Source organism: Leisingera sp. ANG-M6 (assembly GCF_000813905.1).
GTDB lineage: Bacteria > Pseudomonadota > Alphaproteobacteria > Rhodobacterales > Rhodobacteraceae > Leisingera.
In genome coordinates this window covers 115,344-157,065 of record NZ_JWLG01000025.1, presented here as the reverse complement: position 1 = coordinate 157,065, position 41,722 = coordinate 115,344, and the positions used below count along the sequence as shown (strand labels likewise).

Sequence of the window (41,722 nt, the reverse complement as noted above, 5' to 3'; positions counted from 1 at the left end):
GGCTCGGGAAAACTGCGCATAAACAGCCCCTCCAGCGGGGTGCAGACCGGCAGCGCCAGCAGCAAGAGCGATGCGTTGAAGGCGAGATGCGCATTGACCAGCATCTGGCCGCCCTGCGGGTCACCCAGCCAGCCCTGGCGCAGCGCCAGATTGGCGCCGAACAGGCAAATCACTGCCCAGGTGCCGCGCAAGGCCAGGTTGGCATAGGGAATGCGCCGCGCCTTCAGCGCCATGCCGCGGCTGAGCCAGACCGGAATGAAGGCAGAGCCGAAATTGGCCCCCAGCACCAGCGACAGCCCGGCGGCAAAGGGGATGGCGCCGATCTGCACCAGGGTGACGCACATCAGGATTGCCGCGACGGAGGAATGCATCACAAAGGCCAGCGCGCCGCCGACCAGGAAGGCGGTGATATAGTCGCGCGCCAGGTAGCCCGCCACCGCAGGCAGAAAGGCGCTGTCGCGGATCGGGTCCATCGCCTCGCGCAGAAAGCGCAGCGAAATCAGGATGAAGGCCACCCCCATCAGGATCCGCCCCAGCTGGCGCGCCTTCTTGGCCTCGGTCTTGACGAACAGGTAGCCGCCGATCGCCAGCAGCACCGGCACCAGCCAGTCGAGCTTGAACGACAGGATCTGGATGATCAGCGCCGAGCCGAGATCGCCGCCGAGCACAATCGCCAGCCCGGTCGGAAAGGCAAGGTAGCCGCTGGCGGCAAAGCCGGAGGTCAAGAGCGCCACCGCGGCCGAGCTTTGCAGCACAATCGCCAGGATCAGCCCCATCAGCCCCGCCTGCAAATGGCTTTGGCGCCCGGTCAGCAGCCGCTGGAACGAGGCCCCGTAGCTGCGCTCAATCCCGGTCCGCACCATCCGAACCGCATAAAGCAGCAGCATCGTCGCACCCGCAAGGCTGATCAGAAAAGTCAGTATTGCCATATGGTTATCCTTTGATCAGCGCCAGCATCTCGGCGTGCAGCGCAGGCGTAGCTGCCGCAACCACCCTGCCATCAGATGCCAGATCCAGCGGCTGGCCGTTCCAATCGGTGATCATCCCTCCCGCGGCCTCGACCACTGCCGATACGGGCAGATAGTCATAAGGCTGAAGGTCATAGTCGATCACCGCATCCACATGCCCGGCCGCCAGCAGTGCATGCGGGTAGCAGTCATAGGCGAAACGCCGGGTCTGGCCCGCCTGCATCAGCCGGTTGAACAGCTCTGGATGATCGCGGTGGATCTTGTCGCCTTCATTCACATAGAGGACCGCTTGGTCCAGCCGGGTCTGTTCCGACACATGGATGGACTGCCCGTTCAAGGTGGCACCCTGGCCGCGCACCCCGAGATAGGTTTCTCCCAGCGCTGGCATGCCGATCACCCCTAGCTGCGGCACGCCGCCCTGCAGGAAACCCAGCAGGAAACCGAACAGCGGATGCCCCGACAGGAACGAGCGGGTGCCGTCGATCGGGTCGATGATCCAGACCTCCGAGCGATCCGAGCCTGCAAAGCCGTGCTCCTCGCCAAAGATGCCGTGGTCCGGGAAGTGCTGCTCCAGATAGGCGCGTACCTCGCTCTCGACCGCCTTGTCGGCTTGGGTGACAGGGCTTTCATCTGCCTTGAACTCAATCCCCAGGCGGCCGCGGAAGTAGCCGCGCGCGGCCTCCGCGGCGATCCCAGCGATCCTCATGGCGTGGTCAGCATGGGTTTCTGTGGTGAGCATCGTTGCGGCTTTCCTTCCTGAGGCCGGAGACGTTGGCTCTGCGACCGGATTCACCGCCAGAATTTGTAAAAATGTGGGTTTCGTCAACATAATATCCCAAAAAATGACCGAAAAACCAAAGTTTCGCACCGAGAAAGTGCGTTTTCTGCGCAGCTTTTGGGATTTTGCGGGTTTGATGAGCCTGGATCGGGCTACCCGGCACCCGCCAGATGCCTTGTGGCCATCGAAAACAGCTCCGCCTGCGAAGCGATGCCCAGTTTGGAATAGGCGTGGTGGCGGTGGACCTTCACTGTGCCTTCGGCAATGCCGAGATAGGCGGCGGCGGAGGGGGTTGAATGGCCCTGCAGGATCAGCTGCACGACCTCCCGCTCACGCGGGCTGAGCACACCGGTGCCGAAGGTCTGCATCCGGTCCTCCCAATCCGCAGGCTGATGGGCCGCGGTGGTGTCTTCGCTTTGACCCCACTGGCGCCGGATGGCTGCAGCAATCAGCGTGAAAACTGCATTCAGCCGTTCCGTGTCTGCTGCCTCAAATCTCTGTTGGCGGGCAAACCGTGCCAGCGAAACAATAAACCAGCGCTCTGCCCCGTCCCGCACCAGGATACCGATCTCGTCGCTGATGCTGATCTTGCGATAGAAGGCACGGTAGTATTCGGAGCGGTAGAACGCCTCCGGCGCCAGGTCCATCAGCCGGTAGGCGCCGGGGCTGCAGCCGTTGCGGCAGGCCTGGTAAAGCGGGTCCAGCAGATAGGGGCCGCTGGCGTAGAACTCCACCGTGATCGCTGCCTGCAGCTCATCTAGATCCTGATACAGCGGCACCGGCGGCTGCGCGCCCGCGTAATGCGAGATGACCATCGAATCAAAGCTGCAGCATTGCGACAGGATCAGCCGCAGCGCGCCGGGAAAGCGCTCCGTTGCGATGGATTCCGCCAGCGCCGTCATCGCCTTGGCCCAGCCGTCGGGTAGCGGCGGGAAGGTAGTGCCACTCATGCCTATACCCAAAGATATATATCCTTGGCCAAGTTTGCCGGCATAACCGCGAAAGTCAAACTGGGTCCAAATGAATTTTCAACATGACGGAGACCCACATGACCGATTCCTCCAGCGTGAACCCCGTGCAGGGCGATCTGGCCTTTACCCGCGAGAGCGACCGCGGCGTGGTGGCCGAGGCCAGCTATGCCGGCGCGCTCAGCTTCATGCGGCGGCGTTATTCGCGTGACCTCAGCAGCGCCGATGTCGCGGTGATGGGGGTGCCCTTCGACCTGTCGGTGTCCAGCCGGTCCGGCACCCGGCTGGGGCCGCGGGCGGTGCGCTCAGGCTCCAGTCATATCGCCTGGTCGGCACCCTGGCCGTGGAAGGTTGACCCTTATGAGGTGCTGCGCGTGGTCGATTACGGCGACTGCGAGTTTGACTATGGCTATCCGCACAAGGTCCCAGGTGAAATTGCTCAGGCGGCAAGGGATATTCTCGAAACCGATACGGCGCTCTTGTCAATCGGCGGCGACCATTTCATCACCTATCCGCTGCTGCAGGCGCATGTGGAAAAGCATGGGCCGCTGAGCCTGATCCAGTTCGATGCCCATTCCGACACTTGGGCGGATGAGGAAGGCCGCATCGACCATGGCACCATGCTGTGGCACGCGATCCGCGAGGGGCTGGTGGACCCTTCCCGGTCTGTTCAGGTCGGCATCCGGACCCACAACCCGGATCCGCTGGGCATGAACATCATCGACGCCATCGAGGTGCAGAAGACTGGGCCTGAAGCGGTGGCGGAAAAGATCCGTGGCATCGTCGGCAACCACAAGACCTATGTAACCTTTGACATCGACGCGCTGGAGCCGGCCTCTGCCCCTGGAACCGGCACGCCTGTGATTGGCGGCCTGTCGCCCTATCAGGCACAGGAGATTATCCGCGGATTGGCAGGCACCGACGTGGTGGGCATGGACGTGGTCGAGGTCGCCCCGGCCTATGACATCTCTGAAATCACCGCCATCGCGGCGGCCACCATCGCCAACGATCTGCTCTGCCTCTACGCTGCCGGGCCCTCCGGCCAGCGCTGAGGCAGCGCACAACAGGGAGGAAACAATGATCAATAACAATATCATGACTGCAACCTTGCTGGCCGCCGCCCTGGCGGCGCCAGCCTCTGCCGGCGATCTGGCGATCTACAATTGGGCGGACTATTTCGGCGAAACCACCATTTCCGGTTACGAGGAGGCAACCGGAACCAGGGTCACGCTGGATTACTTCGACAGCAACGAAGTGCTGGAAACCAAGATGCTGGCGGGCGGCTCGGGTTACGACGTGGTGTTTCCCGCCGCCTCCAACGCCGAACGGCAGCTGCAGGCGGGAGCACTGCATCCGGTCGACACCGCGCGGCTGAAAAACTACGGCAACCTGCGCCCTGAAATCCTGGCTTCGCTTGACCAGGTGCCGGGCGGGCGGCAGCTGGGCGTGCCCTATACCTGGGGGACCATCGGCATCGCCTACAACCCGGCGCTGGTGGTGGAGCGGCTGGGGGACATCCCTGTCGACAGCTGGGACCTGCTGTTCGACCCGGCCAATGCTGCCAGGCTGCAGGACTGCGGCATCGGAGTGCTGGATTCGCCGGTGGAGATGCTGTCGGTGGCCCTGAATTACCTTGGCGCCGACCCCTATTCCGAGGACAAGGCGGACATCGCTAGGGCGCAGGAGCTGCTGGCCGCTGCAGCGGAAAACGTCAGCTATTTCAACAATCAGAAACCTTCCACCGACCTGCCAGCAGGCAACGTCTGCATGGCGGTGATGTATTCCGGTGACGCAGGCATCGCCCAGGCCCGCGCGGCGGAGGCGGGGAATGGCGTCGAAGTGCTTTATTCGATCCCGAAGGAGGGCACCCTGATGTGGATCGACCTGATGGCGATCCCGGAAGATGCGCCCAATGTGGACGCGGCTTATGCCTTTATCGACTACATGCTGCAGCCCGAGGTGATTGCCGGGGTTTCCAATGCCGTGTTCTTTGCCAATGCAAATGCGGCGGCGGACGCCCATGTGCTGACGGAGGTGCTGTCCGATCCGGGGATCTACCCGGATGCTGCCACCCTCGCCCGCCTGTTCCCGGACAAGAGCCTGGGTGCCAAAGCGTTGCGCCAGCGCACCCGGGCCTGGACCAAGGTGAAGTCAGGAATCTGACGCTGCGGGGGCTGCGGGTGCGGCCCCCTTCGACGGCTGGGGTTGGACCGCCCCTTCAAGCGAGAAATGCGCCGGGAACATCGCAGCCAGAAAGCGGAATATGATCCGCGCGGCCTCCCCTCGGTCGAACCGGTCAGGGTGTAGCAGGAAGTCGGTCCACATGCCCTCAAGCAGTGCCAGCGTGCCATGGGTGGCATCGCGCGCAGCACCGGAGGCATCCGGTGTTCCGGCCTCGCGCACAATCCGGGAAAAGGCGTTGTGGATCATGCCGCGCAGGCGTCCGTCACGGGTGTCCGAATGCTCGGCAATGGCGGTGCGATTGCGGGATTCACCGCGGAAAGCGTACCAGATGTTGACGTTGCGCCGGTTCAGCACCCGCTCGCTGAGGTCGCCGCGCACGATCATCTCGATCCGCTCCTGCGGGCTGTCGCCAGCGGTCTGCAGCAGCGCCTCCAGCCCGTCGTAATACTCTTCCGAGGAATGATGCGCCGCGGCCTGAACCAGGTTGTCCTTGCCGCCGAAATGCAGGTGGATCATGCCGCGCGACAGGCCGGCGCGCTGGATGATTTCGCTGACGGAGGTTTCGGAGATCCCCTTCTCTGCCACCGAATCCAGCACCGCACCGATCAGGGCTTGGCGGTTCTGCTCGCGATTCTGTTCCCGTTTTCCGGCCATCTTTCCCTTGGGTCCTGGTCGTTTCCACTGCTGTAACGCGGTTCAATCCTGTGCGGCAAGCGGTGCCGCCTGTCCAGTTTAGACACAGGCCAAACGGTTTCTCCAGCAAAAATGGACGTTTGTACATTTTTTACAGAATCCTATTGACAGGACCCCCTGCCAGCCGTCAGATTTTGATGGACGATTGTCCATTTTTAATGGAAGCACCCCGCCCGCACACCTTGCAAGCTACGGAGACACATGACTGGATTCCTCAGAACCGAGGCCGGAAAAGGCCTGGCGCTCAGCGCGCCCGCTTCGCTTTATGTGGGGCTTCTGGTGGCTGCGCCGCTGGGGATCCTGGTCGCCTACAGCTTCTGGACCCAGACCTATGTCGAGATCGACAAAACGCTGACCTGGGCTAACTACCTGGAGGCCGCCACCGACCCGCTGGTGCGGCATCTGATGCTGCGCTCGATCCTGATTGCCGGGGCGGTGACCGCGGCGACGGTAGCGCTGGCCTATCCGATAGCGTATTTCATCGCCTTCCGCACCCAGAAGAAAACCCTGTGGCTGCTGCTGATCACCATCCCGTTCTGGTCCAGCTACCTGCTGCGGGTGTTCAGCTGGAAACTGATCCTCGGCTTCAACGGGGTGATGAACTCGGCGCTGATCTCATTGGGGCTGCTCGAGGAGCCGCTGACCTTCCTTCTGTACAATGAATTCGCCGTGGTGCTGACCCTGGCCCATGCCTGGGCGCCCTTTGCAATCCTGCCGATCTATGTGTCGCTGCAAAAGATCGACCGTTCGCTGCTGGAGGCGGCTACCGACCTGGGTCTCACCAAGCTGGAGCGGTTCATCCGTGTCACCCTGCCGCTGACCGTGCCGGGCATCATCGCCGCCAGCCTGATCATCTTCATCCCGACCGTGGGCGACTACGTCACCCCGTCGCTGGTCGGCGGCTCGCAGGGCAAGATGGTAGCGAACCTGATCCAGGTGCAGTTCGGCCCAGCCAACAACTGGCCGCTTGGCGCGACGCTGTCGCTGGTGGCGATGGCTTCGGTCGGTTTTGTCGCCATCCTGTTTGTCATCCTGGCCACCGCACTGGGGAGGAGGATCCGTTGAGCACTCCGGTAAGCGAACCCCTGAACAAGCCGTTGAGCGCTGCTGCCAGCAAGTCCCGGCGCAGACCCCTCCGCTTCCCCTGGCTGCTGGCCTATGCCATCGGCTACCTGATTTTCCTGTATCTGCCGGTGCTGCTGCTGCCGCTGTTCTCTTTCAACGACGGCACCATCGTGGCCTTCCCGATGAAGGGCTTCACCCTGAAATGGTACGCCCAGCTGGGCGAGCAGGACACGCTCTTGCAGGCAATGGTGAACTCGCTGATTGTCGGCGCGGTGACCGCGCTGGTGGCCACCTCGCTGGGACTGTTCGCGGCCCGCGCCTATGTCCGCTACCGCTTCAAGGGGCGTGAGCTGTCGGAGGGTCTGGTGATGCTGCCCTTGGTCATTCCGGGCATCATCGTGGCGTCCTCGATGCTGGTGCTGTTCATCTCGCTGGGGCTGAAGCCGTCGCTGACGACGGTGATCCTGGGCCATGTCTTCGTCGCGCTGCCCTTTGCTGTCTCAATCATGAAATCGGCTTTCGACGACTTTGACCAGTCGCTGGAGGAAGCCGCCTTTGACCTTGGCGAGAGCGTCATTGGCACCTTCCGCCGGGTGACCCTGCCGATCGTGGCGCCGGGGATTGTTGCCAGCCTGCTGGTCACGTTCACCGTTTCGTTCGACGAGTTCGTGCTGGCCTTCTTCTTGTCCGGCAACCAGCCCACCCTGCCGGTCTATATCTGGAGCCAGATCCGCTTCCCGGCCAAGCTGCCGAACACGCTGGCGCTTGGCTCGCTGCTGCTGCTCGCCTCGGTGCTGCTGCTCCTGACCGCCGAATACTTCCGCCGCCGCTCCGCCAAGTCCGCCTGATGAAGGATACGCAGATGACCACTCAGAACATCATCGAAATCTCCGGGGTAGAGAAACGGTTCGGCACCTTCACCGCAGTGCGCGACCTGAACCTGACGCTTAAGGAGGGCGAGTTCTTTTCCCTGCTCGGACCCTCCGGCTGCGGCAAGACCACCGCGCTCAGGATGATCGCGGGCTTCCAGGACCACGACGCCGGCACCATCCGCATCGGCGGCCAGGACATGGCCCATATCCCGGCCAACAAACGGCCCACCAACATGGTGTTCCAGTCCTATGCGATCTTCCCGCATTTGAACGTCGGCGATAACGTCGCCTTTGGCCTGCGCAAGCTGAAGCTGGGCAAAGCAGAGACCGAAGAACGCGTCGCCGAGGCGCTGGAAATGGTGGAGCTGGGCGGGTTGCAATCGCGCAAGGCGACGGAGCTGTCCGGCGGCCAGCGCCAGCGGGTGGCCTTGGCCCGCGCACTGGTGATGCGGCCCAAGGTCTTGTTGCTGGACGAGCCGCTGTCGGCGCTCGACAAGAACCTGCGCGAGGCGATGCAGTTCGAAATGCGGCGCCTGCAGCAGAAACTGGGCATCACCTTTGTCATGGTCACCCACGACCAGTACGAGGCGATGACCATGTCCGACCGCATCGGCGTAATGTTCAAGGGCCAGCTCAAGCAGGTCGACAAGCCTGAAGTGCTTTATGCCCGCCCCTGCAGCCAGGAGGTTGCGGCCTTTATCGGCGGCATGAACTTCCTGGATGCGGCTGTCACCGGAGAGGTCAATGGCAAACTGCACGCCGATGTGCGGGGCTTCGGCCCGCTGTCCATCGACGTGAACCCCAACGTGGCGCGGCGCGGGCCGCAGCTGCTGGCAGGCATCCGCCCGGAACAGCTGGAAATCTCGGCGCAAAAGCCGGACGGCTACGACGGCTATCTGCAGGGCACCGTCACCAATGCCGCCTTCTACGGCGAGAACGTGCACTACCACGTCACCGCCGACGGCCTGCCGCAGCCCATCGCGGTATCGGTGCCGAACTACTTCCACACGGTTGATCACAAGCAGGGCGATCCGGTCTGGCTGGGGGTGCAGAACGCCTCCGTCATCGATCTCGGCGCCCGCGAAGCATGAGAATAAAGGGAGGAAGAATGATGAAACACTTCAAAACGGCACTGGCCGCGGCCACGGCTTTGACCGCCTCAGCGGGCATCGCATCCGCCGACGCCGCCAGCCTGTCGGTCTTTGACTGGTCCGGCTACGAGGATCAGGGGTTCTACGGCGATTACGTCGCCAAATACGGCGGCGCCCCCAGCTACACCTATTTCGGCAGCGTCGAGGAGGCCTTCACCAAGCTGCAATCGGGATTTGCGGCCGATCTCGCCCACCCCTGCACCGACGGGCTGCGCAAATGGGTGGCAGCGGGGCTGCTGAAGCCCATCGACACCTCGAAAATCAGCAACTGGGACAGCCTGCTGCCGCAGATCAAGGATGTGGACGGCGTCACTATCGACGGCCAGACCTATATGGTGCCGTTTGAATGGGGCAACACCGGGCTGATCTACCGCACCGATCAGATCGACGAAAGCGCGGTCTCCCTGCAGCTGATGGCCGACCCCGCCTATCAGGGCAAGATCGCCATCCCCGACGCCGCATCCTCGGCCTATGCGATGGCGGCCCTGGCGACCGGCGCCTCCAGCTATACCGACATGTCGGACGAGGAGTTCCAGAAAGCCTCTGATTTCCTGCGCCAGATCCACCCGAATGTGCGGTTCTACTGGTCCGATGCGGGCCAGCTGGATCAGGCCATCGCCTCGGGTGAGGTTCTGATGGGATGGGGCTGGAACCAGTCGGAGCTGAACCTGATCTGGAACGAGACGCCGGCCAGGATGATGCGCGACGTGGACAAGGGCATCGCCACCTGGGTCTGCGGCTATGTGCATCTGAACGCCTCGACCCAGAGCGACGAGCAGGTCTATGACATGCTGAACGCGCTGAGTTCTGAGCCCAGTGGCAAATACATCATCGAGAACTGGGGCTATGCCCACGCCAATGCCGAGGCGTTCAAATCCGCGGATCAGAGCCTGATCGAAACCTACGGCTTTGCCGATGTCGACAAGTTCTTTGAGGGCAGCCTGTTCTTTGATGCGGTCAATCCGGAGCTGGAAGGCCGGATGCTGAAGGAATTCGAGCGCATCAAGGCCGGGTTCTGATCCCCGCAAGCGGCGGGTCCTGACGCCCGCCGCCCCGCCAAATCCAAACAATCAAGACACAAAAGGATGTGCCAGCATGCCAGGCGCAAATGGGTATTCCATTCTGTTCGAGCCGGTGAAGATCGGCCCCGTCACGACCCGCAACCGCTTTTTCCAGGTGCCGCATTGCACCGGGCTGGGCCATGTCCGCCCGCAGGCAGAGGCGGCGGTACGCGCGATGAAAGCCGAGGGCGGCTGGTCCGTGGTCTCGACCCAGGAGACAGAGATCCACCCGACCTCGGACCTTGGCCCATATGCAGAGCACCGGCTGTGGGACAAGCACGATATCCCTGCGCTGCGGCTGATGACGGAACAGGTCCACGCCAAGGGATCACTGGCGGCGATCCAGCTGGCGCATAACGGCCACCACGCCACCAACCACCTGACCCGCGCCCCGGCGCTGGGAGTCACGGACCGGCCGATTGACCTAGCCTACCCGAAACAGGCCCGCGCCATGGACAAGCAGGACATCCGCGACCTGCGCCGCTGGCACCGGGAAGCGGCGCTGCGCGCAAAGGAGGCAGGCTTTGACATCGTCTATGTCTACGCCGGCCACCAGATGACGCTGCCGCATCACTTCCTGCTGCCCCAGTACAACACCCGCAGCGATGAATACGGCGGCAGCCTCGAAAACCGCGTCCGGCTGACCCGGGAATTGCTGGAAGATACCCGCGAAGTGCTGGACGGCCACTGCGCCGTGGCCTTTCGCTTTGCCGTTGACCAGATGATGGGCGCCGATGGCATGCAGGCCAGCGAGGAAGGCCGCGCGGTGGTGGAAATGCTGGCAGATCTGCCCGACCTCTGGGACGTGAACGTTGCCGACTGGAGCAACGACAGTATGACCACCCGCTTCCAGCCCGAAGACGGCTATCAGATCCCCTATACCGATTTCGTGAAGCAGGTGACGAACAAGCCGGTGGTCGGCGTCGGCCGCTTCACCTCGCCTGACTTGATGACCTCGCTGGTCTCCAAGGGCGTGCTGGACCTCATTGGTGCGGCCCGCCCCTCGATCGCCGACCCCTTCCTGCCGAAGAAGATCGAGGAAGGCCGGATCGAGGAAATCCGCGAATGCATCGGCTGCAATATCTGCGTGTCCGCCGACAATCTGGGCGTCCCGATCCGCTGCACCCAGAACCCGACAATGGGCGAAGAATGGCGGCGCAAATGGCATCCCGAGCAAATCGCCCCCAAGCAGCAGGAAGAGGCCGCGCTGGTGGTTGGCTCCGGCCCCGCGGGCCTGGAATGCGCCATGCAGCTGGCCAGGCGCGGCTATCAGGTGACGCTGGCCGAAGCGGCGGAGGAATTCGGCGGCCGGGTGCTGAAGGAAAGCAAGCTGAAAGGGCTGTCCGCCTGGAAACGGGTCACCGACAACCGCCTGTGGGATCTGCAGCAGCGCGGCAATGTGCAGATGTTCACCGGCAGCAAACTTGGCGCTGCTGATGTTGCAGAACTTGGCATCCCCAATGTCTTCCTTGCCACCGGCAGCACCTGGCACCGCGACGGGCGCGGGCGCACCTCACCGCAGCCCTTGGAGATCAAGGGCATGCCTGTCTTCACCCCTGACGACGTGATGGAGGGCACCCTGCCGCCGGACAATGGCCCGGTGCTGCTGTATGACGACGATCAGGGCTACATCGGCGGGGTGCTGGCCAGCCATCTGGCCGCGACAGGCCGCAAGGTGGTGCTGGCGACGCCTGGCGCCATCGCCTCGGCCTTCACTGATCTGACTCTGGAACAGCACCGGGTGCAGGCGGAACTGCTGGAAGCGGGCGTAGAGATCATTCCGCTGCATTCCCTGCAATCAGCGGATGCTGCCGGTGCAGACCTGTCCTGCGTCTACACCAGCCGCACCCGCCGTGTGGATTGCGCCAGCCTGCTGATGGTCACCTCCCGCCAGCGCGACACCGCGCTGTTTGATGAGCTGAAAGCAAACCACGCGGACAGTTTCACAACACTGGAGCTGTTCGGCGATGCCGCCTCCCCCGGTCTGATTGCCGATGCGGTCTTTGCCGGCCACCAGGCGGCCCGCAACTTTGAACGCGACCCGGCGGCGGCAGACGCCGACTGGTTCCGCCGTGAACTGATTTCCCTCGAAGACATGGGAGGCGCATGATGCCTAAAGACGACCTGCAAGTGATGCGCGAGCTGATGGAGAGCCACCGCGAGGGTTTTGCGCTAGACCGGCATTTCTACACCTCGGAAGCGGTCTATGACCACGACATCAAGATGTTCTGGAACCGCAACTGGATCTGGGTTGGCCACGTCAGCCAGATTTCGGAGCCTGGCGACTATTTCCTGTTCGACTACGGCCCGGAGTCGGTGATCGTGGTGCGAGACCGCGAAGGCGAGGTACGCGCCCATCTGAATGTCTGCCGCCACCGCGGCTCTCGCGTGTGTTTGGAAAAACAGGGCACCGCGCGGGTGTTCTCCTGTCCCTACCACGCCTGGACCTTCGGCCTCGACGGGCGGCTGCGCGGCGGCCGCGCCATGGGGCCGGATTTCGACCCCTCGGATTACGGGCTGTTCCCGGTGCAGGTGCAGATTTTCCAGGGGCTGATCTTCATCTGCGCCGATGAAAACCCGCCGCCACTGGCGGACAGCCTAGACCGTTTGGCACCGCTGTCGGCGCCGATGGGACTGGAAAACCTGAAACTGGCGCATGAGGCCTCCTATCCGGTGCCTGCCAACTGGAAACTGGCGCTGGAAAATTACTTGGAATGCTACCACTGCGCCCCCTCGCATCAGGACTATTCCCGCAGCCACTCGCTGAAGGATCCGGCGGATGTGGAGAAATACGGCGCGGATTTGCGTGAACGCTCCGCCTCCATCGGCTTGCCGGTGGAGGAACTGGACCTGACCGGTCCCAATGCACAGGCGCCGGGATCGGACGTCTATTGGCGCCGCTATCCGCTGTTCCCCGGCTACCAGACCGGCAGCAAGGATGGCGAACCGCTGGCGCCGCCGCTTGGGGCACTCAGCGACCATGACGGCGGGGCCACCGATCTGGCCATCGGCACGCTGAACTACTTTCTGATCTATGCCGACCATCTGGTGGGCTACCGCTTTGTTCCCCGCGGGTTGCAGGAAACCGACATTCAGATTGCCTGGTACGTGCGCGGCGATGCCGAAGAAGGGCGCGATTATGACAAGGAAGCCCTTACTTGGCTGTGGCATGTCACCTCGCTCGATGATGAGCGGATCATCCGCCACAATCAGGAGGGCGTGAATTCGCACCGTTTTGCGCCCGGCCCGTTGTCCGAGATGGAATGGAGCCTGCCCGGCTTTTACCGCAGCTATTTCAACATGATCTGAGCCATCAAGGCCCTAATCTCTACTGCAGGCCGCGCCCGCGGCCTGCCCTGACCCCATCCCGGAGACCGCTATATGGTTGACGTCACCAAAACCCGAACCCGGCGCCGCAGCGGCGGCCGCGATGCCCGCGCCGCGGCCCGCACCCAACCCTCAGCCAGCCAGGCGATCTGGCCCGGACTTTCCGGCGGCCGCTACCGGCCTCTGTCCGATGCGGACATGCAGAAGATCCACCATGCCGCGCTGACCATTCTGGAACGCACCGGCATCGGCGACCCGACAGAGGAACTGCTGGATCTGGTGCTGCCCAAGGGCGCCATCCTTAGCGAACACGGCCGCCTCTGCTTTCCGCGCGCGCTGATGGAGGACCTGCTGGCCGGTGCGGCCAATGAATTCTACGTCCACGCCCGGGGCAGCCGCGCCGGCAAGGACGACATGCACTGCACCAAGGACAAGGTCTATTACGCCAACTCCGGAACTGCGGTGACGACCTTTGACGCCGCCAGCCGCAGCTATCGCCCCTCCATCATCCGCGACGTCTATGACTTCACCCGGCTGGTGGACCGGCTCGACAACATCCACATGACCGGTGACACCGTGCTGGGCACCGACGTGCCGCAGGATTTCGAACATGACATGTCGATGCTCTATTCCATCCTGGCGGGCAGCGAGAAGCCGTCCTGCCTCACCTTCCGCGACCGCTCCCACATCAAGCCGGCGATCGAGATGTTCGATATTGCTTCGGGCGGTGAGGGGAAATTCCTGCAAAAACCCTCGGTAATTTTCGGGGGCTGCCCGATTGTCTCGCCGCTGCGGCTGGGGCGCGAGAATCTGGAGATCATGATCGACACCGCCAAGCTGGGCCTCACCTGCGATCTGGCGGTGCCGCCGCAGGCCGGTGCGACCTCCCCTGCCCCGCTGGCCGGCACGCTGGCGCAGGCAGTGGCAGAAACCCTTTCCTGCGTCGCCATCGTCAACCTGATCAATCCCGGCACGCCGGTGGTGTTTGCCGCCTGGCCCTTCATCACCGACCTGCGCACAGGATCGTTCACCGGAGGATCGGGTGAGCAGGCGCTGATCGGTGCCGCCGCCATCCAGATGGGCAATTTCTACAACCTGCCCACGTCCGTGGGCTGCGGCATGACCGATTCCAAGATCCCCGACGCCCAGTACGGGCTGGAAAAGGCGCTGACCTTCAGCCTTGCCGCCCACGCCGGCGCCAACCGCCTTTGCGAGTTTGGCGGCATGGTCGGCTCGCTGATGGGCTGCTCCTTCGAGTCGATGGTGATCGACAACGAGGCCGCAGGCATGATCTCCCGTACCCTGCGCGGGATCGAGGTCAGCGATGACACCCTCTCGGTCGATGTGATCCACGACTGCGCCACCGGACCGGGCCATTTCCTCGGCAACACCCAGACGCTGCAGTATATGGAGACGGAATATGTCTATCCCGACCTGATGGACCGGGAACTGACGGATACCTGGGAGAAGGCGGGCAAGCAGACCATGTTCGACCGCGCCCGCGAGGTGTCGGACAAGATCCTGGGTGAGCATTACCCGAATTACTTCGGCAGCAAGCTGGATGCTGAGGTCCGCGCAAGGTTCCCCGTCAAACTGCCGCCGGAGGCGATGCGCCCCGGCGGCTGATGCCGGGGGCCGCGTTCACTGAACCACCGGTTCCTGCGCCAGCTCCAGATGCAGTTCTTTGCCGGTATAGGGGCTGGCAGCGATGGTTTCGTCGTCCAGCTCCACCCCCAGTCCTGGTTCCTTGGAGGGGATCACATAGCCGTCCTCCCAGGTGATCGCGGACTTGAGGCAGGACATATAGGGGCCTTCAAAGGTGCCGATCGACTCGAGGATCAGGAAGTTCGGGCTGCAGGCCGAGATCTGGATGTTCGCCGCCGCCACCACCGGCCCGCAGTAAAGATGCGGCGCGATCTGGGCCTGCCGGGTTTCGGCCATGGATGCGATTTTCTTGGCTTCCAGCAGGCCGCCGACCCGCCCTAGGTCCATCTGCAGGATCGAGGCCGCCCCGGCCTCCAGCACGCGGGCAAACTCATGCTTGGTGCAGAGCCGCTCGCCGGTTGAAATCGGCACCGAGGTGAACCGCGCCACCTCCGCCATATCGGCGGGGTTTTCCGGCGGCACCGGTTCCTCGAACCACAAGGGCTCATAGGGTTCCAGCCGCCGCGCCATTCGTTTGGCGCCGGAGACGGTGAACTGCCCGTGGGTGCCGAACAGCAGGTCCGCACGGGTGCCGACCGCCTCGCGGATGCGCTTCACGAACATCTCGCTGCGCTCCAGGTCCTCAAGCCGCGGCTGATGCCCGTCATAGATCGTGTAAGGGCCTGCGGGGTCGAATTTCACCGCGGTAAAGCCCTGCTCCACCCGCTGAAGCGCAACTTCCGCCGCCATGTCCGGGTCGTTGTAGACATTGGGCGTGTCCGGGTCCGGGTAGACGTCGCCCTCAGCCGGATAGAGGTAGGTATAGCTGCGCAGCCGCTCATGCACCTGGCCGCCCATCAGCTCGTAAACCGGCTTGCCCGCGGCCTTGCCGATGATGTCCCAGCAGGCCATTTCCAGCCCGCTCAAAACCCCCATCACCGTCACATCGGGCCGCAGCGTGTAGCCGGCGCCATAGGATTTGCGCCACAGCTTCTCGATATGATGCGGATCGCAGCCTTCGAACTGGCGGGCAAACATCTCCTCCGCCATGGCGCAGCACAGGTCCGGGCCGAAGGTCGCGTTGTATATCTCCCCCACCCCGGTGATGCCGCAAGCGGTGGTCAGGCGCACAAAGATGAAATAGCGCCCGCCGTGGCGCGGCGGCGGGTTGCCGAAAACAAAGGTTTCAATCTTATCGAGCTTCATCTGAAATTCCTTGTCATTCCGCCGCCAAGGGCCTGTTTTCATTATCGTCCAGCACCATCTGCGCACCGCGGGCGGCCAGCATCATGGTGGGCGCGTTGGTATTGCCGGAGGTCACATTCGGAAACGACGAGGCATCAATCACCCGCAAACCCGCAACCCCATGCACCCTGAGCCGCGCATCCAGCACCGAGTCGGTTGCAGTATGCCCCATCCGGCACGTGCAGCTTGCATGAAACACGCTGCCCGCGCGTTCGCGGAAGTTTTCCAGCAGTGCTGCATCATCCATCCCGGCGATATCCGGCACCCGCCGCTCCCGCGTGACCCGCTTCATGGTGGCGGTTGCTGCCAGCGCCTGCAGCAAGTGGCTGGCGCGGATGGCGGTTGCCTTGTCTTCCTCCGCCGACAGCGAGTTCGGCTCGATCAGCGGTGCCTGGCCGGGGTCGGCGGATTGGATAGTGATCTGCCCGCGGCTGACCGGGCGGCTGGGCTGAACGCACAGCAGGAAGCCGTTGTCCTTGTCGATCTGCGGCTTTCCGTTTGCCTGTGTCGAGTAAGACGCCGGGTTGCAATAGACCTGCACATCCGGCAGCGCCGCGCCCGCGGTGCGGACAAAACCGCTGCACTGATTGACCGGTACGCTCAGCGGCCCCTTGCGGGTCAGGACATACTGTAGACCGGCCTTCATCTGCTTGGCAAAACTGCCCAGCCGGTCGTTCAGCGTCGCGGTATTGGCCCAGAAGAAATGCGAAACCGCCAGATGGTCCTGCAGCCCCTGCCCCACTTGCGGCAGGTCATGGGCAACCTCGATCCCGTGCCGCTGCAGCAGCGCGGCCGGGCCGATACCAGAGAGCTGTAAGAGCTGCGGAGAATTCACCGCACCCGCGCTCAAGATCACTTCGCGCGCCGCCATGGCGGTCTGCGCCTGCCCTTTCACCCGGAAGGCCACGCCGGTGGCACGCGCGCCCGATGTCAGCACCTTCTCCACCAGCGCGCCGCTGATCACGGTCAGGTTGCCGCGTTTCATCGCAGGCCGCAGGAACGCATCCGCCGAGGACCAGCGCCGCCCGTCTTTCACCGTGCTGCGGACATAGCCCATGCCCTCGCCGGGCAGTGTGTTGGCGCCTTCCTCTGCCGCGGCATTCATGTCCGGCAGGAACGGCCAGCCCATGTCCTGCCCAGCCGCCAGAAAGTTCCTGGCAAAGGGATGCATCCGCTCGCTGAGGTCGGTTACCCGCACAGGACCGTTGCCGCGCAACCGTCGGCGGCCCTGGTGCCATTCGTCGTTTGTTTCCAGCGCCTCATAGCTGCGGCGCACGTTCTCCCAGCCCCAGCCGGTGGCGCCTGCGGCCTCCCAATCGTCGTAGTCATGCGGCAGACCGCGCACATAAGCCATTGCGTTGATGGAGCTGGAGCCGCCCAGAACCTTGCCCCGCGGCCAATAGGCGGCGCGCCCGTTCAGCCCCGGATCCGCTGCGGCGGAATAGCGCCAGTTCACCTTAGGATCCGAGAAGGTGAAGCCATAGCCCACCGGGATCTTGATCCAGAACCGCCGGTCGCTGCCGCCGGCCTCTATCAGCAGCACCTTGTGGCGGCCATTGGCGGTCAGCCGGTCGGCCAGCACACAGCCCGCCGAACCGGCTCCTACGATAATGAAATCAAATGTCTGCGCCATGGCACGCCCGGGTCCGTTGGTTTCCCATCAGATTGTGCAGCGCGAATGGCATAAATCAAACAATGTGTTTTGCCCCTATGGCATAGCTGTGCTTAAAGCTAAGTCATGACCGACCTGCCCCACGTCACCTGGCTCAAGGCCTTTGAAGCCGCCGCGCGGCTGAACAGTTTCTCTGCCGCGGCGGAGGAGCTGGGCTTGACACCTGCCGCCATCAGCCAGCAGATCCGCCTGCTGGAAAAGCATCTGAACACCCAGCTGTTCAAACGTCTTCCCCGCGGGGTGGCACTTACTGACACCGGCCAGGCCTATTCCCAGCCGATCCGCAAGTCCTTCATCGACATGCAGCAGGCCACCGCCGGTCTGTTCGGCAAGAAGCGCAAGCGGGTGGTCCGGGTGCGGGCCTCGATTTCCTGCGCCGCCTTGGTAATCGCGCCCCAGCTTGGCCGCTTTCAGGCGGCGCACCCGGATATTCTGGTAGAGCTGACCACCTCCATCTGGGCCAACCGGTTTGACGAGGAAGGCCTGGACATCGACATCCGCTATGGCGGTGACTGGCAGGAGAGCGAGGTCCTGCATCTGGGCCACGAAAACGCTGTGCCAGTCTGCAGTCCGGGCTACCTGCACGATCTGGGCGGCAGCCCCTCCATTCATGACCTTGCAGGATCCGACGTGGTGCAGATCTTCGGCTCGGAAACTGACTGGGGCCGCCTGTCAGAGCTGCACGGGCTGAACCTGCAGACACCCGCGGATTGGCTCAAGGCGGACTCGTCGTTGCTGGCGCTGCAGACCGTGGCGGCCGGCCACGGGGTGACGATGGTGCTGGAAAGCTTTGCCCGGCAGTACATCGAGCAGGGGATGGTGGTGGTTCCGACCGCGTACAAGCTGCCGAAGCGTCGCTCGCATTACATCGTGATCAACGACCGGGCAGGCCAGCGGGAGGAGGTCAAGGCCTTCTGCAGCTGGCTCATGGCGCTGTACCAGTCGCTGATCTGAGGGGGTTTCCCCGCCGGTCCCCGCGGGGACAGAGACGGAAAACACTGCCCCTTACCCCTGAAGCGTGTCCAGCGCAGCAGCCATTGCGTTCCACAACTCCTCTGCCGGTTCGGTGCCGACCGAGATGCGGATAAACCCCGGGGCCACCGCATCGCCCCAGCGGGCGCGGCGCTCAGCCGAGGTATGCACCCCGCCGAACGACGTTGCGGAGCGGATCAGCGGGCAGCTGTTGATGAAAGCATCGGCCTGTTCCGCGCTGTCCAGGGTGATGGAAATTAGAAAGCCAAACCGCGCCATCTGCTGTTTCGCCAGGTTGTGCGAGGGATCGGATTTCAGCCCCGGAAAGCGGATCGCTTGCACCAGCGGATGCGCGGCGAGCCGTTCGGCAAGCACCTCAGCGGTGCTGCACATCCGGTCAAAACGCACGTCCAAAGTTTCCAGCCCCCGGTGCGCCAGCCAGGCCTCTTGCGGGCCGGGGATGCCGCCGCCGAACTGGCGCCATTCGCGCGCGGCCTGCAAAACATCCGAATTGCGGGTCGCCAGATGCCCCATCAGCACATCCGAATGCCCGCCCGGCGCCTTGGTGTCTGAGGCAACAACCACATCCGCGCCCAGCTCCAGCGGGCGCTGGCCCAGCGGGGTCATAGTGGTGTTGTCGACGATCAGCAGCCCGCCCGCCGCGTGCACCGTCTCCGCAATCGCGCGCAGATCGCAGAGGTCCAGACCAGGGTTCGAAGGTGTTTCCGCAAAAACAACGTCAAATCCATCAAAGCCGCCCTCGGCAAATGCGGTGGTGGGGCGCTGGTGGACCTCAACGCCAAGGCTCTGCAAGAAGCGCTCGCTTAGGCGCCGGGTGACGTAGTAGCCATCCGACGGGATCAGCAGTTTCGACCCTGCTTTGACGGTGGCAAACAGCGCCGCCGAGATCGCCGCCATGCCCGACGGAAATGCCAGCGCGGGCGCGTCCTCCAGATAGGCAAGCACATGCTCCAGATGCTCCCAGGTGGCGTTGTCCACCCGGCCATAACTGGGGCCGCCGGTCCAGTCGCCCGGCAGGTGGTACATCGAGCTTTGCGTCAGCGGCAGTGCCACCGGATCGCCCTCGGACAGGGAATTGCCGCGCAAATGCAGCATGGCGCCGGGTTTGGGAGCGTTGGGTTTGTCCATATCGGGCGCCTTTCCTGACTGCGGGTTCGGCAAATTCATAGCGGGCGCCAGGCAAAAGAGACAAGGCCGGAAACGCACTGCTCCCGGCCATCAGTTCTTTCCGCTTTCTTGGCCGCTCACCCCATCCAGCGCCGGACAGGCGCGGCGGAGTCCTCCAACGCCTGGCAGACCACGTCAATCAGGGTCGGGCCGTCGTGGGCAAAGGCCTCCTTGATCGCTCCGTCCAGGTCTTCCGGCTTCTCCACCCGCCAGGTCTTGACGCCGAACGCTTCAGCCGCCGCCGCATGGTTGGTGCGGTTGAAGTCCACATTGTAATAGCGCTTACCGCAGTCGTCGCGCTGGCTCGCCTTGATCCAGCCGAAGTTGGCGTTGGAGAACACCACATAGGTGATGGGTGCAGCGCAGCGCACCACGGTTTCCAGCTCGCCGCAGGTGAAGTTGAAGGAGCCGTCGCCCATCATCCCCACGACCTTGGCTCCGGGCCGCCCGAACCAGGCGCCCAGCGACGCCGACAAAGAATACCCCAAGGCGCCATGGGCGCGGTTGGTGATGTACTGGCGGCCCGGGTGCTTTTGCTGCGAATAGGCGTTGTAATACGGGCAGCTGGTGCCGGGGTCGGAGACCACGATGGCATCCTCCGGCAGGTTTTGATTGAGGGCGTGGATGATCTGCTCCGGAAGAACCTGATCGGTTTTGCTGTGCGCCAGCTCCTCAAACTTGGCAAACTTGCGCTGCTTGATGTCGGCAATTTTTGCAGCCCCGCCAAATGAGGGCAATTCGCCCTCCCGGCCATCCAGATAGGCGTTCACCGCCTGCAAGCTGAGCTTCAGGTCGGCCACCACACCAACCTCGGTCGGGTAGTTGGCCCCGATGGTCATCGGGTCGTTGTCAAAATGCACGATCCGCTGCCCTGGCTTCGGTGCCTCCCAGCGCGAGGTGGTGGTGGACCCGGCGCGGCAGCCCATGAAGACCACCAGATCGGCTCCTTCCATCATCTCCCAGGTCTCATCCGTGCCGCCGTTGGAACCGACCACGCCCAGCGATTGCGGATGCGTATCGGCCAGCGATCCCTTGCCGGAGATCGAGGTTCCCACGGCAATGTCGAGGCGGGAGGCGAGCCTATCCAGTTCCTCCATAGCGCCCGAAATCACCACACCGCCGCCGCAGACGATCAGCGGCGATTTGGCAGTGAGGATGGCTTCCACCGCAGCCTCTGCCGCGCCCGGTTCCGGAGCTGCACGATAGGCGGGGTAGCTTTGGTGTTTTGGATCGCCCCAGACGTCATCCGCCGGAACATCGTCATACTGGATGTCATAGGGCAGCCCCAGATGCGCCGAGCCGGAACGGCCGGTGGTCATTGCCCGGAACGCCTGGCGCACCATGCGCGGGATGTGGTCGGCGCGTTTGATCACCGTGTTGAACTTGGTCAGCGGCCCCATCAGAACCTCTTGGTTGACCTCGGTCAGCGGGTATTTCCCGTAAGACCCCACCGAGATGTCGGTGGTGATCGCCAGCACCGCATAGGAGCTTTCGTTGGCCTCGATCAGCCCCGGCAGAATATAAGTGGCACCGCCGCCAGAGGGGCCTTCGCAAACCCCCACCCGTCCGGTCACGCGGGAAAACCCGTCGGCCATATAGGCCGCACTGCGCTCATCGCGGGTGAGGACATGGGTGATGCCATGCTCCAGCCGGTTCATCGCGTCATAGAAGGGCAGCGTAGTATCGCCGCAGAGGCCGAAGATATGGGTAACCCCATGTGCCTCAAGCGCGCGCACCATCGCCTCGGCACCGTTCATCGTGTTCTTCATCGGGACCTCCTAAAGCCTGATTGATACCTGTCCCGAGGCAAGCCCGGAATCTGCGTTCCAAATTGTATACAATATTGTAGATCAATGTGAAGGCAAAAGGTCAGACACTCTGCACCCGGCTGCGGTTCTTCGGAATGGACGGGGATAAATTGAAAAATCAGATGTTTACCCGGACGTTCGCGCCAAGATTTCTGCCACATGCTCTTGCCAGGCGGCGGTAAAGCTGGCTGCAAGCTGGGACAGCGGACGCTCGCTGGGTGTCAGAATTGAATAGCCAAAGGGAATCGCCGGCTCAAAAGGCAGGAAGCGGATGCGTTCGTCGCCCGCATTGCTGCGGCGGTAGCTCTCGGCGCTCAGCACATCGACGACAGCGCAGGCCTGGCCGGCCGCGACAAAGTGGAACAGCGGCAAGAAGTATTCCGCGTCATAGCGCAGGTTGAAATCCGCATCCGCCTGCACAAAGGCCTGGGCAGTGGCCTGGTGGGTGCTGTGATCGGGCTGCAAGGCACCCATGGGCTCGCCGCTCAGGTCCTGCACTGAGATGCTGTCCTTGCGGGCAAGCCGATGGCCGGCCGGCACGGCACACAGGCAATTGCAGGGCAATTCCACGGTCTTGTAAAGCTTCCGGTCCCCTTGGTAGCGCGTCATGTCACAGAACCCGATGTCAAAGCTGTTGGCCGCAATCAGGCTGCGGACTTGCGGCGAGGACCGGGTGGCCAGCGTGACATTGACCTCGGGCTTGTCTGCAACAAACCGGCTGACGAACTCCGGCAGCAGGATGACGGATGGCCCCGGCATCGCCACAACCCGGATTGCGCCGCGCACCCGTTCGCGCATCTTCACCAGGTTCTGCTGCGCCGTCTCCAGCCGGTTCAGGATTTCAGACGCTTCGACCATCAGGTAATGCGCTTCCGGCACCGGCACCAGGCGGCGGCCCTCGCGCAAGAACAGTGTCAGGCCCAGTTCCTCCTCCAGCGTCTTGATGGCAGCGCTGACCGCGGGCTGGGTACGGTGCAGGTTGCGCGCCGCCTGGCTCACAGAGCCGGTTTTCATAACTTCGCGGAACACCGCAAGCTGGTGAGAGTTCATGATCTGCTCCCGGCGTAAAGCCAACATAAATTCAATCTATATAAACAGTATAATTTTAAATTTGAACTTATGCTTTGCCTTTTCCATGATGCAAAGATCACAGGTGAATGCTGCGCAAGAGGAGACGCAGCCAATACTCCAGGGAGGACATTATGGGGTTTTTCAAGAAACTGACCGGGGCTGCATTGGCCTGCACCATGCTGACTGGCGCCGCTGCGGCGCAGGACATGACCTTTTTCCGTATCGGCACCGGCGGTGCGGGCGGCACCTATTTCCCGATTGGCGGCATCATCGCCAACGCCATTTCCAACCCGCCCGGCTCGCGCGCCTGCGACGAGGGCGGCAACTGCGGCGTGCCCGGCCTGGTGGCGATGGCGCAGTCGACCAATGCCTCGGCGCATAACGTGAATGCCATTCAGGCGGGCCAGATGGAGGCAGGCCTGTCCGGTGCCGCGACGCTGCATTTTGCCTATCACGGCAAGGGCAAGTTTGAAGGCAATGCCAAGCCCGACCTGCGGGTGATTGCCAACCTGTTCCCGGAAGACCTGCATCTGGTGCTGCCCAAGGGCCATTCGCTGGGCGGGCTCGCCGATCTGAAGGGCAAGCGTGTCGGCATTGCCCAGGCGGGGTCCGGCACCCAGATCGCGGTGGAGCTGATCCTGAATGACCACGGCGTCAACCGCGACAACATCGACGAGGCAGAACTGAACAATGCCCAGTCCGCCGAGCGTATCGCCGACGGCCAGCTGGACGCCTATTTCTATGCCGCGGGCACGCCTGTTGCGGCGATGATCCAGCTCGACAACACAAAGGGCATGGAACTGCACAACTGGTCCGAGGAAGAGATCAAGCAGGCCAATACCACCGTGCCCTACTACATCCCCTCGACCATTCCAGCGGGCACCTACCCGGGTGTGGGATATGACGTGAACACCGTGGCGGTCTCCGGCATGCTGGTCACCAACGCCAATATGGACGAAGAGCTGATCTATCAGATCACCAAGGCGATGTGGTCCGATACCGCCCGCAAGCTCTTGGACAACGGCCACCCCAAGGGCAAGGCGATCACCCTGGAAACCGCGCTGGACGGCGTCGAGGGCATCGGTGTGCCGCTGCACCCGGGCGCTGAGCGTTTCTACCGCGAAATCGGAATGCTCAACTAAACTTCCCCTGAACTGCGGCAGCAGGGCGCGCCTTGCTGCCGTTTTTGTTTCCCGGCGCCCCTGTCCGCAATGCGGGTGAACGGCGCGCGCCGGCACCGCCCCCGGACTGGAGACCCCGATGTCCATGGACACCCATCTCGACAACAAGGCGCTTGAGGAGCTGGAGAAGCAGTATGACTCTGCTCTGAACACGCGCGACAACGGACCCAGGCTGACTGGCGTCATTTATTGGGCCAGCATCGCCTTTGCCCTCTATCACCTGTGGACGGCCGGTTTCGGCACCCCGGTGGACCATGTGCATATGGGTATTCACCTGGCGGGCCTGTTCCTGTTTATTTTTGTGGGCTTTCCGCTGATCAAGTCAGCCCGCAGCCTGGAGTGGCGCGGACCCCATCCGCTCCGCCCCGGCAATGTACCGCTCTATGACTGGGCGCTGACCGGGCTCAGCATGGCGGCGGCGCTGTTTCTCTGGGTCAGCTGGCGTGGCTTTGACATGTTCGGCTTCGACATCGCCGAACAGGCGCTGCGGCAGGGCAATCCGTCCAGCCTGGATGTGTTCTTCGGCTCGGTTCTGATCCTGACGGTGCTGGAGATCGCGCGCCGCACCATCGGCTTTGTGCTGCCGCTGATCATCCTGGTGTTCATGGTCTACGCGCTGTTCGGGCCATACATGCCCGCGCAGATCCTCAAGCATCCAGGCGTCAACTGGCAGCAGTTCGTCAACAACATGTACTTCCCGTCCGAAGGCATCTTTGGCGTGACGCTGTGGGTGGTCTCCACCGTGGTGTTTCACTTTGTGCTGTTCGGCGTTGTGGCGCAGCGGATGGGGCTGGGGCAGTTCTTTGTCGACAACGCCATGCTGCTCGCTGGCCGATATACCGGCGGACCGGCCAAGGTTTCCGTGGTCTCATCCGCGTTCTTCGGCACGATTTCCGGCTCTTCCATTGCCAACACGGTCTCCACCGGCTCGCTGACCATCCCCAACATGAAGAAGCTGGGCTACCCCGGCCATTTCGCAGGCGGGGTTGAGGCGGCTGCCTCGGCCGGCGGCCAGATCCCCCCGCCGATCATGGGGGCTGCGTCCTTCCTGATGGCAGAGTATCTGGAGGTGCCTTACACTACCATCGTGATTGCGGCGATTGTGCCTGCGCTGATGCATTATATCGGGGTGATCTCGATCGTGCATTTCACCGCCAAGAAACTAGGTCTGACCGCCTATCCCAAAGACCAGCTGCCCAAGTTCCTGCAAGTCTGGAAGGACGGCTGGTACACCATCATCCCGCTGATCGCGCTTCTTCTGGTGCTTTTCTCCGGATACTCGCCCAACATGGCCGCTTTCATCGGTCTCAGCCTGTGCATCGTTGTCGGTTTCTGCGCCTTTGACAAACCCGCCACGCTGCTGATCCCCTTTGCCCTGCTCGGCTTTATCTTGTGGAAGGCCTCGCCCTACTCCGGCGAGGGGTACACCCCGGTGATGGCCGGGATGCTGGCCGCACTCACCATCATCGGCTGCCTGCACAGGAATGAGCGGCAAAACTTCCGCGACTTGTTCGACAGCTTCCACGTCGGCGTGCAATACGCGCTGGCAGTGGGCGCGGCCTCTGCCGCGGTGGGCATCGTGGTGGGTGTGATCAACACCACTGGCGTCGGCTTCCGCCTCGGCTTCATGGTCACCGGCGGCGCGGCGGACATGGCGGCAGCGATTGCGCCGTTCCTCGACTGGACCTCCATCGAGGCGTTCAGCCAGTCGTCGATCCAGCAGTTCCTGTCGCTGGTGCTGATCGCCATGGCCTGCATCCTGATGGGGGCCGGCCTGCCGACCACGGCGCTTTATATCATGCTGGTTGCTGTTGCGACGCCTGCGCTCAGCCAGCTCGGCGTGCCGCCGCTCGCCACGCATATGTTCGTGCTTTACTACGGCGTGATTTCCGAAATCACCCCGCCGGTTTGCGCCTCGGCTTATGCAGCGGCAGGGATTGCGGGGTCCAACCCGTTCCGCACCGGGCTTAATGCCTTTACCCTGGGTCTGGGCAAGCTGATGGTGCCGATGGTGTTTGTCTATGCGCCGACCATGCTGATCGTGCTGCCGGAATACTTCACTCTGCTGAGCTTCACTCAGGTCACCCTGACATGCGCGGCAGGCGTCTTTGCCATCGCCACTGCTGTCTCGGCCTACTTCCTGGCACCGCTCAGCGGCATCTGGCGGCTGCTAATGGCCATTGGCGGCCTGCTGCTGGTGGCGCCTTCCGGCGGCTCTGACATCGCAGCGCTGGTTGTGATGGCACCGGTGCTGATCCAGCAGCTGGGCCAGCAGCGCAAACTGCAAGCAAAGGCGGCGCAATGAGCGCATCGTCTTCGCCCGATGTGACGGTCCTGGGCGCCGGGATCGTCGGCATCTGCTCGGCCCTGTCCCTGGCTGGGCGGGGCCTCCGGGTCCGGCTCATCGACCGGGACGCCCCGGGCCAGGCGACGTCTTATGGCAATGCTGGCATCATTTCCCCCTGGTCGGTGGTGCCGCAATCCATGCCGGGCCTTTGGAAAAAAGTGCCTGGCTGGCTGCTGGACCCGCTGGGACCGGTGGCGGTGAAGCCCGGCTACCTGCCCAAGGTCGCCCCCTGGGGGCTGCGGTTTCTGGCCGAGGGGCGTGACCGGCGGATACATCAGATTTCCGACGCCATGGGCTTTCTGTGCCGTAATTGCGTCGAGGGTTTCCGGCTGCATCTGGCCGGCACCGGCCATGAGGATCTGATCAGGGACAGCTATTATGTCCATGCCTCGCGCAACCCGGAGGAGGCTGATCTGAACAGCCTTGGCAACCGGCTGCGGGCGGCGCAAGGCGCCGACATGGAGCGGATTGGCGCCGCTGAACTGCGCGATCTGGAACCAGCGCTGACCCCGGAGTTCCAGGCCGCGATCCTGATCAAGGGTCAGGCCCGGGCGCTTTCCCCGGGCAGGATCGGTGCCGTTCTCGCAGAGAAATTTCTATCCATGGGTGGCGAGATTCAGACCCGGACCGTGCGGGGCATCCTGCCGTCTGAAACCGGCGGCTGGACCTATACCACCGAAGCGGGCCAGGACTGGACGCCCAAGCTGGTGCTGGCAATGGGGGTCTGGTCCGGGGAACTGCTGAAGCCGCTTGGTATCAAGATCCCAATGGAAGCAGAGCGCGGTTATCACGTGTCGTTCCCGGCCCCCGGCGTCGCGCTCAATAACTCGATCATGGATATGGACATGAAATTCGTGGCCTCCTCGATGGAGGAAGGGCTGAGGGTGGCCGGCACCGCCGAATTTGCGGGCCTTGATCAGCCGCTTAACCGGAAACGGCTGGACGGGCTGGCGGAACTGGCCAAGGCGCTGCTGCCGGACCTGCGCGCGGATGGCATGGAAACCTGGTCCGGCCAGCGCCCCAGCCTGCCCGACAGCCTGCCCTGCATCGGTGAGGTCGAGGGCTTCCCGGACCTCATCGCCGCCTTTGGCCACAGCCATTACGGTCTGATGATGGCTCCGAAAACCGGGCGGCTGGTGGCGGATATAGTCAGCGGAACGCCCGTGAACGAAGACCTCTCGCCTTTCCGCACACGGCGGTATGAAAGGACCAAGACATGACCATCCACCTCGGCGGCCAGAACATCTGCGGCGTCTCCATTGGCGTGCTGGCATTGGAAAGCTACTTCCCCAAGCCGCCCGGCCATATCAAGAACCCCTCCAGCCTGCCCTTCACCACGCTCTATGAAATGCTGGACGGGATCACCGTGCCGAAACTGCTGGCCAACCCGACCGGCGAAATGAAGAACCGGCTGATCGAGGCTGCCCGGCGGCTGGAGGCCAAAGGCGTGCGGGCGATCACCGGCTCTTGCGGGTTCCTGGCGATTTTCCAGAAGGAGATCGCAACCGCGGTGAATGTGCCGGTGTTCGTCTCCTCGCTGATCCAGGTGCCGCTGGCGCATCAGATGACAGGCCGCACCGTTGGGGTGATCACTGCCTCTGCCACCAGCCTGACAGAGGCGCATTTGCGCGGCGTTGGCGCTGAAAACACGCCCGTGTTTGTACAGGGGCTGGATGACGCAGAAGAATTCTCCACCGTGATCCTGCGTAATGAACGCACCGCAATGGATCTGGCCAAGGTTGAGGCTGAACTGCTGGACGCCGCCAGAGGCATGATCGCGCGCAACCCGGAAATCGGCCCGATTGTTCTGGAATGCACCGACCTGCCGCCCTATGCCCACGCCCTGCAAGCAGCGCTGAACCGGCCCGTCTTCGACATCATCACCCTGTCTGAGATGGTGCACAGGGCGGCCCTCCGCGCCCCTTTCCACGGTTTCATCACCTGAAAAATGCGCTGAGGGCTGGCGCAGAGATTTCCAGCCCTCAGCCCCGGATATTTTTGTATCTCCGGCCGGGGTAATCCCCCTAATGTGGCGCAGAACAAACCTTTGCTGCTGGACGTGCCATGCCTCATATCTCCGACACCTTGCTGGATCAGATCCGCGCCCGTTTTGCCCAAGTGGACAACTGCCCCGAACAGGGCGCCCGCATCTTCTTTGAAAACGCAGGCGGCGCGCTGACGCTCAATTCGGTGGTGGAAACATCCGCACGCTATGCTGCGATCCCCGACAACCAGGGCCGAGACAACCCCGGCAGCCACGAACTGGTGCGGGTGATCAACAAGGCCAAGGACGACATGCGCGTTTTCATGAACGCACCCGGCGGCCAGTTTTTCGCGGGCGAAAGCGGCACGGAGCTCTTGTTCCGGCTGATCATGAACGCCTGCCTCGGCACCGCGGAGGGCGGCACCGTGCTGGGCTCGACGCTGGAGCATCCCGCCACCCGCTCCGCCTGCGCCCGCTGGGCCGGGGTGGCGCGGCAGAAACACGTGCTGATCCCGCATGATGATACCACCGGCACGATTATGGCCGATGCCTATGCTCAGGCGGTTTCGCCGGACACAGTTGTGGCCACAATTGTCCATACGTCTCCTGTCACAGGCATGGGCGTGGATGTCGCCGCCTGCGCTGCCGCCATCCGCGAGGTTGCACCGGAGTGCTTCATCATCGTGGACGGCATCCAACACGCCGCCCATGGGCGTATCGACCTCACCGCCTATGGCGTCGATGGCTATGTAATCTCGCCCTACAAGATGTTCTCGCGCCACGGCTACGGGCTCGCCTGGATCTCCGACCGGCTAACCGCGCTGCCGCATAACAGCCTGATCAATGGGCCTGCGGACAATTGGGAAATGGGCACCCGCGACACCGGCAGCTATGCAACGCTGTCCGATGTTGCAGACTACCTGGAGTGGCTCGGCGGCGAGGTGAGCGATGCAACGGAGCGGCGTGCGAAATTCGTGGCCGCGGGAGAAGCGATCCATGCCCACGAGAAAACCCTGACCGACGCGATGATCCTTGGCACCGGCAATCTGCCGGGATTGGCGGAAATGGAAGGCGTCACCATCCTGGGCGGCCCGGACAACCCGGCCCGCGAGGGGTTGGTTTCGCTGACCGTGGACGGCGTGCCCTCGGTGGATGTGGTCAAACGGCTGAACGAACAGGGCATCCGCACCCACCTGCGCAAGGCGGACCACTACTCCGGCAATATCCTGTCGCCTTTGGGCATGGACAGCTGCGTGCGCGTCTCCATGTGCCACTACAACAGCATCGGCGAAGTGGCGAAGTTCCTGGGCGTGATGAAAGAGATCACCGGGTGATGGCCGGATGACCCATCGAATCCGGGGCCATTGGGTCTGAATTCTTCACGGGTCATCCAGCCCCGCCGCCGCTAGGGTCGCCGGAAGGAATTGGCGGCCCGCCCCGGCCTGCAGGGCGCGCTGTTTCAGGCACGCAGGCAAGGGAACATGACGCATGAAAACCCATGCACAGGCAGTTGTCATCGGCGGCGGACTGGTCGGCTGCTCGATCCTCTACCACCTGGCGAAACTCGGCTGGACAGACGTGGTTCTGCTGGAACGCGATGAGCTGACCGCGGGCTCCACCTGGCACGCGGCGGCCAACATTCACGGGTTGCACGACAACAACAATGTGACCCGCATCCAGCACTACACGATGAACCTCTATAAGGAGCTGGAGAAGGAAACCGGCCAGGGCTGCGGCGTGTTCCAGCCCGGCTCCCTGTACCTTGCCAAGACCGAAGAGCGCGAGCACCAGCTGCGCCTGCAGGAAGCCAAGGCAAAATACTACGGCCTGAACTTCCACGAGGTCAGCCGCGAGCAGGCCAAGGAACTGCACCCGCTGGCCCAGTTCGACGACATCCGCTGCATCATGTTCGAACCCGATGGCGGCAATGTGGACCCCTCGGGCGTCACCATGGCCTATGCCGCCGGCGCCCGCGCCATGGGCGCGCAGATCGAACGCTTCTGCCCGGTGATCGGCACTGAGCAGAAGCCCGACGGCAGCTGGATCGTGAAGACCGAAAAGGGCGATATCCATACCCAATGGGTGGTGAACGCAGGCGGCCTTTGGGGCCGCGAGGTGGCGGCGATGGCGGGCCTCACCCTGCCGCTGCAGCCGACCGAGCACCAGTATTTCGTCACTGAGTCCATCGACGAGGTCGCCAATCTGGGCCGCCGCCTGCCCTCAATCGCCGACCGCGACGGCGAATACTACTTCCGTCAGGAGGGCAACGGCTTCCTGATCGGCGCCTATGAAAAGGACATGCGCTTCTGGGCCGAAAACGGCACGCCGCTGGACTTCGCGCATGAGCTGTTCCCCGACGATCTGGACCGGATCATGGAAAACGTGATCCGCGCCACCGAGCGTGTTCCCTGCGCCGAAACCGCCGGCGTCAAGCGCGTCATCAACGGTCCGATGATCTGGTCGCCGGATTCAAACGCCATCTGGGGCCCGGTGCCGGAGCTGAAAAACTACTTCTGCTGCACCGGCATCATCCCCGGCTTCTCCCAGTCCGGCGGCCTCGGTCTGCTGGCGGCGCAGTGGATGATCGAGGGCGAGCCGCAGTACGACATGTTCGCCTGGGACCTGGCCCGCTTTGGCGACTGGGCCGACAAGAAATTCACCAAGGCCCGTGTCGAGGATCAATACGCGCACCGCTTTGCCATCCATTTCCCGAACGAGGAACGCAGCGCCGGCCGCCCGGCCCGTGTGCGCCCCGCTTATGAGATGCAAAAGGAAATGGGCTGCGTCTTTGGCCTCAACTGCGGCTGGGAGCATCCCCTGTGGTTCTCCGGCACCCCCGGCACCACCGACACCAACAGCTTCACCCGCCAGAACTGGTGGGAGCCGGTTGGCCGCGAGGTCAACATGCTGCGTGAGAACGTCGGCGTAATCGACATCTCGAACTTCGCCAACTACGTGATCAAGGGACCCGGCGCCTTTGAGTGGCTGGACAAGCTGGTCGCCAACAAGGTGCCCACTGAGGTCGGCCGCTCCTGCCTCACCCCGCTGATTTCGGTCCGCGGCGGCGTTGCGGGCGATTTCACCATCACCAAGGTGGCGGATGACGAATACATGATGGTCGGCTCCGGCATGGCGGAACGCTATCACCAGCGGTTCTTCAACATGGTGGAGCTGCCCGCGGGCACCACCTTCGAGGTCGCCACCAACCGCATCGCGGGCTTCAACGTGGCTGGTCCGAAGTCGCGCGACATGCTGCAACGGATGACCAACGCGGATCTGTCGAACGAGGCTTTCCGCTTCATGCGCTCCCGCACCATCGACGTGGCAGGTGTTGAATGCCTGGCGATCCGCGTCTCCTTCACCGGCGATCTTGGCTGGGAACTGCACTGCGCCGAGGGCGATCAGGTCAAGCTGTACTCCGCGCTGCTGGCAGCCGCGGCAGAGTTCGATGGCGGCCCGGTTGGCGGTCGCGCGTTGGGCAGCTTGCGGATCGAAAAGGGCTATGGTTCCTGGGGACGCGAATACAGCCAGGAATACTGGCCGCAGGAGGTTGGCCTGGCCGGTCTGATCAAGCTGGACAAGAACTTCCTCAACAAGGACGCCTATCTCAAGGTCAAGGATAACGCCCCGCGCGAAATGCTGTCCGCCTTTGAGATTGACGCAGTGAACGATGCCGACGCCTCCGGCGGCGAGCCAGTCTTTACTCCGGACGGCAAGCCGGTGGGCCGTGTCACCTCAGGCGCTTATGGCTACTCGGTCGGCAAATCGCTGGCGCTGGGGTACGCCAACCCGGCCTTTGCCAAGCCAGGAGATGAGGTTGAGGTCTATATCCTCGGCAAGCCGCACAAGGCACGCATTCTGGAAGCGGCAGCCTTTGACCCTTCGGGCGCGCGGCTGCGGGCATGAGCCCTAAAATAGCCGAATGAATACCTGCAGCCCCGGTCCAATGGCCGGGGCTGCAGGCTTTGGCCCGCCGGTAAGGTTGACTATATTATCCGGCAGGGAGCACAGCATGATGCAAGATATCGAGATCATTCACTGCGATGTATTGCCGCCAAAGCAGGAGCTGAACAGAATTCTGGCGCAGTTTTACGACCTCATTGTCCAGCGGATGGGCGATATGGGCTTCGCCATCGACCCGGCGGCCCCGCAAAGCGCACTGGCGGAATTCTGGGCCAACGCCAGCGATTACCTGCCGCCGAACGGCTGCCTGCTGCTGGCGCGGAGCGAGACCGGCCAGATCGTCGGATGCGGCATGCTGAAACGGCTGGACCGGGAAACCGGAGAGCTGAAACGGGTCTTTGTCGTCGAGGCCGCGCGCGGCACCGGGACCGGGCGGCGGCTGATCGAGGCGCGCGAGGAGGCGGCTCGTAAAATGGGCCTCAAACGGCTGGTGGCCGACACGCTGACGCCAAATGTCGAAATGCGCAGTCTTTACCCCAAGCTGGGTTTCACAGAGGTGGAGACACCAATGGAAACAACGACCTATCTGGACCAGCCCATGCTGCGGCCACACCTGCATTTCTTTGTAAAAATCATCGGTTAACGCAGCACCCGGCCCCGGCGCACCGGCATCAAAGCGGCTGCATCCCCGCCGTGAGCCATGCTGCAAATGCGGCCTCATCCACGTCCCCCGTGGCCAGATTCTCCATCATCCGCACACCCTCCACCGGGTCCGGGCGGAACTGGTAGCCGTTGAGGCGCAGGAAGGTCACAGCGGTCACAAAGGCCGTGCGCTTGTTGCCATCCACAAACGCATGCGCCTTGGCGATGCCGAAGGCATAAGCCGCGGCAACCTCCGCCACGCCTGCATCGGAATAGGCAGCCAGGTTCATTGCCCGGGCGCATCCCATTTCCAGAAGCGCCTTGTCACGCATCCCCGCCGCGCCGCCATGGCGCGAAATCTGCCGGTCATGGAAAATGGTTACCGCCGCCAGCGGCACCCAGGTGTATGTGCTCACGCCAGCGCCTGAAGCAGGTCGCGGTTCTCGTCCATCACGACCTCAGCTGCTGCCAGCGCCTCGGCCACCGTTGGATCATGCGCCATCACCCGCAGGCTGCCATCATCGCCGCGCACCACAAACAGCGTGTCGCCTTCCTTGGCGTCCAGCATCGTCAGCATCTCTGTCGTCAGGGTGATGACGGCAGAGTTCCCGACTTTCCTGATCTTGGTCTCAATCATTGGCAAGCCTCACGTATATATACCCGTATATACGCGAAACACCGCCAGAATTCAATGCTGCCTGCAGCTCGCCTTGATGCCCTACAGTTCCATCTCCGCTGCCGCCTTTATTAGCCATGCCTTGAAATGCTTGACCGAGGGCGTCGCCGCCTTGTCCTTGAAGGTGGCGAAATAGGTCCAGGGGCAATCCAGGTCGAAATCAAACGGCTCCACCAGCCGCCCGTCTGCCACATGGGACCGGACCAGTGTTTTGGGCAGAACCGCACAGCCCATTCCATTGGCGGCAAACTCCAGCCCCATGTTGGAGGAATTGGTCTGCAAGCCGCCCTTCAGCTCGATCCCGGTCAGCCCGTAATGCTTGGCGATCTTCTCCCAGTAGATCGGCCGCCCCAGAATGTGGATCAGTTTCGCCTGCACCAGTTGTTCCGGCCGGGTCAGCGTCTCTCCCGCAACCTGGAAACCGGGTGCACAGACCAGCGCCAGCTTTTCATCCCACAGCTTGACCGCCGGCCCCATCACATCATCCACGTGGTTGATGGTGATCGAAATGTCCGAGACATTTGTCTCCACATCCACCCAAATCGTGCTGTGAATGGTCAGGTCGATATCCGGATGCGCCGCGGAAAACCCCTCGATCACCTTCAGCAGCCAGCGCTCCGCCAGGCTGACAGGGCAGGAGATCACCACCTCCCGCTTGTGGCTTTGCGAGATCAACAGCTGGGTCGCGCTGTCGATTTCCTGCAGCGCATGGCGAACCGAAGGAAGATAGGCCTCCCCCACGTCTGTTAGCGACAGCGACCGCGGATGGCGCACGAACAGCGGGCGGCCGATGAACTCCTCCAGGCTGCGCACGTGGTTGGACACCGCCGACTGGGTGCAGTTAAGCTCATCCGCCGCCGAGGTGAAGCTGAGATAGCGCGCCGCGGCCTCAAACGAGCGCAGAAAGGTCAGGTGGGGCAGGTTTTTCATCAACAGGTCCGCTGGCGGTTTCGGGGCCATGTTCCCATGCAATGGATTGGGCTGCAATTCCAAAGGGATCACGCCCCGAGAGAGGCGAAAAACGACGTCTAGCACGCATTTCGCGAAATATAACGGCCCTATGACCCCGGTTTATTTGCGGGTCACCTGCGGCGGCGGAGCCTAGGCTTTGGCCAACGCCCCCTTATGGACCGCTTGACATGACAGCCACATTCGACCGCGCCGCCGATTTCACCTTTGGCCTGACCCCCGGCGATTTGCCGGAAACCACCCGAAAGGCTGCGGCGCTGATGTTCCTGGACACCCTGGGCATCACTATCGGCGCCACCCCAATGGAGGCCGGGTGCATCGCCCGCGACACCGCCGTGGCGCTTTATGGCTGCGGTGAGGACGGCCTTGGCGCCCGGATGATGTTTGACGGCCGCCGGGTCAGCGTCGCAGGTGCCGCCTATGCCGCCGCCACCGCCACCGACAATCTGGACGGCCACGACGGCTATTACCCGACCAAGGGCCACATCGGCGTGGTGGTGATCCCGGCGATTGCGGCCTTGGCGGAAACGGTGCCGGATTTCTCAGGGCCGGAGGCGCTGGCGGTCACCACGCTGGGCTATGAGCTGGCGGGCCGCGCGGCGCTGTCGCTGCATGCAACTGTCAGTGACTACCACACGTCGGGCGCCTGGAACGCGCTGGGGGTGGCGGCAATGGCCGCCCGGATGCGCGGCCTCAGCCGCGGCCAGCTGCGCCAGGCGCTGGGGATCGCCGAATTCCACGGCCCCCGCAGCCAGATGATGCGCGAGATCGCCAACCCCTCGATGCTGCATGACGGTTCCGGCTGGGGCGCGATGGCAGGCATGTCAGCGGCTGTGCTGGCAGAAAAAGGCTTCACCGGCGCGCCCGCAATCACCATCGAGGAAGACCGGGTGGCGGAACATTGGGAGGACCTCGGCCGCTTCTGGCAGATGGAACACCAGTATGTGAAGCCATACCCGATCTGCCGCTGGGCCCATGCGCCGATCGACGCCGTGCGGCAGGTGATGCTGGAACACGATCTGAGCCACGAACAGATCGCCGAGATCCACATCAACACCTTCCACGAAAGCGCCTGTCTCTATCCGGGCATCCCCTCGACCACCAGCCAGGCACAGTATTCGCTGGGCTTTGCCGTTGCCATTCAGGCCGCATACGGGCGGATCGGGGTCGAGCATATCTCCGGAGCGGGCCTTGCCGACCCGCTAGTTGCATCAATACACGAGCGCATCACCGTCTCTGAGGCCGCGCGCCATTCCGTCCGCTTCCCGGCTTGCCGGGTTGCCGATGTGGTGGTGACGCTGACCGATGGACGGGTCATCGAATCCGGCGACGTCCATGCCCGCGGCGGCCCAGAAGCGCCGTTCTCGCAGGACGACATCGAGCGGAAATTCATGGAGTTCGCCGCGCCTTCGCTGGGCGAGGCCCGCGCCGGTGCCATCCGCGATGCAGTGCTGGGCTTCACCAAAGAAGGCAGCAAATTCTCCGATCTGGGGCGTCTCATCTATGACGCGCCCGAAAACTAAGCCACCAACCTGACCAGAAAGACAGACACATGGCACGCGACAGACGCGGCGGCGGGCGCCGCGGCAAATCCTCCCGCTCCGGCGGCAGTATCGACCAGCTCCCCTGGAGCCAGGTAAAAAACACTTACCCTGCGTTTGAGCTCCTGAACACGGAGCAGATGGACCAGCTGCACGCCACCTCAATGCGGATCCTGTCAGAGGCCGGCATCCGGGTGATGGGCGAGAACGTGATGGGCATTTTCGAGGCCGCGGGCGCCATTGTCGACCGCGACACCAAGACCATCCGCATCGACGAAACCATCGTCACTGAAGCGTTGAAGACAGTCCCGGCGGAGTTCACCCTGACCGGCCGAAACCGGGACAAGCGGATCACGCTCGGCGGCAACAACGTGACCTTTGGCCTGGTGGCCGGCCCGCCCAACGTGCATGACTGCATCAATGGGCGCCGCTCCGGCAACCTCCCCGACTACCAGAACTTCATCAAGCTGGCGCATCACTTCAACGCCATCCACCTGATCGGCAACCAGGTCACCGCGCCGCTGGAGCTGCCCGCCAACAACCGCCACTTGGACACCTATCTGGCCAATATCACCTATGCCGACCTCAGCTTCCACTGCTCCGCCATCGGCCGCGGCCGGGCACTGGACGGGATCAACATGATGGCAATCTCCCGCGGCCAGACACCGGAGGAGATGAAGGGAGATCCGGGCGTGATCACCATCATCTCGGTCAACTCGCCGCGGCTGTTTGACGACGCGATGGGCGACGGGCTGATTGCCATGGCCGAATACGGCCAGCCGGTGACGGTGACGCCCTTTACCCTGATGGGGGCGATGACGCCGGTGACCCTGCCCGCGGCGCTGGCCCAGCAGAACGCTGAGGCGCTGTTCGGCGTGGTGCTGACACAACTTGTGAACCCCGGCACCCCGGTGATGTACGGCTCTTTCACCTCCAACGTCGACATGCGCAGCGGCGCCCCCGCCTTTGGCACGCCGGAAAACGCCAAGGCCAATATCGTCGGCGGCCAGCTGGCGCGGCGTTACGGCATCCCCTACCGGACCTCCAACGCCAATGCCTCCAACGCGGTGGACTTGCAGGCGGCTTATGAAACCATGATGGCGACCTGGGGCGCGGTGCTGGGCGGTGCCAATATCGTCTATCACGCGGCCGGCTGGCTGGAGGGCGGGCTGACCGCGTCCTATGAGAAGTTCATCCTGGATGTGGAGATCATCCAGAACATGATCGAATTCCTGAAACCGATGAAGTTCGACACGGATGAACTGGGCTTTGATGCCATCCAGTCAGTCCCCACCGGCGGCCATTTCTTTGGCGCCGAACACACCATGGCGCGTTATGAGACCGCGTTCTACCGGCCGATGCTGTCGGACTGGCAGAACTACGAGAATTGGGAGGCGGCAGGTGCCAAGGATGCACTGCAGCGCGCCACCGGCCTCTGGCAGCAGGCGCTGCAGGATTACGAGGAGCCCGCGATGGATCCCGCCGTTCGCGAGGAGCTGGACGCCTATGTCGCCCGCCGGAAAGAAGAAATCGGCTCCGGCGAGCCTTGATGGGACGGGTGCGAGGGGCCAGCCCCTCGCGCTCCCCGGAGTATTTTTGCAAAGATGAAACAGACGCCAGTTTAGAGCCGATCAAACAGCCGCCCCGGCAGCCCGCGATGCCGCGGCAGGCCAAGCGCCCGCATCACGCAGAACATCATCGCCTGGTTTGAAGTGACAACCGGCTTGTCCAGATGGGCCTCGATCCGCTCCACCGCTTCAACCGACCGCATGTCGGTGCAGCTGAGCACAATGGCCTCTGCTTCCGGGTGATCCGCCTGGCAGGCCAGATCAAACACCTCCTCCGGGGTCAGCTCACCCTGCCCGTAGTTGCCAAGCTCGCGGCCCACGTCGGCGCATTTGACCGTTTCGATTCCGTTCGCGGCCAGAAACTCCATGGCCTGGATGTTGATCTCCCCGAGGTAGGGGGAGGAGAAGCCGACCTTAGCAGCCCCAAGGGCCTTGATCCCCGCCACCAGCGACCCGGCGGCGGTCAGGGAAACGGCACCCGATCCCGCCTTGATCTGCGCCGCCAGATCCGCGTCAAACCCCGGCCCGTGGGTCAGCGTCGCCGAGGTGCAGCCGTACAGCACCGCATCGGGCCGCACCCCGGCAATCATCCGCAGGTCATGGCTGATGTCGGACGCGCCCAGCCCCGCCATCTGGTCGGAGCCGGGGATCTCTTCCACATCATATCCGCCCATGCGCTGGAAATGCACCGTGGTGTCCGGGCAGCGCATCAGCATCATGTCTGCTTCGAGGTTGGTGTTGGTGTAGGGCACCAGCACGCCGATTTTCGCGCGGGTGCGGGTTTCATGGGTCATTTGACAACTCCTTTCAGCACTGCCAGCGCCCGGTCGATTACAGGCTGGCTGCAAATGGTGGCGCGCAGGCAATCGCCCAGCCCGTAACCTCCCATGCCCCGCATCAGCAGTTTCTCCGCACGCAGCGCCGCATCAGCCGCCTGCGCCTGGCTGGCGGAGGCAAAGCGGATCAGCACAAAGTTGGTATGGCTCTGCGGCACCACCAGCCCCAGCGCGCGGCAGTCTTCGGCAAACGTGTCCCGGATGGCAGCGGTTTGGGCCACCACGTCCCGCATATGCGCCTGATCCCGCATCGCCGTCGCCGCCATGGTTTGCGAGGGAATGGAGATATTGTTTGGATTGAGCAGCTTGCGCACTTCCCCGGCGATCTCCGGCGGGAAATATCCCCAGCCGGCCCGCGCCCCAGCCAGCCCATAGGCCTTGGACAGCGTCCGCAGCACCACGGTATCGCCGCGCTCTGCCAGCGCAAAGATTTCGCCCGGATCGTTGTCCGCATCAGAAAATTCGGCATAGGCCTGATCGACCACCAGCAGCACATCCGCAGGCAGCCCTTCACGCAGCCGCAGGAGGTCCGCGTTCGGGATCAAGGTGCCAGTGGGATTTCCCGGATTGCAGACAAACACAATCCGCACCTCAGGCGTCACCGCAGCAAGGATATCCTCCACTGAGACCGTCAGCTCCCGCTCCCGCGCCTTGACGTAGTCCGCCTGCACTTGCGCCGCAGCGGTGGCCGCGAAGGCATAACCGTATTCGGTCCCCAGCACCCGGTTCCCCGGCCCGGCAAAGGCGCGGATCAAGCAGCCGATCAGCTCCATCGACCCGGCCCCACACAGCACCTTGCCCGGATTCAGCCCATGCACCTCCGCCACCGCGGCGCGCAAGTCCGGCCACTCCGGATCCGGATAGAGCGGCATCTGCTCCAGCACCGCCCGGCCCGCCGCAAGGGCCGCCGGGCTGGGTGGGAACGCACTTTCATTCTGCGCAAGCGAGACCGTCCCCGCCACGCCCAAATCCGCCAGCGCATAAGACGCCATGGCCGCCACATGCGGCACCGCACGGATCATTGGCCACACCCATAGGCGCGCGCGCCTTCTTCCGTCACCAGACCGCGCTCCATGTCCAGCGCCAGCGCCTCCGGGTCGCGCTGCAAGGGATCGCCAAACCCGCCGCCGCCTGGAGTTTCAAAGATCAGATAATCGCCTGCCTCCACCCGCAGCTCGCCCTTGCCCGCAATGTCCTGTTCCCCATCGCGGAACCGGATACGCCCCGGCGCGCCGGGCAAGCCGCCCATGCGCCCCAAGGCCGGGAACTTCAGCCGCTCCACCGACAGGAACACGATAAATGGCGCGCCGTTGGAGGATGTCATCTCGATCCGCTGCCCCAGCCCGCCGCGGTATTTGCCTGCGCCGCCCGAGTCGGGCCGCAACTCGCGCCGCCACATAACGACAGGCGCCACCGCCTCGGTGATCTCCACCTGGCTGCCATAAACGCCCGAGGGATAGGCGGTTGTCGACAAGCCATCCGCATGGGGCCGGGAGCCGGTGCCGCCGTTGTGGACCGGCTCGATGGCAAACTCCCGCCCACCGTCGCGGGCCACTTCCGGCGCGTGCCGCATCGGCAGGTCAAACATACAGCTGGCACCCTCCGCCGGAACCCGGTCCGGCAGCGCCTGATGCAGGCAGCCCAGCACCAGATCCGGCGCTACCTGCCCCAGCGTATGCCGCATCGCCACCGGCACCGGGCGCTGCGCATTCAGGATGCAGCCCTTGGGGCCATCGACAGTGAAGGGTGCCAGCGATCCCGCGTTGTTCGGAATATCCGGCCCGACAATGCAGCGCAGGGCAAAGACGGTGTAAGCTGTGGCATAGTTCAGCGGCACGTTGATGCCCTTGCTGGAACAGCCCGAGGTGCCGGTGAAATCCACATGCATACCGCCCTTGGAAACGGTCAGCGCCGCGTGCAGCTCCAGCTCATTCTCATAGCCGTCCATTTTCAGCACATTGCGGTAGACCCCTTCCGGCACCTCCGCGATGGCCTGCAATGTGCCCCGGCGGGAGGTCTCGATGATATAGGCCCCGAGCGCATTCAGATCGCTGAGGCCAAACTCCTCCATCATCCCTGCCAGCCGTGCCGCCCCGGCCTCGCAGCAGGCAATCAGCGCATATATGTCCCCCTCATTGGCAATCGGCTCGCGGCTGTTGGCGCGGACAATGTCCAGCAGAAGCGCGTTCGGTTCGCCTTCCGCCACCAGTTTGCAGGGCGGGATCAGCAGCCCCTCGTCATAGATGTCAGACCCCTCCGGCCCCATGCCCAGCCCGCCCAGGTCCACCAGATGAGAGGTGCAGGAGGTGAAGCCGACCACTCTGCCCCCTTTGAACACCGGCATCATCAAGAGGAAATCGTTCAGATGCCCCGAGGCCAGCCAGGGATCGTTGGTCATGTAGATATCGCCGGGCTTCATGGTCTCCGCCGGGAAGCGTTCGCGCAGGTGCATCACCGCCTCTGCCATGGTGTTGATATGGCCCGGCGTGCCAGTGACCGCCTGCGCCAGCATCTGCCCCATTGCGTCGAAAATCCCGGCAGAGATATCGCCGCATTCGCGCACGATCGGGGAAAATGCGGCGCGGATCAGGGTCTGCCCTTGCTCCTCGACCACGGCCAGCAACCGGTTCCACATAACTTGCAGGCGGGCTGGCGACAGGTCCTGTGACAAGGCGGTCATTGCTTATCTCCTTTTTGGTCCCGGATCAGGACAAGGTTGCCGATGGCATCCGCATGGGCGGAGAAATCCGCCGAGACCAGAGTGGTGGTCTGCGGCTCGGTGATCAGCGCCGGGCCTGGGATGCGGTCGCCGGGTTTCAGACTATCCCGCGGCACAAATGCCGCCTGCTTTTCGCGGCCATCCACATCGCAAATGATTGGCCGGAAGGCCCCGGGCGTGATTGTCCGCAGCGCCGGCACCTCCGGCACCGGCGGCACCTTCGCATCCGGTGTTGCCACCCGCACCGCCCAGTTCAGGATCTCGATCTTCATCCCTGGCACGGGACGCGAGAATTGCCGCGCGTACTCAGTTTCAAACGCCGCAATCAGCGGGCCAAGATCCTCCGCCGCCAGATCACGGTCCGGCAGGGCAATCTCGATCTCATGCCCCTGCCCGCTGTAGCGCATGAAGGCCGTCCGCTGCACCAGCGTTTCAGCATCGCCCGCGCCCTGCGCCACCACCGATTGCGCCTCGTCGATCATCTGGGCAAACAGTGTATTGATGCCGTCCAGATCCAGGTCCTCCAGCAGCGAATAACGCGAGCGCACGATTTCAAAACTGACCGGCGCAAACAGGAAGCCCACGGCTGAGCCAACACCCGGATTGGGCGGGATCACGATACGCGCCACCCCGGCGGAACGCGCGACCCGGGTTGCGTGCAGCGGCCCGTTGCCGCCAAAGGCAATCAT

The 41,722-nt window shown here is 63.4% G+C and carries 35 protein-coding genes (1 of these 35 running past the window's edge); 19 read left to right on the top strand and 16 right to left on the bottom strand.

The window, feature by feature from the left end; translation table 11 throughout:
- The 3 genes from RA24_RS20155 to RA24_RS20145 all read right to left on the bottom strand — a co-directional run.
- Positions 1–929 (bottom strand): Na/Pi cotransporter family protein (locus tag RA24_RS20155; protein WP_039193912.1); only part of this gene is annotated, 929 nt, incomplete at its 3' end.
- A 4-nt stretch (positions 930–933) separates the two neighbouring features.
- Positions 934–1,707, bottom strand: a complete 774-nt coding sequence (locus RA24_RS20150; protein ID WP_019297003.1) for an inositol monophosphatase family protein — start codon at positions 1,705–1,707, stop codon at positions 934–936.
- Between the two features lie 191 nt (positions 1,708–1,898).
- The gene (locus RA24_RS20145; protein ID WP_039193909.1) at positions 1,899–2,696 is read right to left on the bottom strand and encodes a helix-turn-helix transcriptional regulator; all 798 of its coding nucleotides are present in this window, start codon (positions 2,694–2,696) and stop codon (positions 1,899–1,901) included.
- A gap of 98 nt (positions 2,697–2,794) precedes the next feature.
- Between RA24_RS20145 and speB the strand changes: the two genes are divergently transcribed.
- Both speB and RA24_RS20135 read left to right on the top strand, forming a co-directional pair.
- Positions 2,795–3,766 carry an agmatinase gene (gene speB / locus RA24_RS20140; RefSeq protein WP_039173982.1) on the top strand — a complete coding sequence of 324 codons (972 nt, stop codon included), beginning with the start codon at positions 2,795–2,797 and terminating at the stop codon, positions 3,764–3,766.
- Between the two features lie 25 nt (positions 3,767–3,791).
- A complete protein-coding gene (locus tag RA24_RS20135; RefSeq protein WP_039148217.1) occupies positions 3,792–4,877 on the top strand; it encodes an extracellular solute-binding protein in 1,086 nt (361 codons plus the stop codon).
- Here RA24_RS20135 and RA24_RS20130 read toward each other — a convergent pair.
- Positions 4,866–5,552 (bottom strand): TetR family transcriptional regulator C-terminal domain-containing protein, encoded by a 687-nt coding sequence (locus RA24_RS20130; RefSeq protein ID WP_039193907.1) that lies wholly within the window; start codon positions 5,550–5,552, stop codon positions 4,866–4,868. The genes RA24_RS20135 and RA24_RS20130 overlap by 12 nt on opposite strands.
- 240 nt (positions 5,553–5,792) lie before the next feature.
- On the opposite strand from RA24_RS20130, the gene RA24_RS20125 reads away from it, so the two are divergent.
- The 7 genes from RA24_RS20125 (at position 5,793) to RA24_RS20095 (ending at position 14,693) form a co-directional block, all read left to right on the top strand.
- A complete protein-coding gene (locus RA24_RS20125) occupies positions 5,793–6,656 on the top strand; it encodes an ABC transporter permease (RefSeq protein WP_039193904.1) in 864 nt (287 codons plus the stop codon).
- Positions 6,657–6,688: 32 nt separating this feature from the next.
- Positions 6,689–7,504 carry an ABC transporter permease gene (locus RA24_RS20120; protein WP_052269638.1) on the top strand — a complete coding sequence of 272 codons (816 nt, stop codon included), beginning with the start codon at positions 6,689–6,691 and terminating at the stop codon, positions 7,502–7,504.
- A gap of 14 nt (positions 7,505–7,518) precedes the next feature.
- Positions 7,519–8,619 (top strand): ABC transporter ATP-binding protein, encoded by a 1,101-nt coding sequence (locus RA24_RS20115; RefSeq protein WP_082008928.1) that lies wholly within the window; start codon positions 7,519–7,521, stop codon positions 8,617–8,619.
- A gap of 20 nt (positions 8,620–8,639) precedes the next feature.
- Positions 8,640–9,698 (top strand): ABC transporter substrate-binding protein, encoded by a 1,059-nt coding sequence (locus RA24_RS20110; protein WP_029204884.1) that lies wholly within the window; start codon positions 8,640–8,642, stop codon positions 9,696–9,698.
- A gap of 76 nt (positions 9,699–9,774) precedes the next feature.
- Positions 9,775–11,850, top strand: coding sequence for an oxidoreductase (locus tag RA24_RS20105; protein WP_082020408.1), 2,076 nt, complete (start codon positions 9,775–9,777; stop codon positions 11,848–11,850).
- On the top strand, positions 11,850–13,049 hold the full coding sequence (locus RA24_RS20100) for an aromatic ring-hydroxylating oxygenase subunit alpha (RefSeq protein ID WP_039193902.1): 1,200 nt from the start codon (positions 11,850–11,852) through the stop codon (positions 13,047–13,049). Before RA24_RS20105 ends, RA24_RS20100 begins: the two co-directional genes overlap by 1 nt.
- A 72-nt stretch (positions 13,050–13,121) precedes the next feature.
- Complete coding sequence (locus tag RA24_RS20095; protein WP_039193900.1) at positions 13,122–14,693, top strand: trimethylamine methyltransferase family protein; 1,572 nt, start codon at positions 13,122–13,124, stop codon at positions 14,691–14,693.
- Positions 14,694–14,708: 15 nt separating this feature from the next.
- On the opposite strand, the gene RA24_RS20090 is transcribed toward RA24_RS20095, so the two are convergent.
- Positions 14,709–15,917 carry a mandelate racemase/muconate lactonizing enzyme family protein gene (locus tag RA24_RS20090; RefSeq protein ID WP_039193925.1) on the bottom strand — a complete coding sequence of 403 codons (1,209 nt, stop codon included), beginning with the start codon at positions 15,915–15,917 and terminating at the stop codon, positions 14,709–14,711.
- Between the two features lie 13 nt (positions 15,918–15,930).
- Positions 15,931–17,589, bottom strand: a complete 1,659-nt coding sequence (locus RA24_RS20085) for a GMC family oxidoreductase (protein ID WP_039193897.1) — start codon at positions 17,587–17,589, stop codon at positions 15,931–15,933.
- A 105-nt stretch (positions 17,590–17,694) separates the two neighbouring features.
- Between RA24_RS20085 and RA24_RS20080 the strand changes: the two genes are divergently transcribed.
- Positions 17,695–18,582: a LysR substrate-binding domain-containing protein gene (locus RA24_RS20080; RefSeq protein ID WP_039193894.1), complete on the top strand. Its 888-nt coding sequence runs from the start codon at positions 17,695–17,697 to the stop codon at positions 18,580–18,582.
- Between the two features lie 51 nt (positions 18,583–18,633).
- Here RA24_RS20080 and RA24_RS20075 read toward each other — a convergent pair whose 3' ends face one another.
- From RA24_RS20075 to RA24_RS20065, 3 genes are all read right to left on the bottom strand, one after another.
- A complete protein-coding gene (locus tag RA24_RS20075) occupies positions 18,634–19,749 on the bottom strand; it encodes a cystathionine gamma-lyase (RefSeq protein WP_039193891.1) in 1,116 nt (371 codons plus the stop codon).
- Positions 19,750–19,865: 116 nt separating this feature from the next.
- Positions 19,866–21,557, bottom strand: a complete 1,692-nt coding sequence (locus RA24_RS20070; RefSeq protein WP_039193889.1) for a thiamine pyrophosphate-binding protein — start codon at positions 21,555–21,557, stop codon at positions 19,866–19,868.
- A gap of 165 nt (positions 21,558–21,722) precedes the next feature.
- Positions 21,723–22,646: a LysR family transcriptional regulator gene (locus RA24_RS20065; RefSeq protein ID WP_019296986.1), complete on the bottom strand. Its 924-nt coding sequence runs from the start codon at positions 22,644–22,646 to the stop codon at positions 21,723–21,725.
- Positions 22,647–22,798: 152 nt separating this feature from the next.
- Between RA24_RS20065 and RA24_RS20060 the strand changes: the two genes are divergently transcribed.
- The 7 genes from RA24_RS20060 to RA24_RS20030 all read left to right on the top strand — a co-directional run bounded on the left by RA24_RS20060 (position 22,799) and on the right by RA24_RS20030 (position 32,725).
- Positions 22,799–23,809 carry a TAXI family TRAP transporter solute-binding subunit gene (locus tag RA24_RS20060; protein WP_019296985.1) on the top strand — a complete coding sequence of 337 codons (1,011 nt, stop codon included), beginning with the start codon at positions 22,799–22,801 and terminating at the stop codon, positions 23,807–23,809.
- 118 nt (positions 23,810–23,927) lie between these two features.
- A complete protein-coding gene (locus RA24_RS20055; protein WP_039193887.1) occupies positions 23,928–26,153 on the top strand; it encodes a TRAP transporter permease in 2,226 nt (741 codons plus the stop codon).
- A complete protein-coding gene (locus RA24_RS20050) occupies positions 26,150–27,415 on the top strand; it encodes an NAD(P)/FAD-dependent oxidoreductase (RefSeq protein WP_039193884.1) in 1,266 nt (421 codons plus the stop codon). Before RA24_RS20055 ends, RA24_RS20050 begins: the two co-directional genes overlap by 4 nt.
- Positions 27,412–28,140, top strand: coding sequence for an aspartate/glutamate racemase family protein (locus RA24_RS20045; RefSeq protein WP_039193882.1), 729 nt, complete (start codon positions 27,412–27,414; stop codon positions 28,138–28,140). The genes RA24_RS20050 and RA24_RS20045 overlap by 4 nt, the downstream gene beginning before the upstream one ends.
- A gap of 119 nt (positions 28,141–28,259) precedes the next feature.
- Positions 28,260–29,513: an aminotransferase class V-fold PLP-dependent enzyme gene (locus RA24_RS20040; RefSeq protein WP_039193879.1), complete on the top strand. Its 1,254-nt coding sequence runs from the start codon at positions 28,260–28,262 to the stop codon at positions 29,511–29,513.
- A gap of 154 nt (positions 29,514–29,667) precedes the next feature.
- Positions 29,668–32,085, top strand: a complete 2,418-nt coding sequence (locus RA24_RS20035) for a GcvT family protein (RefSeq protein WP_039193877.1) — start codon at positions 29,668–29,670, stop codon at positions 32,083–32,085.
- A 106-nt stretch (positions 32,086–32,191) separates the two neighbouring features.
- The gene (locus tag RA24_RS20030; RefSeq protein ID WP_039193874.1) at positions 32,192–32,725 is read left to right on the top strand and encodes a GNAT family N-acetyltransferase; all 534 of its coding nucleotides are present in this window, start codon (positions 32,192–32,194) and stop codon (positions 32,723–32,725) included.
- 28 nt (positions 32,726–32,753) lie between these two features.
- Here RA24_RS20030 and RA24_RS20025 read toward each other — a convergent pair whose 3' ends face one another.
- From RA24_RS20025 to RA24_RS20015, 3 genes are all read right to left on the bottom strand, one after another.
- The gene (locus tag RA24_RS20025) at positions 32,754–33,140 is read right to left on the bottom strand and encodes a type II toxin-antitoxin system death-on-curing family toxin (RefSeq protein WP_039193871.1); all 387 of its coding nucleotides are present in this window, start codon (positions 33,138–33,140) and stop codon (positions 32,754–32,756) included.
- A complete protein-coding gene (locus RA24_RS20020) occupies positions 33,137–33,361 on the bottom strand; it encodes an AbrB/MazE/SpoVT family DNA-binding domain-containing protein (protein WP_019296977.1) in 225 nt (74 codons plus the stop codon). Before RA24_RS20020 ends, RA24_RS20025 begins: the two co-directional genes overlap by 4 nt.
- Positions 33,362–33,442: 81 nt before the next feature.
- Positions 33,443–34,330, bottom strand: a complete 888-nt coding sequence (locus RA24_RS20015) for a LysR substrate-binding domain-containing protein (RefSeq protein ID WP_039193923.1) — start codon at positions 34,328–34,330, stop codon at positions 33,443–33,445.
- Between the two features lie 209 nt (positions 34,331–34,539).
- Between RA24_RS20015 and RA24_RS20010 the strand changes: the two genes are divergently transcribed.
- Together RA24_RS20010 and RA24_RS20005 are read left to right on the top strand one after the other, a co-directional pair.
- Positions 34,540–35,892, top strand: a complete 1,353-nt coding sequence (locus RA24_RS20010) for an MmgE/PrpD family protein (RefSeq protein ID WP_039193869.1) — start codon at positions 34,540–34,542, stop codon at positions 35,890–35,892.
- Between the two features lie 29 nt (positions 35,893–35,921).
- On the top strand, positions 35,922–37,460 hold the full coding sequence (locus RA24_RS20005; protein ID WP_039193867.1) for a trimethylamine methyltransferase family protein: 1,539 nt from the start codon (positions 35,922–35,924) through the stop codon (positions 37,458–37,460).
- A gap of 71 nt (positions 37,461–37,531) precedes the next feature.
- Here RA24_RS20005 and RA24_RS20000 read toward each other — a convergent pair whose 3' ends face one another.
- The 4 genes in view from RA24_RS20000 to RA24_RS19985 are tightly spaced (each overlapping or abutting the next) and all read right to left on the bottom strand, a layout consistent with a single transcriptional unit that may run on beyond the window.
- Positions 37,532–38,272, bottom strand: a complete 741-nt coding sequence (locus RA24_RS20000) for a maleate cis-trans isomerase family protein (RefSeq protein WP_039193865.1) — start codon at positions 38,270–38,272, stop codon at positions 37,532–37,534.
- Positions 38,269–39,336 (bottom strand): pyridoxal phosphate-dependent aminotransferase, encoded by a 1,068-nt coding sequence (locus RA24_RS19995; RefSeq protein ID WP_039193863.1) that lies wholly within the window; start codon positions 39,334–39,336, stop codon positions 38,269–38,271. Before RA24_RS19995 ends, RA24_RS20000 begins: the two co-directional genes overlap by 4 nt.
- Positions 39,333–40,994, bottom strand: a complete 1,662-nt coding sequence (locus RA24_RS19990; protein ID WP_039193860.1) for a hydantoinase B/oxoprolinase family protein — start codon at positions 40,992–40,994, stop codon at positions 39,333–39,335. Before RA24_RS19990 ends, RA24_RS19995 begins: the two co-directional genes overlap by 4 nt.
- Positions 40,991–41,722: the 3' end of a hydantoinase/oxoprolinase family protein gene (locus RA24_RS19985; RefSeq protein WP_039193857.1), read on the bottom strand. It continues 1,371 nt past the right edge of the window; the window shows 732 of its 2,103 coding nt (coding positions 1,372–2,103); the start codon falls outside the window, past its right edge; its stop codon occupies positions 40,991–40,993. Before RA24_RS19985 ends, RA24_RS19990 begins: the two co-directional genes overlap by 4 nt.

What these genes read in the sequence shown, in the direction of transcription:
- RA24_RS20115 (WP_082008928.1), top strand. Translation starts at nt 7,519, where the DNA reads ATGACCACTCAGAACATCATCGAAATCTCCGGGGTAGAGAAACGGTTC.
- RA24_RS20100 (WP_039193902.1), top strand. Translation starts at nt 11,850, where the DNA reads ATGCCTAAAGACGACCTGCAAGTGATGCGCGAGCTGATGGAGAGCCAC.
- RA24_RS20050 (WP_039193884.1), top strand. Translation starts at nt 26,150, where the DNA reads ATGAGCGCATCGTCTTCGCCCGATGTGACGGTCCTGGGCGCCGGGATC.
- RA24_RS20045 (WP_039193882.1), top strand. Translation starts at nt 27,412, where the DNA reads ATGACCATCCACCTCGGCGGCCAGAACATCTGCGGCGTCTCCATTGGC.
- RA24_RS20105 (WP_082020408.1), top strand. Translation starts at nt 9,775, where the DNA reads ATGCCAGGCGCAAATGGGTATTCCATTCTGTTCGAGCCGGTGAAGATC.
- RA24_RS19990 (WP_039193860.1), bottom strand. Translation starts at nt 40,994, where the DNA reads ATGACCGCCTTGTCACAGGACCTGTCGCCAGCCCGCCTGCAAGTTATG.
- RA24_RS20010 (WP_039193869.1), top strand. Translation starts at nt 34,540, where the DNA reads ATGACAGCCACATTCGACCGCGCCGCCGATTTCACCTTTGGCCTGACC.
- RA24_RS20125 (WP_039193904.1), top strand. Translation starts at nt 5,793, where the DNA reads ATGACTGGATTCCTCAGAACCGAGGCCGGAAAAGGCCTGGCGCTCAGC.
- RA24_RS20085 (WP_039193897.1), bottom strand. Translation starts at nt 17,589, where the DNA reads ATGGCGCAGACATTTGATTTCATTATCGTAGGAGCCGGTTCGGCGGGC.
- RA24_RS20095 (WP_039193900.1), top strand. Translation starts at nt 13,122, where the DNA reads ATGGTTGACGTCACCAAAACCCGAACCCGGCGCCGCAGCGGCGGCCGC.
- RA24_RS20060 (WP_019296985.1), top strand. Translation starts at nt 22,799, where the DNA reads ATGGGGTTTTTCAAGAAACTGACCGGGGCTGCATTGGCCTGCACCATG.
- RA24_RS20000 (WP_039193865.1), bottom strand. Translation starts at nt 38,272, where the DNA reads ATGACCCATGAAACCCGCACCCGCGCGAAAATCGGCGTGCTGGTGCCC.
- RA24_RS20005 (WP_039193867.1), top strand. Translation starts at nt 35,922, where the DNA reads ATGGCACGCGACAGACGCGGCGGCGGGCGCCGCGGCAAATCCTCCCGC.
- RA24_RS19995 (WP_039193863.1), bottom strand. Translation starts at nt 39,336, where the DNA reads ATGATCCGTGCGGTGCCGCATGTGGCGGCCATGGCGTCTTATGCGCTG.
- RA24_RS20040 (WP_039193879.1), top strand. Translation starts at nt 28,260, where the DNA reads ATGCCTCATATCTCCGACACCTTGCTGGATCAGATCCGCGCCCGTTTT.
- RA24_RS20135 (WP_039148217.1), top strand. Translation starts at nt 3,792, where the DNA reads ATGATCAATAACAATATCATGACTGCAACCTTGCTGGCCGCCGCCCTG.
- RA24_RS20090 (WP_039193925.1), bottom strand. Translation starts at nt 15,917, where the DNA reads ATGAAGCTCGATAAGATTGAAACCTTTGTTTTCGGCAACCCGCCGCCG.
- RA24_RS20035 (WP_039193877.1), top strand. Translation starts at nt 29,668, where the DNA reads ATGAAAACCCATGCACAGGCAGTTGTCATCGGCGGCGGACTGGTCGGC.
- speB (WP_039173982.1), top strand. Translation starts at nt 2,795, where the DNA reads ATGACCGATTCCTCCAGCGTGAACCCCGTGCAGGGCGATCTGGCCTTT.
- RA24_RS20145 (WP_039193909.1), bottom strand. Translation starts at nt 2,696, where the DNA reads ATGAGTGGCACTACCTTCCCGCCGCTACCCGACGGCTGGGCCAAGGCG.
- RA24_RS20130 (WP_039193907.1), bottom strand. Translation starts at nt 5,552, where the DNA reads ATGGCCGGAAAACGGGAACAGAATCGCGAGCAGAACCGCCAAGCCCTG.
- RA24_RS20065 (WP_019296986.1), bottom strand. Translation starts at nt 22,646, where the DNA reads ATGAACTCTCACCAGCTTGCGGTGTTCCGCGAAGTTATGAAAACCGGC.
- RA24_RS20015 (WP_039193923.1), bottom strand. Translation starts at nt 34,330, where the DNA reads ATGAAAAACCTGCCCCACCTGACCTTTCTGCGCTCGTTTGAGGCCGCG.
- RA24_RS20030 (WP_039193874.1), top strand. Translation starts at nt 32,192, where the DNA reads ATGATGCAAGATATCGAGATCATTCACTGCGATGTATTGCCGCCAAAG.
- RA24_RS20080 (WP_039193894.1), top strand. Translation starts at nt 17,695, where the DNA reads ATGACCGACCTGCCCCACGTCACCTGGCTCAAGGCCTTTGAAGCCGCC.
- RA24_RS20150 (WP_019297003.1), bottom strand. Translation starts at nt 1,707, where the DNA reads ATGCTCACCACAGAAACCCATGCTGACCACGCCATGAGGATCGCTGGG.
- RA24_RS20070 (WP_039193889.1), bottom strand. Translation starts at nt 21,557, where the DNA reads ATGAAGAACACGATGAACGGTGCCGAGGCGATGGTGCGCGCGCTTGAG.
- RA24_RS20020 (WP_019296977.1), bottom strand. Translation starts at nt 33,361, where the DNA reads ATGATTGAGACCAAGATCAGGAAAGTCGGGAACTCTGCCGTCATCACC.
- RA24_RS20055 (WP_039193887.1), top strand. Translation starts at nt 23,928, where the DNA reads ATGTCCATGGACACCCATCTCGACAACAAGGCGCTTGAGGAGCTGGAG.
- RA24_RS20110 (WP_029204884.1), top strand. Translation starts at nt 8,640, where the DNA reads ATGAAACACTTCAAAACGGCACTGGCCGCGGCCACGGCTTTGACCGCC.
- RA24_RS20075 (WP_039193891.1), bottom strand. Translation starts at nt 19,749, where the DNA reads ATGGACAAACCCAACGCTCCCAAACCCGGCGCCATGCTGCATTTGCGC.